This is a genomic window from Desemzia incerta, from assembly GCF_900115825.1.
In the GTDB taxonomy this organism is placed as follows: Bacteria; Bacillota; Bacilli; order Lactobacillales; family Carnobacteriaceae; genus Desemzia; species Desemzia incerta.
On the sequence record NZ_FOXW01000001.1, the window covers coordinates 57,672 to 115,342 of the forward strand.

Consider the following 57,671-nt stretch of genomic DNA (forward strand, 5'->3'; position numbering starts at 1 on the left):
TGTGGATAACGTCGACCATCGATTGCAGCATGCAAAAAAAATGAATGGAGTGGAAACCGTCAACTTCTCAAATGTTTCTGAAGTGGGCGACCAACTGTATGAAATGACAAAAGGCGGCGCTGAAATTGTTATTGATTGCGTAGGGATGGATGGCGTCAAACCGTTAAAAGAAAAAGCGAAAGATTTTGTTTCTCTACAAAGCGGATCTTATTCACCAATACAAACAGCTAGTGAAGCGGTGAAGAAATTTGGAACGATTATGGTGACTGGAGTTTATATGACACCAGCTGCCAACTTCCCGTTCCACAATATCTTCACTCGAAATGTGAATATCAAATCGGGACAAGCTCCTGTTATCCATTTGATGCCAAAAATTTACGACATGATTGAAAAAGACATGTTCGATCCAACAAGTATTATCACGCATACGATGCCGTTGGAACGTGCAGCTGAAGCTTATGATATATTCGATAAAAAAGCTGACGACAACATCAAAGTAGTATTGAAACCAGGTATGTCTTAAAAATAAACAGTCTCTTTGAAAGTAATTTTTCAAAGAGACTGTTTTTCGTTGTAAACTCATAAAAGAAAGGACTTTTACATGATTCAACAAGTTGGGAAAATCATGTTGTAGGTAGAGGACCAAAAAAAGCTAAAGAGTTCTGGGTGGAAAAAGTGGGGTTCAGTGTTGTGGAAGATCAAACACAGGAAAACATTCGCTGGATAGAAATAACTCCGACCCAAGAGGCGCAGACGCACTTCGTTCTTCATGACAAAAATGTTATAGCTGAACTTGAATCTGAACTGACTTTAGCGACGCCTTCTTTGTTGCTCTTCACTCCAGACATAGAAAAATTGTACACGGAGTTCAAGCAAAAAGGAATAACGGTCGGCGAATTGGTCAGCACACCTACAGGTAGAGGGTTTAATTTTTCAGACCCTGAAGAGCAGTATTTTTCGGTGGTAGAAGAAAAAAGGTAAAGAGAGGATTGCTGATTTGCGTATTCTTTCTAGAATAGATTCAGTAAAAAGGTCACGCAAAAAAATTGCGTGACCTTCTTCACGTTTAACTCTAAAAAAGGAACGCAAATAATTTTTACGTTCCCTTATCCCCTATTTTCCTCTTAAACAGTCACGCAAACACTCAAAGGTGACTTCCCACTCGTCAAATTCGGGCTACGCCTGTTTCCACAGCTGTTTTTTTCACCGCTTCGCAGACAGCAGCAGCCACTCTTTTGTCGAGGGCATCCGGGATGATGTAATCTGGTGCCAATTCTTCCGCACCAATCAAATCAGCGATAGCATGAGAAGCGGCCATTTTCATTTCGTCATTGATATCACGGGCTCTTACGGATAAAGCTCCTTTGAAGACACCCGGAAAAGCTAAGACATTGTTAACTTGGTTGGGGAAATCGCTGCGTCCAGTACCTATTACAGCGACTCCTGCTGCTTTTGCGTCATCTGGCATGATCTCGGGTGTCGGATTGGCCATGGCAAAAACAATGGAGTCTGAAGCCATTTTACTTACCATTTCAGAGGTCAAAATATTAGGTGCAGATACTCCGATGAAAACGTCAGCGTTCATCAGAGCTGTGGATAAATCACCAGTTTGATTTTCTATATTAGTCGCAGTCAACATTTTTTTCTGTTCACTATTTAGTTCAGGATAAGCAGAAGACAAGATTCCTTTTTTATCTGCTAAAATCAAGTTTTGAACGCCAAAACTCAACAAGTGTTTTGCGATGGCTATACCGGCAGAACCAGCCCCGTTCACTACGACTTTAATATCTGAAAAAGATTTGTGTACTAATTTTAAAGCGTTGATTAAACCGGCAGCGACGACGATGGCTGTACCATGCTGGTCATCATGGAAAACAGGAATATCTAAAGACGCTTTAAGTCTCCGTTCGATGTCAAAACATTCCGGAGCTGCAATGTCTTCTAAGTTGATCCCGCCAAAACTATTGGCTAGTTGTTCAATCGTTTGTACAACTGTCTCTACATCTAAAGCTTCAATACAAATAGGAAAAGCATCCACATCAGCAAATTCTTTAAACAGCACACATTTGCCCTCCATGACAGGCATCGAAGCACTGGGGCCAATATTTCCCAACCCTAAGACTGCTGTCCCATTGGTAATGACGCCGACCAAATTGTTTCTCCTAGTGAGCTGATAAGCTTTTTCGGGATCACCTGCTATAGCTAAACAAGCTTCTGCAACTCCAGGAGTATAAGCTAAAGCTAAATCTTCGCGACTCGTGATTTTTGCTCTGCTGATGACTTCGATTTTTCCATTCCATTCAAAATGCTTATCTAAGGCTTTTTTTCTTACATCCATCAGTGTCACCTCAATCTTCAAATGGGAAACGGAAGTCGACCAATCCAGCATCGTCACGGATAGCGATTAATTCTTTTTGTACCGATTCATTTACAGGCAAGCCGGTTTTTTCTCGTTCTTGCCAAATCAAATATTCTTTTTCTCCAGCAGTGTAAATACGTTCAGCTCCAGGCGCTTTTTGTGAAGAACGCAACTCGCGCATGATGTCTCCAGCTGTTTTCTTGAAACTGTCTAGACCCATAAATGCTTCCGTATCGATAGCGATAAAGAAGTGACCTAAATGGAATTTTGTTTTTTCACCGTTTTCTCCAATTCCTGTTAACATGCTTAAAAAACTCCCTTGTTGTAAAGCAGCTGATAAAACTTCTACGATCGTTGCATAGCCGTAACCTTTGTAGCCAGATAATTCTTCACCGATACCTCCTAAAGGGGCCAACGCGGCTTCACCGGTTTGAAGATCATGAAGAATTTGATTGGAATCTGTCAGAGCAGAACCATCGCGTCCGATAACTGTTCCGGCAGGAGTGTCTTTTCCTTCGCGGGCATACAATTCAATTTTCCCTCTTTGGATGATAGAAGTCGCACAATCTAATGAAAAATGGAAAGGTTCGTCAGTAGGAAAACTGACTGTCAAAGGATTAGTTCCTAATTTGTTTTCTACTCCAAAAGTAGGTGCAATCGATGGACGGGCATTTGTCCCTGACATACCAATACAACCAGCATCAGCAGCCATATCTGTGTGATATCCGGCAATTCCATAGTGAGTAGAATTGCGGACAGCCACCATGCCCATACCGTATTTTTTTGCTTTTTCGATAGCCACTTTCATTGAATGATGGGCAATCACTTGTCCCATTCCATCATGACCATCTACTACAGCAGTAGTAGGGGTTTCGCGAATGATTTCGAAGTCGGTAACAGGATTTTGCACGCCATCTTTGATGCGGTCTATATAAATCGGCTTGAAACGATTTACACCGTGACTCTCGATTCCTTTTTTATCCGATTGCAATAAGACATCCGCACAAATTTTGACATCATCTTCAGGTACCCCATAAGCAGAAAAAGCCTTTTCGACAAAATCAGTCAAAAAGTCCCATTCTAAATAATTTGACATGACAATTCCTCCTTTTTGAATTTGTGAATCAGTGATCAAATAACAATAAATAGAAAACGCTTACATAACTACGATTATAGTTTAACATAAGTCAAAATCTCCCTCAATCAAAACTTAAAAGAAATAAAGAATTGTTTTACAAAGAATAAAATTCCGACACTTTAAAAACACGAATGATTTTTAATTGGTAAATTAAAATATTTCGTAATTAAGCTTTACTTTTTGGTTATATCCTAATATAATGATTTTACAACTTTAATAAACGAACTATTTAATGATTAAGAGGTAAAGCGTTCGTTATAAAACAGGAGGGTTAATGTGGAAGAGAAAATGCAGCATCCAGTAGTTGGTAGTAGAAGAGTGGATCACTTGAAAGAACAAGATGATAGTCTAACGTTGAATTACGGAATTGAAGACACACCCGATTTTGTCACCACCGTTGTTTTAGGGTTTCAAAATGTACTAACGGCTTTTGGAGGACTCGTAGCGGTCCCTTTGGTTATTGCAGGTATCGCCGGTTTTGGCGTTACAGATACAGCTTACATGATCAGTGCTGCATTATTGGTTTCTGGAATCGTCTCGATCATCCAATCAAAAGGATTTGGACCAAAAAAATTTAGAGTAGGGGCAGGTATCCCAACTATCATGGGAACTGATTTTGGTTTCGTAGGACCGGCAAATGCAGTCATCAATACGATGGGTGGAGGTATTGCAGGATACCTAGGCGGAACGATGATGGGGGCGTTAATTGAAATCGGGCTCAGCTTTTTTGTCAAACCGCTAATGAAATTTTTCCCTCCTGTAGTTACTGGATCAGTTATTGCGCTGATGGGAATGACTTTGATGCCAGTTGCTTTTGAATGGGTCGGAGGCGGAGTTGGAGCTGCCAACTTTGGAGATCCATTCAACTTGATTATCGCGAGTTTTGTTTTCTTGATCGTTCTTGGAATCAACCATTATGGCAGCAAGAGAATTGCTCCAGCTGCTGTGTTGTTAGGGATCGTCATTGGTTATCTTGTCTGTATTCCTCTAGGTATGGTCGATTTTTCTCAAGTGGCTCAAGCGCAATGGTTCGCTTTTCCACAACTGTTCAAGTTTGGAATCAACTTTGATTTGAAATTTGCGATTCCATTTGTAGCAGGATACTTAGTGACCATTATTGAAACGGTGGGAGTTATGCAAACCATCGGCGAAGTCACACAAACGAAATTATCTGATGAAGATATAGCCAATGGTGTGCGGGCAGACGGTGTCGGTTCTTTCATTGGACCAGCTTTAGGATCTGGTCCAGTAGCAACGTTCAGTCAAAATGCTGGTTTGATTCCGTTGACTCGAAACGCTTCACGTTCAGTAGCTATAGCTGCGGGAGTCATTTTGATGTTAATGAGTTTTTTCCCTAAGTTTGCTACTTTGGTATCAATTATGCCCATGCCGGTTCTAGGTGGAGCTGGGATCTTGATGTTCGGCACAGTTGCTGGTGCCGGAATCAAATCCCTTTCACGTGTTAAAATGAATAACCGCAACTTACTGATCGTCTCTTCTGCAATTGGAGTCGGCTTAGGTGTAGCTTTTAGACCAGAAGTAGTAGCGGGTCTACCGGGAATTCTAGGCGGATTGTTTTCTTCAGGAATTTCAGCTGGTACGATCGTAGCTTTAGTCTTAAACATTTTGTTGAAAGAAGAAAAATAACTAATTCTTTTAAGGTCTGACTTTTATGCAAATAAAAGTTGGGCTTTTTTATGCTTTTCGGTAACTATTTGGTTGTGTAAGGTGAAGAGTCGCTTATATCGGCCATGAGCGAGTAAAAAAGATGCCTTATGGCACAAAAAAAATTCCAAACGGCCATGAGAGTGGAAAAAATATTCCTCATGGCTGATATGAACGATTTACAAGCCATGAGCATAGACAAATTAAGATTTATGGCGCAAAATGCCAATCCAGCCATCCTAAACTAGTAATCAGTCTGTAACCTGCTGGAGGAGATAATTTGGTATACTAAAGTATCTAGTAAAACACCTTTGTTCATAAGAAAGGAAGTAAAGATGACCAAATTTTTTGGATTTATATTGACCATTTTAGTCTCTGTTGTGTTTGGTTTTTGGCTGGCTGCAACGAATATTTTAGATGGGACTCGCGCAGGAGATGTATTGTATGAAATAGTCGATATAATACCTATGCCAAATGAAAGTTCAACAGCTTTGCAAATTGATATCCCTAAAGAAGAAACCAGCGCATCAACGGTGCAATCATCTGAAGAAGGTACTCCCGAAAATACTGCAACAAATCAAAATGGAATAGATTATCAGGTTATCGAAAATCATATTTTTGAATTGCTTAATGAGCTGAGAGCTGAAGTAGGTGTCTCAACACTCACAAAAAATGATCAGTTAAAAGTGGCTGCAGATAAACGAGCTGTAGAAACGGAAGAATTGTTTGAACACACTCGTCCAGATGGAAGTGATCCTTTTACGGTTTTAGAAGAAGTAGAAACTCCCTATCGTTATCGATGGGCGGGAGAAAATTTAGCTATGGCAACTTATTATTTAGATGAAATCGGTATGGCAGAAGTTATTTTTGAAGGTTGGAAAAACAGTGAAGGTCACTACAAAAATATGATCAAGCCTGAATTTAAAGAAGTGGGTATCGGAATTCATTATGATGGAGAGATTCTATACGCAACTCAAATTTTTGGGACGCCGCTGTAAATTAAAATAAAAACATTCTCCGCATCAATGAAAATCATTGTTGATGCGGAGAATGTTTTTTTATGGTTGATTTTTTGTTTGTGTTCCATCTGTATACTCGTCCAAAATAATTCTGAATGAGGATTTAAATTGTTCACGGTCTTCTTTGGTAAAGGCTTTTGGTCCTTTAGTTCGCTGGCCGCTCTTGCGTGCCATAGCGCTTAAATAACGGGACTGCAATAATTGATCTATGTTATCTGCAGTGTATCTAAAGCCGGTATGGTGCAACACGATACAGCCCTTTGCTAAACATAATGAAGCTAGACCATAGTCTTGAGTGATCAAGACATCTCCTTTTTTTACCAGCTGCATAATACGATAATCGGCCGCTTCAGCTCCAGTATCTACATAAACCGTGTTCACATTCTGTGGATATTCCTTTGTGGAATAATGTGAAATGCTCGTCACTAAAGTAACCGGTAATCCTCGTTTCACGCCTTCTTCAATCACAGTATCTTTTACAGGACTTGCATCGGCATCAATAAAAATATGCACCTTCATCACCTAAACTTTCTCTTTTGTTCCTTCAATTGATTTTAGTATACAAGAAACCCGATGATTTACAAATTGCAAATTAGAAGATTAAATTTAATACAAAAAGTTTTACACAGCTATAGGTAATAATGTGACAAACTATTCACATTATTGCCTATTAATTTGTTAGTTTTTCTCCCGATATAATCAACAGTCAATATAATCTTTTTTACAAATTTTAAAGAGGAGGGAAATTTGTAAGGAATAGTAGTTGTTGTATCGTGTACATAATGAAAAGTGAGGGAAAAATTAATGGAAACAACAAATAAATTAACAGAGACACCTTTAGAAAAAGTAACATCGCGTTCGTTTAATTTCAAAGATAAATTTAATGCAAAGAGTATCAAAGGGAAAATGCTATCAAATTTTGGTGTAATTATATTATTAGTATTAATTAGTAACGGGATTAATTTGTTCAGTATTTCTCGTCAAAATGATGCTGTGACAAGTGTATTAGAAGAAGACATGGAATTACTGATTTTAGATGAAAGTTTAGCCAGTAACATGGCAGAGCGTATGAATTTATTACAAGCTTATGTCATCTCAGAAGATACAGATTATTTAAACACTTTTAATGACAGAATTGACGAAAGTATTGCTTTAGAGAACGAATTTTTAAGCAGCTCCAATTCAAGCGAAGCTCAAAACTTGGTGGACCAAAAAATTGAATGGGGAACGTTTACAGATGAAGTGATTGCAGCAATGGAAGAAGACGATACTGCTCTCGCCGGAATGACTATGCTTAATGAAGTTATTCCTAGAGGAGATGAATTGATTCAATCCTTTAATGAATTATCAACTAATCGGGAAGAAGAAATCCAAAAGACAGCTCAAGAAGTTAAAGAGGCTGGTGCAGGAATGGCGATGAATTTAATCATCGTTGCAGGACTTACGATTGTTCTTGGTATAGGTATTGCTCTATTTGTTTCTAACAGTATTTCTAAACCCATCAAACAATTGAAAGAACGCATGCAAATTATGGCTGCAGGTGATTTAAGTACTGAACCTTTAGAAGCAACATCACAAGATGAAATTGGAGAACTAATGACAGCGGCTAATGAAATGAGCTATAGAACAGCTGAAGTCTTGAAAGAAGCAAGTACGATCGCTCAAACGACTTCTCATTACAGTGAGGAATTGACGCAAGCTACTTTTGAAGTGAAAAGTGGAGCGGAACAAATCGCAACAACTATGCAAGAAATGGCATCTGGTTCAGAGACACAAGCAGGAAATGCTTCAGAATTGGCTGTAGTAATGGATTCATTTGTAAAAATCATTGAAGATGCTAATACAACAAGTACTACTGCAAAAAATCAATCGGCTAATATTCTAGAAATGTCTGCGGATGGACAAGATTTGATGAATACGTCAACACAACAAATGACTAAAATCGATAGTGTAGTCAGCCAAGCCGTTGAAAAAATGTTTGGTTTGAACACTCAAACAAACGAAATTTCTAAATTGGTAGAAGTTATCAAAGATGTAGCAGACCAAACGAACTTATTAGCTTTGAATGCAGCTATCGAAGCAGCACGTGCAGGTGAGCATGGTAAAGGATTTGCTGTAGTAGCAGATGAAGTCCGTAAATTAGCAGAACAAACTTCCAACTCTGTTAAAGATATTACCAATTTTGTTCAGACGATTCAAAATGAGTCATTCAACGTGATGGACTCATTAAGCAACGGATATAAAGAAGTAACAGAAGGTACAGCTCAAATCAAACAAACTGGAGCGATGTTGAGCTCCATCAATAATGAAATTTCTAATATCTCCACTGGGGTTAATAAAATTACGGCTAACTTAGAAGATATTCTAGCATACAGCAAAGAAATGGATGTTTCTATCGGCGATATTGCCTCTGTTTCAGAAGAATCTGCTGCAGGTGTAGAAGAAACTTCTGCTGCTTCACAAGAAATCTCTGGATCAATGGATGAAGTGTCAGCAAGTGCGGTACAAGTATCAGAATTAGCGGATAAACTAAACGATTTAGTGCAACATTTCAAACTTTCAGCAGAAGCATAATCGGCGGAAAGAAAATAACAGCTTAAAAGAAGATAAAAGATGAAGATGAGGTTTTACACTCATCTTCACATACATATTTGCTTTAGGTAAGGATTGAAGGAGAGTTTTTAGATGTAGAGAATTTACAGTTGAAGGAGACACAATGATGGCAGACAAGTTCAAAGATATAGTGAAAACGGTAATTGAGAAAGCAAAGGATATTCGATGGAAAAAGCGAGATGTCTCGAAAACGAATCGAAAAAAAAGTATTAAATACCCTATTATTCTGTTAATCGTACTATTAGTAGCAGCTCCTGTCGTAGTCGCATTAACATTATCTGCAGATAATTCAACGAAGCTATTAGCTGACCGTATTGAAACCAGCGAAAAAGATATGACCACTATCCTGGCAAATCAATTGCAAGATACAGCTAAATCTATGGAAAATAGTCTAGATTTGTTAGCGAAAGAAGAAGTTTTTTGGCAGATTACAGAAGATGATTCTGTACGTTCAGAGATTTGGAACAATCTGAACATCTTACAAACAACTAGCAACAATATCGGAACAGCTTTATACGCTCCAGTAGAAAAAGAAGTTATTGCTACTACAACTGGAGTATATGAAAATTATGATCCTACGAATAGAGAATGGTATACCGGCGCATTAGATGCCAAAGGGAAAGTATATTGGAGTACTCCTTATACAAATACAGTTGACTCTGAGCAAATCATCACAGCTTCAAAAGCCGTTTATCAAGGTGGAGAACTGGTAGGTGTTCTGGCTTTTGACTTGTTATTGAGTAACGTCAATAACATGGTCAATGATCTGAATATTGGAAATACTGGCTATTTCTTTATTGCTGATAAAAATGGAACAGTCTTTATGTCACAAAAAGCATCAGAAGTCGATTCATCAATTGTAAACGATCTTATGTTTACGACTGCTTACGAAGAAAACGGATTTGTGGACAATGAACGCAACGACAAAGTTGACGCTTATTATCAAAAAGTACCTGCTTTAGGCTTGACGATTTATACGATTGCTGAAAAAGCAGAAATGGCACCAGAACTAGCGATGAACAATAAAGTTATTCTGTTCATAGTAGTTGTTGGTACTCTGATAGCTGTTTTACTAGCCTTAATCGTTTCAGGATACCTTACTCGAATCACGTCATCATTTGTTCAGGCCTTTGATAAACTAAAAAATGGAGATTTATCTACTCGAATGACTTCAGATGATTTAGCCTTCAAGTTCGAGAGCAAATGGTTGAAAAAGAAAAGAACTATTCAATCAACGTCAGTAAGTGAAGACGGAAATGAATTTGGGCAGCTTGCACACCACTTTAATGAAATGGCACGTCGCTTCAATGAGACAGTAGGAAGAATGAAAGAAGAGAGCATCCAACTGGCAGACATGACAGAAACCATGACAGAGATCGCAAGACAAACGACTTCAGCAACAGAAGAAGTTTCTGAAACGATCATGGGAGTTGCAGAAGCAACAGGAACTCAAACTCAAGACACAACTCATACGGCTGAACAAATGGGCGAATTGGTAGATGTATTCAATCAAATAGAAGTGAGTTTAGGTCAAATGCAAACGAACACTGAAGTTACCGCTGAAGCTAATATGAACAGCAGTGAAAAATTGTTCTTTGTGTATGAGAATTGGCAAGCTACAGTAGAAATGTTGAAAACATTGCAAAAAAATATCAACGGCGTGAACATGGAAATTCAAAATGTGGATAAGATTGTGCAATCTATTCAAGAAATTTCAAAACAAACCAATCTATTGGCATTGAATGCAGCTATTGAGGCTGCTCGAGCAGGGGAAGCCGGAAGAGGTTTTGCGGTCGTTGCAGATGAAGTCCGTAAATTGGCCGAAAAAAGTGCATCATCCTCTAAAGAAATCAGTCAAATCATTTCCACCATTCAGAAGAAATCGAATGATATGGTGACAAAAGTTCAAGACACGAACGATGGCAGTGAAAAGCAAACAGCGTTCATTGATCAAGCCATTGATGCAGCCAATACAGTTACAGATAAAATGGACCTATTGATGCAAGACATCAGCAGTGTAGCGGGACTAAATGAAGTTATTGTGGTCAAAAAAGAAACGGTTGTGTCTTCTATTGAGAACATAGCGGCTTCTGCTGAGGAAAATTCCGCAGCTACAGAAGAAGTTTCTGCTAATGCAGAAGAAATATTGGCGACTATGCAAGAATTCAGTTCGCACATTACGGATCTAGAGAGAGTAGCAAGTGAATTGAGCGATTCAGCTAACCAATTCCAATTGTATGATGAGGAAACAGATCATGCAGATGAAGACGATGAAGTTTATCCAGATGTGGAAAACTTATCTCTTGGAGAAATTTAGTGTAATACGCTTAAGAAAGCAGGTGTAAAAGTGAAAAAGCACATTATCTTTATGTGTAACAATCAAAAAACAGCCGTTGATATTGATGTTACAGAACGAATCTTGTTGTTGGAAGATATCACCTTGATTCCAGATACATCGAATTATATTAAAGGTGTGATCGATTATAGCGAAGAAGTCCTTCCAGTGATTGATTTAAACGAGCGATTATTCCATCAAACGTATCAAAAAACGGAGCAGACGAAAGTGATCGTAACTTTGTGGAAAAACAAAAAAATCGGATTGATCGTGGATGATGTTACTGCAGTTCAAGACTTTAGTGATCAAGAACTGCAATCTGATACGAATGAAAATAAAGGCAGAAGCATCAGAGCGATTGTCAGAACTCCTGAAAGTATTATTACCGTTATAGATGTGGACAACCTATTTTCAGCTGATGGAGAAGCTGAATTGTTATCTATCATAGAAACCTTTGCAAAAGAAAAAGAAGGCTCTTCTGAAAAAGAGTAAACCCAACCTTTTGCGTATGAAAAAGTGGTGAATAGTGAATGTCAGAAGAATTAAAAGTAAGAATATCCGATTATAAAATTGCGACACCCCCAGATTCATTGATCACTATCGCTCTTGGTTCTTGCGTAGGGATCGCTGTCTATGATCCTAAAACTAAAGTGGGCGGTCTGAGCCATATCATGCTGCCAGACAGTAAATTATTTAAACCGCCTTATAAAGTTGAAAAATTTGCTGACTTAGCTATCCCCCAAATGGTGAAAGAGATCAAACAGTTGGCTCGTACCGAAAAACTCGTAGCGAAAATCGCGGGGGGAGCCAGTATGTTTCAATTTTCCAGTCAATCAGATGGAGAGTCCATCGGGGATCGGAATATCAAAGCTGTCATTGATTGTCTGAATGAATTGAATATTCCTTTATTGGGTCAACAAACAGGTGGAAATACAGGTAGAACGATGATGGTAGATTTGGAAGAATTTAAGGTAACTGTCCGTAGTGCGAATCGTGATATTAGTGTTTTATGAAAGGTAAAGGAATGGAAAAATGAGTATAAAAATATTTCTAGTCGACGATTCGCCATTTATGCGAAAAGTTTTTTCGGATATCATTTCCGACATAGTTGGTTTGGAAGTTATTGGAACTTCCAGAAGCGGTAGAGATACCATACGCAGGTTGGAGCAATTAAAACCTGATTTGATTTTGATGGATGTCAACATGCCTGGATTGAACGGATTAGAAACATTGAAACTCATTAAAGAGATGAGTTCGGTTCGTATCGTGATGATGAGCTCTCAAGGTGGGGAAGATATGACTATCGAAGCACTGGAAAGCGGTGCGGACGATTTTATAGGAAAACCTGAAAATTTAAGAGCCAATAGCGACGAGTTCAAAAAAGAACTGGAAGTTCGCATTAAAGCACTTTTCAAGACCGCAGAGGCAAAAGCCCGAACGGCTATTAAAAGTACACCGGTGAAGAGAAAAAGACCAGTCTTAAACAGTGTTTTTCCAGAACAGACTGTTCCAGAAAAAGTAAAAGCGATTGCTATCGGAGCTTCTACGGGAGGACCTAGAGCATTGATGCAAGTAGTTTCGAAGTTTCCAGCGAACTTATCGATCCCCGTTTTTATCGTTCAGCACATGCCGGCTGGTTTTACGGCTTCATTTGCTCAACGAATGAATACTGAATCAAATGTTACAGTGGTTGAAGCTGTGGATGGCTTACCTGTGGAAAAAGGAATAGTGTATGTAGCTCCTGGCAATTACCATATGGTTGTGGAAAACCAAACGATTCGGTTGTTATCCACTCCTAAGATCCACGGTGTTCGTCCAGCTGTTGATATTTTGTTTGAGTCGATCAAAGATGAATACAAACAAAATATCATAGGAGTCGTCCTGACTGGAATGGGTTACGATGGAACTAAAGGATTATATGATATTAAATCTGTTGGGGGATATACCTTAGCGCAAAACGAAGAAACATCAGTCGTTTACGGGATGCCTAAGAACGCTGTGGAAAACGGCGTAGTAGATCAATGTATAGGATTGAAAGAAATTTCGGATATCCTAAATCAAATTATAAAGGTGAGCTAATGGAACTTAACTATGATTTCTTTTATCAATGGACAACAAAAAATCTTAAATTGAACTTAGATGGGTATAAAGAGACTCAATTGCAACGACGTATCGCAACGAGTATGAAAAATGCTGGTGCAGAATCATTAGAAGAATATGCAGTAGTCATTGAAAAGAATCCTGAAGCGAAGCAAAAATTCTTGGACTATATCACCATCAATGTAACAGACTTTTTCCGTAACAAAGATATTTTTGAAGAATTCGAAGATCAACTGGTCAATGAGCTGCTGGTAAAGTTTCCTTCTTTAAAAATTTGGAGTGCTGCTTGTTCAACAGGCGCAGAAGCTTATTCTATTGCAATGATTTTAGCTAAACACAATGTTAAGTTGCAAAATAAAATTCTTGCTACAGATATTGATGAAACGATTCTGCAAAAAGGACGAGACGGGATCTATAATGAGTATGAGTTGAAGAATTTAGAATACAACTTGCGAGACAAGTATTTTCAAGAGTCAAAAGGCAAGTATCATGTAAACAACTCTATCAAACGTACCGTTGAATTTAAAAGACATGACCTGATATCGGATGCTTATCCAAAAAATTATCACGTCATCGTTTGCCGAAACGTTATGATTTATTTCAAGAATGACGTTAAGAATGAAATTTATCGCAAGATCAGTGAAGCTCTAGTACCAGGAGGACTCTACTTCGCAGGAGCCACTGAAACCATCTACAACCCAGCACAATACAACCTAAAAAAACTTACACCCTTTATATATCAAAAGGATGCGTAGGTCGCTGGTTTGACAGAGATGAAGAGAAAAATCCAAAGCGATCAGATTTAAAGGAGGGAATGCAATGGATGATAACAGTAAATACCTGGAGTTGTTTTTCGAAGAGTCTGATGAACACATTCAAAGTTTGAATGACTGTGTATTAGACCTTGAGAGTGATCCAGAAAATCAAGAGATTATTGATGACATGTTTCGTTCAGCTCATACATTAAAAGGTATGGCCGGCACAATGGGATATGATTCATTAGCGCAATTAACACATAAAATGGAAAACGTATTTGATCTATTAAAGAAAAAAATAATTAAAGCTGATTCACGTTCTATCGAACTGATCTTTAGTTGTTTGGATTCTATTTCTGCCATCGTAGAAGATTTGAGACAAGGCGGAGAAGGCGTTTTAGATGTAGCAGATTTAGTCGTGCGATTGAACGCTATCTCTGAAGGAGAACAAGACGTTTCTGTGGAAGAAAAAACAGTTGCGGAAAGTGACGATAATTTCAATTCGCAATTGCATTTTATTGACGAATCAGACGTAGCCGTAATCGAAAGTGCTGCTGCGGATGGCTACCAAGCCTATACCGTTACGATCAAGATTGAAGAAACTAGCGGTATGAAAAACGCTCGTGTCTTTCTTGTGATGAGCAAGTTAGATCAGCAAGGGGAAGTACTTCACTCTGAACCGAATGCAGAAGTATTGGAAAATGAAGATTTTGGTTCCATTTTCAAAGTTGTTTTACTGACTCAAGCAGATGAGGAAACACTTAAAGAGGCTGCACTGAACAACAGTGAAATTGAAGATGTGTTAGTAAAAGAATTTGACAGCAATGATGTCGTATCTGAAAAAGAGATCGAAGAAAAAGTTGTCCTTGAGGCAAAAGCTGTTCCTGTAGAAGAAGCGAAAAAAGAAACCGTCAAAAAAACAGCTTCTAAATCAACACAAAGCAACCAAACTGTTCGAGTAGACATCACGAAATTAGATGATTTTTTGAATGCTGTTTCTGAATTGCTGATTTACCGAACACGTTTAGAAAGCATCAGTCAAGACAACGAGATCAAAGAAATGAATGAGCCGTTGGAACAATTTGCGCGGATCACGACTGAATTGCAAGACTTGGTATTGAAGATTCGTCTTCAACCAGTCAGCACAGTGATGACGAATTTCCCTCGTATGATTCGTGATCTTGGAAATGATTTAGGTAAGAAATACAATTTAGTGATCGAAGGCGGAGAAACCGAATTAGACCGGACAGTTGTTTCAGAACTAGGAGAACCTCTAATTCATTTGATTCGTAATGCTGCAGACCATGGAATCGAGATGCCTGAAGATCGTCAGAAAATCGGGAAAGATCCAGCAGGATTGATTCATATTTCAGCTTACCAAGAAGGCAACCGAGTCGTACTAACAGTGCGTGATGACGGGAAAGGTTTGAACCCTCAAGCTATCAAAGAGAGTGCTGAAAGGAAAGGTATTGTGACAACTGGATTGTCAGATCTCGAATTGCAGCATTTGATTTTCCATCCAGGATTTTCTACAGCTAAAGAAGTGACTGGAATTTCCGGACGTGGAGTTGGGATGGATGCTGTTCAACAGAAAATCCATTCATTAGGCGGAACAGTGGAAATTATCAGTGCAATAAACCAAGGAACAACCTTTAAAATCAATTTGCCATTAACGCTGTCCATCATCGATTCATTGCTGATTAAAGTAGGAGACAGTACTTTTGCCATTCCACGAGGAATTATTGAAAAAGTTGTCAGTCCAGGTCCTGGTGAGATCATTCAAACATATGAAAATGAGATCTACACCACAGGCGGAGCTACACCGGTTATTCGTTTAACTGAAGTATTAGGAATGGAAGAGACAAATAATCCAGAACCTTATTTGATCATTGTGAAACTTGGCGAAAATCGATTTGCATTGAAAATCGATGATATCATCAAACAACAAGAGATCGTTATCAAAGATCTAGGAAAAGAGTTGTCCCAAGTAAACTGTTACTCAGGAGCCACAATTTTGGGAAATGGAGAAATCGTCTTGATCTTAGATGTCACAGCCATTGCCAACGAAAGTCAAGGTGTTCAAAATGCCATCCGAGTTTAGTACAGTCCAATTAGATGCTTTAAAAGAAGTGATCAATATTGGTGGAGGAAATGCTGCAACCAGTTTATCTCAACTCATCAATAAACCGGTGCATATGACAGTGCCAACCATTGAAGTCATGGCATATGAAGATATGTTCGAACAAGTGATGTCAGAAGATACAATGATTGATGCGGTCCTGACAAAAATGTTTGGACAAGCAGAAGGAGTCTTCTTATTAGTAGGTTTAGAAGAAGATATGAAACATTTAGCTTCTATTATGTTGCCGGAAAACAGTGAAACTATGTTGCCGGAAAACAGTGAAACAAATCCAGAGATGATTGACTCAGCTTTGAAAGAGTTAGCGAATATTTTAGTAAACTCATTTTTGAACGCTGTAACAAAACTGTTGGATATTAACTTATTGACATCCATTCCGTTGTTGACACGGGACATGTTTGGCGCCATAGTAAGTAGTGTCTATATGGAAAGTGGACAATATGATGATACGATCTTGATTTTAAAAAATGAATTTTATTACATGGGTGAGCGAATGGAAGCAGCGTTATACTTCGTTCCAACACCAGGCGTATTAGATAAATTATTTAGTGTATTAGGAGTTTGAAAGGGGAAATAACAAATGACAAAACGTGTACTTATTGTAGATGACGCAGCATTCATGCGTATGAAATTAAAGGATATTTTAGAGAAAAACGGCTATTCAGTTGTAGCAGAAGCAGAGAACGGTGTAGATGCTATTGAAAAATACAAAGCTGAAAACCCTGATATTGTTACTATGGACATTACGATGCCTGAAATGGATGGCGTAGACGCATTAAAAGGCATCAAAGCTTTTGATCCAAGTGCTAAAGTAGTTATGTGCAGCGCAATGGGCCAACAATCTATGGTAATGGACGCGATTCGTGCCGGAGCAATGGACTTTATCGTAAAACCATTTGATACAGGCCGTGTTATCCAAGCGTTAGATAAAGTCACTCAATAATTGGAGTTGAACAAAAAATGCAAATTGTGATGTTTACGATAAAAGATAACTATTATGCCATAGAATCAAAAAATGTGGAAGAAATTACGCAACAGTTAACTTGGACACCTGTTCCGAATGCTCCAAAGTGGGTACAAGGATTAATCAATTTAAGAGGTGAAGTGCTAACTTTGATAAATTTCCAACAATTGTTGTATCCCGATGGCGAAGAAAAAGATTTGTGCTACAATAGGAGCATCATTTTATCAACCGACAAAGGAAAAGTCGCTTTAATGGTTGATAATGTGGAGGAAGTTACCCAAGTAGAACCATCAGCTATTGAACTTGCGGATAAAAATGCGCAAGAAAAAGTGGCGGGCGTCATTTCGATAAAAGAGAAACTCGTCAGCATGCTCAACTTGGATGCTTTACTACCTAAAAGTGAGGGAGAATAGTGAAACAAGTCTTATCACAACAAGAGATAGACTCCTTATTGGCAGCCGTACAAAGTGGAGAAATCGATTCAGAAGAACTAGAAGAAGCTGAAAAACCGAAAATAAAAGCCTATGACTTCAGACGCCCAGTTCGTTTGTCAAAAGAATACATTAGTACTTTGACAATGATCTTTGAAGAGTTTGCTAAGATCGCCGGCAACTCGCTGTCTACTCAAGTCCGCAACAACGTCGACCTGCAACTGGCATCTATTGAACAAGTCAGTTTTGAAGAGTTCACAAATTCTGTTCCTCGTTTTACTTGGATGAATATTTTTCATTCCGAACCACTGGAAGGTGTTCAAGTAGTAGAAGTGAATCCGCAGTTCACATTGCAAATGATTGAATTGCTGTGCGGGAGTTCGGATATTATCACTACCACTGAACTTCAAGGAAAAGAAGAGTTTACGGAAATCGAATTGGCTATTTTGGAAGAAGTTTCTGCTAATTTCCAAAGAGCTTTCAAAGCTGCTTGGACTGATATCATGGAACTGAACACCGTATTAGATTCCATGGCGACGAACCCGCAAATGCTTCAGAGCATGTCACCCAATGAACCGGTTGTTTTAACAACATTCACCGTGACCTTGTTAGGAAATCAAACCTTTATGAACTTGTGTATCCCTTATATTTTCTTTGAAAAGATTTTAGACAAGCTGAGTTTTAAAAACTGGTTCCATACAGAAAAAGAAAATAGTCATTTGGACAGTGATCAATTAGAACAAAATCTGCAATCTGTTCATGTAAATACGGAAGTCTTATTAGGAAAAACAAAGATGACTTTAGACAACTTTTTACAATTAGAAGTGGGAGACATCATTCAACTGGACGGAAAAACTTCTCAACCGTTAATCATGTCGGTTGAAAACTTACCTTCTTATCTTGTGAAACCTGGATTAAAAGGGAACAATTTGGCAGTTGAAGTACTAGAAAATATTGGAGGAGAAACAAGCTAATGAGTGAAGCATTATCACAAGAAGAAATCGATATGTTGCTAAATGGAAATTCCTCAGCTCCATCAGAGGAAACAATTGAATCCTTGACGAAAGATCAAAAAGACATCATTGGTGAAGTTGGGAATATCTCTATGTCTCAAGCAGCGACAACGTTGTCAAAAAACTTGAATCATCAAGTGAAAATTACCACTCCAAGAGTTTCGACAACGACATTCAAAAAAATCATTGAAGAGTCTGTTACTCCAAAAGTAGCGACGACTGTTGAATTTAAAGAAGGTCTAGTGGGAACGAACTTGTTAATGATGGATGTGAATGACTCAGCTGTTATTGCCGATTTGATGATGGGCGGAAACGGAGACGTTCAAGTATCCGAATTAACGGAGTTGGAATTGAGTGCAGTCAAAGAAGCAATGAATCAAATGATTGGTTCAGCTTCTACGGCTATGGCAACAATGCTGGGCAGAATGATCGATATTTTACCGCCGAATGTTCTGGTTTTAGATGAAAGTAATCTAGACGCTCATGAGGATATGATCAACAACTCAGGAACGGTCTGTAAAATTGCGTTTGATTTGAATGTAGAAGGTATTTTACATAGCGAAATTATGCAAGTCTTTACGTTGGATACCGTCAAATTGATTGAAAGTATCGTGATGAATGATACGGCTGAAGTATTGGAAGGACGTACAGCAGAAACAGAAGAAGCTGTTTCTGCACCTGCACCAGAGCCGGTCGTTGAAGAAACACCTGCTCCAGCTGCTGAAAAAGTGTCGTTTTCAAAACCTCAGTTCTTGGAGTTGAACGCAAAAGAGTCTGAGAAAGCAACGAAAAACTTAGACTTGATCATGGATGTTCCCTTAGATTTCAGTGTCGTTTTGGGTGAAAGCCGCAAAACGATCAAGGACATTTTGTCATTAGGCACAGGTTCTGTTGTGGAACTGGATAAAATGACAGATGAGCCATTAGAGATCTATGTGAACGGAAAATTGATCGCTGAAGGCGAAGTCGTTGTCATCAACGAAAGTTTCGGTATCCGTATCACGAATATTTTAAGCAAAGAACAACGGATCAGACATTTGAGATAACAGTAGAGATTCGAAGAAAAGGTTAAGACAATTGTCTTAGCCTTTTTTGCTGTCTGCTTTTAGAGAATAGTGTTTTGCGTGCCGTTATGAAGAAAACAGCTTTAAAAATGGAACGCAAATAAAAATAGAGAGTAGAAATGTGTCTTTATTATCCAAAATGAAGTGATACATTTTTAATTCACAAAAGATTTCATTTATAAATATTAGAAAGTGAGTTAATATTTAAAGGAACTGTCCGATATAATCTTTGAAAGTCATAAAAGACACGAATCGACTAAACAAATTAACTTAATGGACAAGATAGAAAGGAGCTGGAGACATGAAAATCAATAATGGATACAACCAATATGTGAATAATTCTCTCCGCTACAATAAAGAAACGACTGAAAATAAAAATATCAAACCTCAAGCAACAGTAAGTGAAGAGGCTGTAAAAGTAGAAATCTCAGATGCTGCAAAACAAGTTGCTAAAGCCAATAACAATGCCGCATTCAGCGAAAGAGTACAAGCCATCAAACAAGCTGTATTAAATGGAACATATGAAGTTTCACCTGAAAAAATCGCTGATAAAATGGTAGATGACATGAGTCAACAACGTGAGGGCATAGAATAATGAGCCAAGAAAATAAAATCTTAGCTTTGTTGTCCGATTTTATTGAATTGCTAAAAGACGAAAAAAAAGCTTTGATCGAAAATGATGCAGAGAAAGTGGTAGAAATTGTTTCTGAAAAACAAGTCTTTTTAGAACAACTAGAAACGTTATCTCCAGATTCATTTGCTGATGAAGCTTTGAAAGCTCCTTTAGCGGAGATAAAACATTTGCAAGAAACGAATCTAATGTTGACGAAAACAGCTCTTCAATTTCAAGAAACGATCTTGAAAGCCATCACGACTACGGTAAAGAGTTCAGGAAATACGTATTCGAAAAAAGGCTATTATAAGGGTAATGAACAAGCAACATTGATCAATCAATCGTTATAAGAAATGAAGAGGTGGAAAAATGTCCGGATTATTTGGATCGTTAAACTCAGCAACATCAGGAATGACGTCAGCTCAGACAGTCCTGCAAACAATCAGTCACAACGTAGCTAACGCAAATACAGATGGGTATTCAAAACAACGAGTAACGTTGGAAACAAATAACCCGTTCAATAAATCTGGTGTCGGCCAATTAGGTACCGGCGTGCGTGTTTCAGGCGTGATACGTGTAGTAGATGACGCTGTAGTAGAACAATTGAGAGACGAAAACAGTACATTAGCAAAATTCGAATCAAAATCAGATGCGCTTCAACAATTAGAAGCTATTTTTAATGAACCGTCTAAAACAGGCTTGAGCAACAACTTAAGTGAAGTATTCGCTTCATGGACTTATTTAGGCTCAAACCCAGAAGTAGCAACGGCTAAAACAATGGTCGTGCAAAATTCTGAAACCATGACCGATACAATGAATCACATGGCTACTCAGTTGGAAAAACTGCAAGGAAATACATTAAAAGGTATTGAGCAAGATGTGAAAGACTTCAATACCAAGTTAGAGCAATTACATTCTCTAAACAAACAAGTTTCTTACTCTATTTCCAGTGGTCAAACACCAAATGACTTGTTGGATAAACAAGACGCTTTATTGAGTGAAATGAGTGAACTGGCTGGAGTCGAAGTGAAATTTGACGAGATGCGCCAAGCTACAGTGAGTATTGGCGGTCAAGAGTTGTTAACACCAACCAGTATGCAAAAGTTAGCTGTTGCGGTACAACCTAATCCAGAAGGAAAGGTTGTGTTAGCTGGAGATACTACTAAAGAGATCACTTTAACCAGCGGATCAGCTAAGGGTTCTCAAGAAGCATTGGCAGAAATTAACAAGCAAGTAGCTAATTTAAATGATTTTGCCTATACTTTTGCTACAGCAGTCAATACGATACATAGCGGTGATGGAAATGAATATGGGAAACCGTTCTTTGATCTAGGTGCCGACGGAAATTATGCGAAAAACATTTCTGTTCAAGCTGACTTGGTGAAGGATCCGGAAAAAGTTAGTTCAGGAAAATCTTTAGACAAACCAGCTGCAGGGGATGGAAGCAGAGCTCAAGCGATCGCTGATTTACAAAACACGAAATTAGTTTACTCTTCAAATGCAACTTTTGATTATGATGAAACAACTATGACATTTGAAGATCAACCTAATGGAACTTCTGTTTCTAATGGTTATAACGATATCGTTACAGAAATTGGAATTACGAAACAACAATCAGATAATATGTTTGCTAGTCAAAAAGATTTAGTGCAATTACTAGATCAACGACGCCAATCAATTTCCGGTGTTTCAATCAATGAAGAAGTAGCAAATATGATTCAACATCAGAGTGCTTTCCAAGCGAATTCTCGAATGATTTCAACGATTTCTGAAATGCTGGACACTTTGATCAACCGGACGGGGGTATAATGAACGATGAGAATAACTGATTCTTACATGTCTTCGAATTTTATCAATAACCTTCAAAGCAATCTAAAAAACCTTTCTAAAGTCCAAAATCAATTATCTTCTTTAAAAGAAGTAAGCAAATCTTCAGACAATCCTATGTTGGTATCAGAAATAATGGATTTAAACAACAGTATTATCCAAAATGAAGAATACATGCTAACAATCAAAGATTCGATTGATTTTTCAAACATGCAAGACAGTGCGTATGATGCAGCAACAAAATCTTTATCTCGAATACGTACATTGATTCAACAAGCAGCAACAGGTACCGTAAATAATGACGATCGCAAAATAATCAAAGAAGAAGTTGAAGCAGAAATTCAGACATTAACTGATGCTTTGAATACTAATTTCGGCGGGAAATATATTTTTTCTGGGCAAAACACGACCACTAAACCATTCAGTATTGAAAGAGATGCTAATGGTGAAATGACAGGTTTGAATTATGCCGGTACAACTGATGAAGGTACAAGTGGTAATCTAACAAGAAGAATAGCTCAAGGCGTTACCGTTGAACTCAAAACAGATGGTAGGGAATTATTGAATGAACGAAATTCGATTGATACACCAGATAATTTAGGTACCTTCTTAGCAAGAACCTTATCAGCTTTGGAAACAGGAAATGTTGAATCTTTATCTGGTGAATTACTTGTTAGAGCAGAGCAAGAAATAGATAATATCGTTACGAATAGAACTGAAAATGGAGCAATATTCAATCGATTAGAAGCAGCTAAAGAACGTAGTACAGCTGAAAATTTGAATTTGGAATCGATGCGTTCAGATAAACAAGATATAGATTTAGCTGAAAAATTTATGGAGTATACTATGGAGCAGACCGCTTACCAAGCATCGTTAGCGATGGGGACAAAAATATTATCTACTAGTATTTTAGACTATCTGTAAAAGATAGTCTTTTTTTTTTTTATAAAAGAAAAATAAAGTACTTAACTACCTGTCAAACTGTCCGATATAGATTTTGAAGACGATAACTTCACCACATAATAGGAGGAATTACACATGAGAATCAATACAAATACAGCAGCAATGAATACTTACTCACGTTTAGGTTCAGCAAATGCAGCAAAAAGCAGCTCATTAGCTAAATTATCATCAGGTTTACGTATCAACAAAGCTGGAGATGATGCAGCAGGATTATCCATTTCAGAAAAAATGAAAAATCAAATTAGTGGCTTAACTCAAGCAACACGTAATGCACAAGATGGGATCTCATTGATCCAAACAGCTGAAGGTGCTCTAAACGAAACACACAGTATCTTGAACCGTATGCGTGATCTTTCTGTTCAAGCAGCAAATGGAACTAATAGTACAGAAGATTTGGAAGCAATTCAGTCTGAAATTACTGAACTTACTACTGAAATAGATAGAATTGCAGAAACTACTGAGTTCAATGGTACAAAACTGTTAAATGGAGACGCATCAGTAAAATTACAAATTGGTTCAAAAACAAGTGCGAATGACTCATTAACAATTGACATAGATGGTATGGGTAAGGGAGATATTGGGGCTGTTGCATCTGACGGTACTACTACGGGAGTGGTATTAGAGGATATAGATGTTAGAGTAGAAGACCCGAAAAATGATGGAACTATAACGGGTGCTGAACAAGCTATAAAATCAATTGACAATGCTATTGCAGCTGTATCAGAAGAACGTTCAAAACTAGGTGCAAATCAAAATCGTTTGGATCACACAATCAATAATTTAACAACTACAAAAGAAAATTTAACTGAAGCAAATTCACGTATTCGTGATGTTGATATGGCTGAAGAAATGATGAGCTTTACTAAATCTAATATCCTTTCTCAAGCTTCAACAGCGATGTTGGCTCAAGCTAACCAAATGCCTCAAGGCGTTTTACAATTATTACAATAATCAACAAAAAAACTTATTAATCAATCATTAGGAGGAAATACATCATGAGAATCAATACAAATACAGCAGCAATGAATACTTACTCACGTTTAGGTTCAGCAAACGCAGCAAAAAGTAGCTCATTAGCTAAATTATCTTCAGGACTACGCATCAACAAAGCTGGAGATGATGCAGCAGGATTATCCATTTCAGAAAAAATGAAAAACCAAATCAGCGGATTAACACAAGCTACTCGTAATGCACAAGATGGAATTTCATTAATTCAAACAGCTGAAGGCGCGTTGAATGAGACACACAGTATCCTGAACCGTATGCGTGATTTATCTGTCCAAGCAGCAAATGGAACTAATAGTACAGAAGATTTGAAAGCAATTCAGTCTGAAATTACTGAACTTACTAACGAAATAGATAGAATTGCAGGAACAACTGAATTTAATGGTACTAAACTACTGAACGGTGATGCTGATGTTACTCTTCAAATTGGAGCAAACGCAGGTGGACAAGATAAACTAAATATAACCGTTAGAGATATGAGTTCCAACTATCTAGGCCAATCATATGCAGACGACCAAACAACTTCAACAGGAGGAACTCTTCTTTCTGATATTGATGTAACTAACGTAGATGCTGCAGCAGTAGCAGCAAGTGATGGTCCAGATGGAATAGCAGGTAATGCTGATGACGTTGGTGCTAGCCCAGCCACTGGTCCATCAGCTGCAATTGAGGCAATTGATAACGCTATTGCTACTGTATCAGAAGAACGTTCAAAATTAGGAGCAAACCAAAACCGTTTAGATCATACAATCAATAACTTAACAACTACAAAAGAAAATTTAACTGAAGCAAACTCACGTATTCGTGATGTTGATATGGCTGAAGAAATGATGAGCTTTACTAAATCAAACATCCTTTCTCAAGCTTCAACAGCAATGTTGGCTCAAGCTAACCAAATGCCTCAAGGCGTTTTACAATTATTACAATAATTTAGTTAAAAACATGCTAGATAATAAAAAGCCGACTCTAGTCGGCTTTTTATTGATAGTTTGATAAAAAAACTATAATATGGTTAAAATAGGGAAAAGCCATTCTTCTATTTTATCATGGTGGAGGTGTGAGACATGGCAGAAAATCATGCAATTCAAGCAAGTAAGCCAATAACAGCTGTTTCCAATAATGATAAAAAGTCATCTTTTGTTTCTAAAAAAGAACTAGCAGAAGTACAGCTTCAATATGATAAAGTAGAAGAGAACATTTCAGATGAAGAGCTAAAAAAAGTAGTGGATAAAATAAATGATCAAATTCTTGGAGTGAATACACGATTTCAGTATAAAATTCATGAAGGAACAGAAAGAATCATGGTGAAATTAGTTGATACAGAATCGAATGCTGTCATCAAAGAAATTCCACCAGAAAAAATGTTAGACATGATAGCTGAAATATGGAAACGAGTTGGACTTGTAATTGATAATAAAGAATAACGAGGAGATAGATTATGGCAAGTAGTACAAGTATTATGGGAACCTATTCAGGGATTACAATGGATACAATTGATCAATTGATTCAAGCTGAATCAGGAAAGTTGACCCAATACACGAATCAACAGACTGAATTAACTAACGAAAAAAATGCTTGGAAAGATATCAATACACGTTTAGATACATTGTATAAAAAATTTGATGTTCTAAAAGAACCTGGCACGTTTGATTCTAAAACAGTCAGTAATAGTAATGAAAATGCACTTAAAGTAACAGCTGGGACAGATGCTTTTGAAGGGACATATAGTGTTACGGTTAAAAGACTGGCAACGGCAAGTCAATTGACTTCTGGAACTATTGGAAGTACTACAGATGCGTTATCGCTTTCTGGGAAACTAACCTTCACAACTGTAAATACAGAAGATAGTACGGATAGCAAAAACTTTTTTATTGATGTTGAAGACGGGGATAGTTTAAAAGGTATTGTCACCAAAATTAATGAGACTGCTAAAGAAAATAAATCTGGTCTTCAAGCGTCAATTATTGATAATCGTCTTGTATTAACAGATAGTGATATGGGAGCGCGTACGATTGAAATAAAAGATGAAACACAAGGCCAAGATGGTGTTTCATTCACAAGCAAATTAGGTTTAGAAGATGTACAAACAACTCTAGGCCAATCAGCTATGTTAAGCGTAAACGGTATTGAGATTGAGCGGAATTCGAATACTATTACTGACGTAGTGGAAGGACTAACATTTGAATTGACTGGTGTAATTGAGAATAATAAAATCAGTACGATAAAAATAGCAGAAGATACTGAAAAAACAACGAAGGCTATTCAAGAGTTTGTTGATCAATATAATTCAGTGATGTCTTTCATTGATAAACAATTAGATGTTGGAGATCCTTCTGCCGAGGGGAATTCAACCGGAGCATTGACTGGAGACAGTTCTTTAATGAAGTTGCAATCTCAACTACGTTCTTTAATGACCAGTTCAGCTAAAGATTCTAGTCAGCCGATTAAAACTTTATCCGATTTAGGTATAGAAGTGGATCGCTACGGCTCAGCTTCATTAGATACTGCAAAACTAAAAGAAGCTCTATCAGAGGATTCCAATGATGTTCAAGCTTTCTTTTTTCGAGAAGAATCTACATTAGTAACTAACCCCGATGGAATTGAAACAAGAGAAGTACAACAAGTTGGATTGTCTCAACAAATGACAACTTTTATTAACGAGTATATCGGCGAAAAAACGGGTATTATTATAACTAAATCAGAAACAATTGATAATATGATGAAAAATTTAGATGAGCAAATCACTAAGTTTAATGAACGGTTAGAAAGTAAACGCGAACGCTACATAACGCAGTTTACAGCTTTAGATGTTGCTATGATGGAAGCTGAATCACAATTAAACTACCTAATGAGCCAAGTTGGATCTACTACTCAACAAGCTTAATTATAAAAAACTGCACGGAAGATGAGAAGGGATAGTATAATATGACAAATCAACAATCTAATCGTTTAGAAATATTGAATCAACTATCCCAAGGTTTACAGAAGTGGGATGGGAGCAGTGAACAGGCTAATGAGATTGTTGCAAATAATCATACTTTACTAGCAGAGCTGAAAAAAGTAGATAGTATGCTGCATCGACAAGGCAATGGAAGCTATACAAAAGAAGAACAAGATCAAGTTGCAACTATTGTTGAGAGCCAACAATCTTTATTGACTGTTATCAAAAAAGACCGCGCAGCTATACTAGATAAAATGAAGCAAATGAACCAAAAGAATAAAGTTGTGGATAACTATTATACCTCTTTTCAACAGCCTATTTTTGTGGATAGAGGAATGTAACTCGTAACTTGTGGAAGAACATACATAAGGAGAATAGAATCATGATGCAACAACGTAATGCTCAAAATGTTTACAAACAAAACCAAATATTGAATGCTAGTCCGAAAAAGTTAGTTGTCTTATTGTATGATGGATGTATCAAAAATATGAAATTAGCTGAACTAAGTATTGCAGAGAATAAATTGGATCAAGCGAATACAGCCTTAATAAAAGCTCAAGACATTATTGCAGAATTGGCAGGGACTTTGAACAAAGATCAAGGTGGTCAAATTGCTCAAGATTTAAGTGATATATACGAGTATCTTATGACGAAATTGATCGAAGCAAACAGAACAAAAGATGTTGCAATTATTCAAAAGAACCGAGAAATGATGGAAGAGCTGCGCGAGGCTTGGGCAGAAATTTAAGTGAATAAAAAAGTTGAAATTTAGACAATTTTAAATAATTGAATAGGATACCAAAAACCATCCTGCTTTGTTAGGATGGTTTCTTTGCTGTACCAATGAAAAGTACGGCTTTTCACAATACCTCGAATAAGATAATAACTAAATGTTACAAAAAATGTCAAAAAATTACTTTGATTTACAAAGGAATTACAAAAAACTCGTTGTCAAACAATTTGCTTTAACATATACTTTATCTTGCCGAGAGGTTTTGTCATAAAAGAGAAATTATACATAAAATGTATGTTATTTAATTAAATGCATAAATATAAATATTGTAATATAATAAACTTTTCTTCTTTAATAATGCGTGTTTTTATATGTATTAACTATTCATTTAAATAACTGTTTTGAATACAAAAAGAATATTTATTCATATTTTAAAAAGTTATTTTCTTTACTTAGTAAAAAGGAAGTTTATGTGAAAGTCTTTTCAATGGTGTAAGAGGAAACTGTAGAATTATAAAAAATGCATAAACCTAGTATATAAAAGACAAGGAGTGAAATTAGTGGATCAAACATTTGGATTAATTAAAAATGCGTTAAACGCCGCTGAGTTGCGACAAGAAATGATTTCCAGCAATATTGCTAACGTTAATACAAACGGCTATAAAGTTAATAAAGTGGAATTTGAAAGCTTGTTGAATAGTGCATCTAATGGCTTTTCTTTAATGAAAACAGATGATCAGCATTTCGGTATTGCAGATTTGACTGATGTACAACCCATCGTAAGCAAACGAACAAACACTTCTATCAAAGACAACGGGAATAATGTAGACATCGAAGTGGAAATGATGGATCAATCAGAAAATAGTTTGTATTACAATGCACTGGTCGCTCAGTTGAATACCAAATATTCTATGCTGAACAGTGTCATCACTAAATAAAGCAATTTGGCAATAGGAGGAAGAACAAATGTCTATTTTTGATTCAATGCGTATCAACAGCAGCGGTCTGAGTTTAGAACGATTAAAGCTCGATACGATTTCAAGCAATATTGCGAACGTGAACACGACACGTACCGAAGAAGGCGGACCTTATCAAAAGAAAACTGTGGTCTTTGAAGAAAGTTTGATGCAAAAGACGTCTGACTTGGCTGGGAGCATCAATCAAAAAAGTTTTGGTGTCCGAGCAACAGGGATTGAAGCTAGTGACGAGATCGTCATCGAGTACAACCCAACTCATCCAGACGCAGATGAATTTGGCTACGTCAATAAATCGAACGTCAATATGACTGATGAAATGGTTGAGATGATGAATACCATTCGTACTTATGAGGCGAACGTAACAGCTACAAATGCTAGTAAAAATATGTTGAGTAAAGCTTTAGAGATTTCAGCACGATAGGGTGACAATAAAATTAACGTTTCGTTTTGCGTACACTACAGTAGAACGAAATGAGGATAAGCATAAGGGAGTAGGACAATGAACATAGAATCAATGTACAACAGTTTACTGAATGGTATTTCAACAACAGGTGGTTTAGAGAACGCAACTCAATCAGTGACAACGAATGCCGCTGATGCTCCATCTTTTGATAATTTGCTTAGTGAATCAATGGAGCAATTAAATCACCAGCAAGTAGCATCCAATGAAGCTATTACAGGATTGATCACTGGTGATGTGGATAACTTACATAACGTTATGATTCAAGCGACTGAAGCTCAGCTTTCTTTAGAATTAGCCATTCAAGTACGTAATAAGGCAATTGAAGCGTATAACGATGTCAAAAACATGCAATTCTAGAAAAAGTTGAGGAGATTACGTTTAAATGGATAACATAAAGCAAGCATGGGGGAAAGTCCAAGGCGGATGGCAAGCGTTAGATAAGAGCAAAAAGACTCAGTTAGTTATGATTCTTATTGCGATTGTTCTAGTCGTCGGGGGTCTTACATATATTACAAAGAAAGTAGATTACAGCGTGTTGTTTTCAGAAATGGAAGCTTCTGACGCTGGATTGATCGTGGATGATTTGGAAGCTCAAGGAGTAGCGTACAAATTAGAAGACAATGGAACAACGATCTTGATCGACTCTTCTTTAGTGGATAAATACCGTATCGAGTTGGCGATGAACGATATGGTACCAGAAAACTCAATTGGTTTTGAGATTTTCGACACATCAAGCATGATGGCTACAGATGAAGACCGAAATATCATGTATCAAAGAGCTGTATCGGGTGAATTGGAACGAGCAATCAGTACGTTAGACACGGTAAAGAGCGCAAAAGTCATTTTATCGATGCCGGAAGACAGTGTATTTGTTGATCAAGAGAACAGAGCAGAAGCTTCTGCTTCAGTCGTGATCACACCAAGAAAAGCCGATATCTCTCCTGCAGAAGTCCAAGGGATCGCATCTTTAATGGCTGGAGCAGTAGATAACCTGCCGCAAGAGAATATTAAGATCGTGGATAACAATGGGAACCTTCTTAGCAGCGCTATAGGCGACGAAAGTATCAATTCTGCTACTCTGAAAAATCAATACCGAGATATTGAAGCAAGTTATGAAAAAGATATGGAACAAAAGCTGATTGAAACGTTAGGACCGATTTACGGAATGAACAATTTGACCGTATCTGTCAGCGTAGCAATGAATTTTGATGCAGTTGAAGAAGAAGCTGTTCAATATGATGCTTATGGGAATGGCCCAGTTGTCCGCAGCGAAAGCGTACAAGCCAACGGATCGAATATGACAACTGAAGAAACAGGCGGCAACGACAATATCAGTAACGTCATCGTGGAAGGCGAAGCCGAAGATGGTTCGAGCTACAACCGAACAGTGAACAATGAAATTGATACAACGACTACCCATACCATAAAAGCTCCAGGAACAGTTACATCACTGTCAGCTTCTATTGTATATAACGGTAATTTGAATTTAGATCAATCAGCGCAAATTGGGGAAATTGCTCAAATGACTATTGGAGCTGATCAAGACAGCATTGTTATTCAAGGAATACCGTTTGCAACGGATGATGCTAATGAAGATGCGCCGATTATTGGATCAGATTTCCAAGAAGAATTGATAAAAGCCTTCAAGAACAATTGGCCTTATGCTGCTGGCGGAATCGGATTGATCATTTTATTGACATTAATGATGCGTATCCTGAAGAAGAGAAGAGCAGCGGATGATGAATTTGATGATCTTTATGACGAAGTAGAAGAAGAACCGATTCAATCTGTCGTGAAAGATGACATCCAAGCGGCTCTTGCTCGAAAAGCAGCTCAACAAGCGGCTGAAAAAGAAGAAGCTGATCTGAAATTGCAATTAAATAAAACAATGAGTGAAAAAGAAAATAAAGTCAAAACGATGGCCGAACAGAACCCAGAAATGGCAGCCGATTTGATTAAAATCTGGATGAAGGAAGAGTAGCGGATGGATACAACGACAGACGGATTAAAAAAAGCAGCAATTTTGATGATTACGTTAGGTTCTGAAGCCTCTTCAAAAATCATGAAGATGCTGCCGGACAATATCATTCAAAAAATCAGTTATGAGATAGCCAATATAGACTATGTTAAACCTGAAGAACGCGATACGATCGTTAACGAGTTTATTGAAATGCAGCAAGCTCGAGAATACATCATTGACGGCGGAATCGATTATGCGAAAAGTTTATTGAATAAAGCGTTAGGGCCTCAACGCGCAAAAGAAGTGATCGACATGTTGAATCAAATTCAATTGCGCGAGCGTCCATTTGATATAGCTCGTAAAGCAGACTTGCAGCAATTGACCAACTTATTATTGGGAGAACAGCCGCAAACTGTGGCGTTGATTTTATGTTACATGCAGCCTGAAAAAGCTGCAGCTGTGTTAGCTGAATTTCCGATTGAACAGCAATCTGAAATTGCTGAACGAATCGGTACGATCAGTCACACATCACCGACGATTATTACAAAAATAGAAAAAGTGATCGAGAATAAATTCTCCAACTATGTGGAAAACAAAACTGAAGCAGTGGGCGGAGTTCAAACATTAGTAGAGATCTTGAATTCAGTAGGCAGAGGTACAGAGAAGAATATTATGCAAGTGTTGGAAGAAAGACAGCCTGATTTGGCGGATGAAGTGAAAGCGAACTTGTTTACTTTCGAAGACATCATTACATTGGAACGTTCCGATGTTCAAAAAGTGTTGCGTGACGTTAACAAAGATGATCTATTGTTGGCACTTAAAGGTGTCGGCGAAGACATTAAAGACTTTGTTTACAGCAACTTGTCTAACCGTCAAGTAGAAACTATGAAAGAAGATATGCAGTTCTTAGGACCTGCTCGTTTGTCCCAAGTTGAAGAAGCGCAACAGAAAGTTGTGGCTACTATCCGCAAATTGGATGAACAAGGCGAAATTTATTTGAGAAGAGGAGAAAGTGATGTCATTATTTCATAATGTGATAAAGGCAGAGCAAGCCTCAAGCGAAGAGCAGTTTGCAGAGATCACTACGAATTTTGTAGTGAAGAAAAAAGAGACAGCTTTTGTTGCAGGCTCAAAAGAAGAGGAAGCCATCCAATCGAAAGCTGAGCTACTTTTGAAAGAAGCCGAACAAGAAAAAATACGATTGCTGGAAGAGGCATCCTTTGAAGCTGAAAAGATCAAAGAAGCTGCTCAGCAATCGGGATTTGAAGAAGGTACACAAAAAGGGTACGCAGAAGGCTATAAAGCTGGGTTTGAAAAAGCGATGCAAGAAGGCCAAAATGAAGCAGTAATCTTGATCCAACATGCTCATGCAATGGTTCAAGAAGCAGAAGAAAAACTGGCAGAATATTACAGCGAAAAGCAAGACCAATTGATTCAATTAGCGGCGACGATGGCTGAAGCAATCGTCCATCAGACGATTGATGCTTCTTCTGACCAAGTGTTGGAATTAGTAAAACCTTTATTGATGCGAATGAACAAAACGGAGAAGCTGATCACGGTGACTGTGCGTCCAGAACAAGAAGAATTGGTGCAAGAAAAATTAGCTTTATTAGAACAAAAATATGTAGAAGTTCGTTTTATCGTGCTGACTGATCACACACTGGAAAAAAATGGGTGTGTGATCGAGACAGCTCACAATATTACTGATTTGCAGATTGGTAAGCAGCTTAAAAAAATGGTTCAAGAAATGAAGTCGATGGAGTGAGGATAACGTGATAGAAATTCCTTTTGAAAAGTACACAGCCTCCATAAAAAAGAATACATATTACTTAAAAATGGGAAAAGTCAGCCAAGTTACCGGAATCATCATCAAAGTTGAGGGTCTGGATGCTTTCGTTGGAGAAGTCTGCGAGATCTTGATCAAATCCAGCGGCAAAGTTGCGCTGAGTGAAGTAGTAGGATTTGTTGATGAAACAGTCTTATTGATGCCGCTTGATGAAGTGGAAGGTATTGGACCAGGTTGTCTGGTTCGTCCAACCGGAACGACATTGAAAATCGAGATCAGCGAGCAGTTGTTGGGAACGACGATGGATGGTTTAGGCCGTCCAATGTATCAAGATATTGAAATCAATGGAGAACATTTCAATGTCAATCAAAGTGCGCCTAACCCTTTTACACGGATGAAGATCAAAGATGTGATCTCAACAGGAATCAAAGCGATTGATGGCTTACTGACAGTTGGCGAAGGCCAGCGGGTCGGGATATTCGCTGGTTCCGGGGTTGGGAAAAGTACGTTGCTGGGCATGATCGCTCGTTATTGTGAAGCGGATATCATCGTTATCGGATTGATCGGTGAGCGTGGACGTGAGGTCTTAGAATTTATTGAAAAAGATCTTGGTCCAGAAGGGTATAAGAAATCAGTAGTCGTTTGTGCGACTTCTGATATGCCGCCTTTAGTTCGGTTGAAAGGTGCTTCAGTTGCTACGGCGATCGCAGAATATTTCAGGAAGCAAGGCAAAAAAGTCGTCTTGATGATGGATTCGGTGACACGTGTAGCGATGGCGCAGCGGGAGATCGGTTTAGCTACTGGCGAACCGCCGACATCTAAAGGGTATACTCCTTCGGTATTCACGACACTGCCAAAATTACTCGAGCGAAGCGGAATGTCCGATAAAGGTTCTATTACTGCTTTTTATACGGTGTTGGTTGAAGGGGACGATATGAACGAGCCTATCGCTGATACGGTTCGAGGAATCTTAGATGGACATATCGTCTTGTCTCGGAAGATCGCTTCTGAAAATCATTACCCGGCAATCGATGTCCAAAGCAGTATCAGTCGTTTGATGAAAGACATTACTGAGGAAAAGCATTATCAATTGTCAGGGAAGTTAAAAGAAAACCTTGCAGTTTATGCAGAATCAAAAGATTTGATTGATGTAGGAGCTTATCGTCAAGGCAGTAACCCTTTAGTAGATAGGGCGATTCAACTGAATCGTCCGATCAAAGATTTCTTGAAACAAAATGTCGATGAACCTTCAAGCTTTGAGGAAACGAAGGAAGCCTTGACGCAATTGTTCCAAGGAGTTTAAGAAACAAGTCAGCGAGAGAAAAAGAGGTGCGATAATTGGCAAGTCAAACATTTTCAATGGAAAAGATATTGGATTGGCGCTCAGATCTTGAAGAAACAGCGAAAAGAAAAGTAGCTCAAGTCCAAGTAAAACTAGACGCGCAACAAGCTGTGCTGGAGGATCTGATCAGAGAAAATATCAAAGTCAAAAACGATCGCTTAAAGATCAATAAGATCAATGATATGAGACACCAACAACTCTATAAAGCGTTGTTGGATGAAAAAATCATTCATCAAAAAAATCAATTAGATTTGACGCAAAAAGAACTGGAAGCGGCTCAAGCTGAATTGCTTGAGGCTCATAAAGATAGAAAAGTCATGGAAAAGTTGAAAGAAAAAGAATTGTGGACGACTGCTGAACTAATCAAGAAAGAAGAACAGCAGCAATTAGATGAGATAGCAACATTGAGTTTCGGCCGAGTTCTTTATTAGGAAGCCTTTAAACTATTTGAAAGGAGGTGATACCTATGCAAGCGACGCAATCCATACCAGCTTTACATACACAATCAGGAAGTCTGCCTGATTCCACTACTCCAGTAGATGCGATTGAATTTACTGCTCAATTAACAGAATCGATGCAAAAAAATGGGCAGCAATCAGCAAATCAAGCTGAAAGTAAACATGGTTTACAGACGGAGGTCTCTGAAAATGAGATGGACCAAGAAGCAGAACTGGCAGATTCTTTGGAAGAACAAGTTGACCCTAATGTAGCGGCGTTCTTTTACCAGCCATTGAAGATGGCTGAACAACAACTGACTGCTCAACTGGAACCTGCTTTAGAAACAGGAGAAGTTGCTTCAGTTTCTCAGGAATCAAAAGTCATTTCTTCTAAGGAACTTTCTTTTGACTATCCAACAGACATCGCTCTGGAAAGTAAAAGAGTGGGACTAGATGATGCTAACGGACAATCCATTGAGCCAAGGGAAGTACACTTGCCAACAAGTGAAGACAAACTAGCAGCTCAACCAGCAGTTGTTGATGATTCACTAGGTGATAAAATAACTCAAGCCACAGTCGTTTCTCAAAACAATGAAGGAGTGTTTAAAACACAAGCTCAAACTTTGAAAAAAGATGCTGCTAACTCAACCTTTATGAATGCTGAAAATACCGTTATTGATTTAGTTTCAACGAACAAGTTGGAGAATAACTTTCTATCTGCAATGGGTTTAAACACAGAAAATACTGTGTTGCCAGAATTTGAACAAGTGATCGAACAGGTCATGTTTGAACAGATAACAGAAGAAGTATCTACTGGTCAAGATGATTTGGACATCCAATCTCAACTGAGGATGAAAGTTTCTGGATCCTTTACAGATCAGTTAACTGCAGTACCTACACAGACAGCAAACCCGCAAAAAGAGATAGCTTTGCCGGTAATGTTGACGAGCGAGAGCAGCAGTAAGAATCAACAAGTCTTAACTCAGGCGATAAGTGAGGTCATTTTTGATCAAAGCGCTGGGTTGAAAGAAGGACAACAGACAACAGCACGATTAAGTCTGTCTCCAGAATCATTGGGAAACATGAAGATTGAGATCCAAATACGAGAACAGCAACTGTATACAAAGATCGTCGTAGAAAGTACGGAAACAAAAGAATTGATGGACAACAGCATGAAGCAATTGACAGCTAGTTTAGCGCAGAAAAACATTCATTTGCAAGAAATGACTGTTCAGATCAATTTGCCGCAAGCAACCGATTTTTCATTTGCCGGCAGTTCGCAGCATGAAGCTGGAAATCAAGATCACGCTGTTCCAAGCAGATTTACAGAATCTACGGACAATAATACAGACTCAACAGTTGTAGAAGAGGAAACCGCTGATTCAACAGGGCGTCTGAGTATTTTGGCGTGAAAGGGAGAATAAAATGGATATTCCAACAAATTTTACTATCGGTTCTACTGAAAGCATCAGAGGATCGAAACAAAAAACAAATGCTGAATTAAGTTCAGAAGACTTTTTGAAAATCATGGCTGCTTCAATCAGCAACCCTCCTATTTCATCTGGAGAAGGCGGCGGCAGTAATGATGGAGGAAGCGGAGATTACATTTCTCAAATCGTTCAGTTCAATATGGTAGATCAATTGACTGCTTTAACAGAAACGGTAACCACGAACATGCTGATGATGCAGCAGCAACAAGGATTAGATATGTTGGGTAAAGAAGTGAAAGTTCTGGATGAAACCACTTTTGTCACTGGAACGGTCGAAAAAGTCCGTTACACAGAAGGTTACGCAACGCTTCAAATCAATGGGAAAGAATATGCTTTAAATGATGTAGTAGAAGTAGGTGTCAAAGCAAATGAACCTAAGAATTGATGGAACTCCATCACCGGCTAATGTACAGACTAAAACTACTGTAAATCCTAAAATCGATCGCACATTCAGCACTTTTTTAACCGATGCAGCGGCGCAAGCAGACAACACAAAAGAAGTGAAGATCTCACGTCATGCACAAAAAAGGTTGGAGGAAAGAGGTCTGCAGCTGGAAAGCAATGATATGCAGACACTGGAATCAGCGTTTGATGAATTGAATCAAAAAGGTTCCAGAGACTCGCTGATATTTTTTAAAGATATGGCATTGATTGCCAGCATCGACAACCGAACGATTATTACAGCACAAAAAACAAGCGAAATGAGAACAGTTACCAACATAGACAGCGCAATACATATTTGATGATAAACTGGCTGGACCTAACGGAAGCCAAGACCCATGGACTGATAGAAGTGGGTACAACTGAATGGAGGAAATTAACATGTTAAAATCACTATACTCTGGCGTTACAGGAATGAAAAGTCAACAAACGAAAATGGACGTTATTTCAAATAACATCGCAAACGTAAGTACCACAGGATTTAAAGCAGGCCGTGTGCGCTTTGAAGATATGATCAGCCAAACGAATGCAAATGCTCAAGAAGGAATCAACGCACAACAAGTAGGTCTGGGGGTACAAACCGGATCGATCGATACGATCATGACAGGCGGATCACTGCAAACTACTGGTAGAGCTCTAGATTTCGGAATCGAAAACGGCGACAGCTCATTCTTCACCGTTAGTGGAAATGACGGAGTGGAAATTTCATATACACGTGATGGCGGATTTTATACGGACGCTAACGGCAACTTAGTGACTTCAAGCGGATTGAATGTAATGGGATATGCAGCGACAGAAAATGGTTCTGGGATAGTTGAATCAGGTAATCCAGTTGAATTAGTATCTTTAGAAATTTCAGCTACTCGTACAGTTGGGGGAAATACATTTAACTTGCAAAGCTACACTGTAGACAATACGGGATTGATCAGAGGAACTTACAGTGATGGAAATTCTTATGTTCTTGGACAAATGGCTTTGACAAGCTTTTCTAACCCAGATGGATTGGAAAAAGCCGGCAGCAACTTGTACGTGTCGACAGCAAACTCTGGAACTGCAACAGTAGGCAAGCCCGGGGATGCTGGATATGGAAAAGTTCAATCTGGTTTCTTAGAAATGTCAAACGTTGACTTAGCAAATGAGTTTACCGAAATGATCGTTACAAACCGTGCTTACCAAGCAAACTCAAGAAGTATCACGACTTCTGACCAAATGTTGGAAGAATTGATCAACCTGAAACGTTAAGAATAAATAGGTAAACATACTGCTTAATGGGACTTTCAGTTCCATTAAGCAAGTTTCGAAGAGAGAAGCGGGGTAAGTAGAATGATTGCTTTAACTTCAGTTTCAGGTAAAGAATTTTATTTGAACTGCGATTTGATTTACAAAATGGAACACACTTTTGATACGATCATTACTTTAGTAGATGGAAAAACAATCAGAGTGGTTGATCCTGAAGAAGATATTATTGAAAAAATCATTGCCTTTAAACGTAAAATCTATACTCAATTACCAGAGGGTGAGGAGAAATAATGAAAAAAAATATGGTTCCTTTAATCGGTATAGCCTTAGGGATCGGGTTGTTGGTATGGTCTATAACGTCAGGCGGTCCTATTGCTGCTTTTATAGACGCTCCTTCACTTGTCATTACACTAGGCGGTTCATTTAGTGCGCTATTAGTTAGTTTTCCTTTAACCGATTTAAAGAAAATACCAAATGTGTTGAAACAATTACTATTACAATCAGACATCAAAGAAGAAGAGCTGATTGCTACTGTCGTAGATATTTCTAAAAAGACCAGAAGTCAAGGGATACTAGCCATCGAGAATGACATCAAAGAGCTGGACAATGAAATGTTGGTGTATGGTTTAGAAATGGTTGTAGATGGATCTGATCCAGAAGATATTCGAGAAATTATGGAGATCAAAGCAGAAAATATTGAGAAAAGACATAGTGTCGGACAAAATATTTTTAATAAATGGGGAGAACTTGCTCCCGGATTTGGTATGTTGGGAACATTGATCGGATTGATCATCATGTTGGGACAATTAACAGATCCTAGTACTATTGGTTCGGGGATGGCGACAGCATTGATCACAACCTTCTACGGAAGTTTGCTGGCCAATATGATCTTCTTACCAATAGCAACGAATTTAAAAATTCAAACGGAAGCAGAAATGCAATTATGCGAAATGGCTATTGAAGGAGTATTGTCTATCCAAGCTGGTCAGAATCCGCGCGTCATTGAGCAAAAATTAAGAAGTTACTTGCCTGCCTCCAATAGTGAGCTTGACTCTGATGCAGTCGAAGCTGATTTGACAAAGGAAAGAAATTATGGCTAGAAAACGGAAAACAACATTTATAGAAAGTAGCGGCTCTCCAGGGTGGATGACAACCTTCTCCGATTTGATGACGCTATTGTTAACCTTCTTTATTCTATTATTCTCTATGTCTAGTGTGGTTGAATCGAAGTTTGATCAGGCCTCTGCGTCTATGTCATTAGCTTTTACAGGTCAAGATGGATTACTGCCTGAAGAGACAACGGTGGTTCCGACTAATAATGGAGATGTAGAAGAAATCGAGGGTGTCGAAACAACAGGGGAAGAAATCCCGCCAGAATTAGTCGAAATGTATAAAGAAATGGAAAAAGAATTGAAAGAACAAGGAATGGAAGGGAATATTAGTATCAAAATCGATTCTGAAGGAATTTATTTGGATATCAAAGATTCTATTCTTTTCACATCAGGCAGTGCAGATATAGTAGGATCGGGTAAAGAGACATTAGATAATTTGGCAGAACTGATCAACCAAGTTCCTAATGAAGTGATCATCGAGGGGTACACAGATAATGTTCCAATGAGTAATGCACAATACGCAAGCAATTGGGAATTATCTACTTCGAGAGCAGTTTCTGTTTTAAGATATCTTAGCGAAGAAAAACAAGTTGATCCAACTCGATTATCAGCTCGCGGTTATGGAGAGTACCAACCAATCGCTCCCAATGATACAGCAAAAAACAGAGCAGAAAATAGACGAGTAAACATTGTCATATTATATGAAGAATTTAAGGAGGAAAGTTGATGGAAAATGCAACTCCTGAATCAAAAAATAAGTTGAAACCAGTTTTGATCGTAGTCATCATTTTACTACTGTTGACGGTCGGAACACTTGTAGGTATTGGTTTCAGTACAGGAAAAATTCAAGAAGTAACGGCAACAGTTTTTGACTCAAGCGAAGAAACTACCGTGCCTTTAGAGCAGTTCTTGGTTAATTTAACTCCTGGAGAGAACAACAAAGATCAATACTTGCAAATTGAATTATCGATTCACAGTTCGCAAAAAGATGCCGAAGCCACTATCACAGAAAAAACGGCTCAAGTAAGAGATGCCGTTATTGCTGTATTAAGAAACAAAACAAGTGATTCACTGTATACTGCTTCAGAAGACGGCGAATTGGTGATCAAAAGTGAATTAAAAACGAAAATCAACCAAGAGATTGGATCAGATTTAGTCAATGAAGTATACATAACCAACATCGTCACACAATAGATGAAGAAAATGAGGAGTTAAAGAATGGGTTTTGGAACAGGGCTTGAATATGTGTTGAAAAGCGTTCTCGCATTAATAGTAATCATCTTTTTAGCCAATAAACTATTGGGTTATATGAATACCATAATGAATAAGCAAACAAAGGCGATCCGTATTATTGAACGGATGCCGGTCAATAAAAATTCGTCTATATGTATTGTTGAAATATTGGGAAGCTATTATTTGATGAGTTTTACAGAAGGACGAAATGAGATCTTAAAAGAATTCACCGAAGATGAGAGCCAAGCAATCATAGCGATGAGAAAAGAAAAAGAACTTTCTGCCGGACAAAGCTCATTAGATACGGAACAATTTAAAGAGATCTACACAAAAATTCAAGAAAAAATTCAAACTTATACTGAAAAGAGGAACTAAACGTGTTGAAAAAAGTCTTGCTTGTCATGGGCGGAATAATAGGATTGTTTGGGTTTCCCCAACAAGTAGGAGCAACAGAAATCATGGACACTATCACTTCTGCTCTTGATAGTGGAGCAGGAGAAAATGCTGAAACAGTTCAATTGTTTTTATTGCTTACCCTGTTAAGCTTTGGAACAGCCTTCTTGGTTTTAACGACAGCTTTCACACGAATCATTGTGGTGTTGTCTTTTACTAGAAGTTCATTAGGAACACAGCAGAATCCGCCCAATATTGTCATCATGGGATTGGCGATCTTTCTGACTTTCTTCGTTATGCGTCCTGTGACAGATGAGATCATGGAAGATGCGATCAATCCGTATTTGAATGAAGAAATCACTACGGAAGTGGCGATAGAAAGAGCAGAAGGACCTTTAAAAGAATTTATGGCTGCTCAAACGCGTGAAAAAGATATTCAATTATTTTTAGATATTTCTGGAGAAGAGAAACCGGAAAACTTAGAGAATTTATCAATGACGGTTTTGACACCAGCGTTTGCGATCAGTGAATTGCGGACGGCTTTCAGCATCGGATTTTTGATTTTCATTCCATTTTTGGTCATCGATATGGTCGTCGCAAGTATCTTGATGTCCATGGGGATGTTCATGCTGTCACCAGTCATGATTTCATTGCCGTTTAAATTATTATTGTTTGTATTAGTAGATGGTTGGTATTTAGTAGTAGAATCCCTTGTTTCAGGATTTCAGTAGAGGTGAAAAATGAAAGTAGAACAAGCATTAGACATTGTGCGCGAAGCTTTTTTCGCTATCATTCAAGTAGCAGGACCAACATTAGCTATTGCCTTGATTATAGGATTGGTGATCAGTATTTTACAAGCCACTACTCAATTACAAGAGCAGACATTGAGTTTCGTGCCTAAAATATTAGCCGTCATTGCCTCTTTGATCATATTCGGTAATTTCATGCTGAATGTAATGATTGAATTTACTGAAAAAATCTTTGAAACTATTGCGAGTCTATGATGGATAACGCCTTACTAACAGAATTGAACGGAGCTTTATTGATCTTGATGCGAGTGTCTGCATTTATCTTGATCTGTCCTGGATTTTCTTTTACAGGTCTGCCTAACTTAGTCAAAGTGGTTTTGTCAGCAGGAATATCAATTGGTGTTTATTCTGTTGTGCCGAGTGTTACGACTATTGATGGTGTAGTTGAATTTTTCTTTATCGGATTAAAAGAAGTTCTAGTCGGTTTTGCCATTGGTTACATTTGTCAATTGTTTTTCTCAGCAGTCGAAATGGCTGGTAAGCTGATCGACTTTCAAGTCGGATTTTCAATGAGTGAAGTGTATGATCCCAGTCTAGGAATCAGCGTTTCCAATTATGGGAAAATCTTTTACTGGATCTCGATGTGTATTTTCTTTTTTACGGATCTGCATCATGCAGTCATCAAGACTCTGGTAAAATCATTCAGTTATTTACCGTTAGACAGCACTGATTTAGGTTCTTTTGGAACGGAAGGTATTGTAACCTTATTCGGAATGATTTTTGAGCTGGCACTGAATTTAGCATTGCCACTCATGCTGACGTCATTGATTGCTGAAGTGGTATTAGGGTTGATTTCCAGAACGGTTCCGCAGATCAACGTATTGATTTTAGGAATGCCGCTGAAAGTATTAGTCAGTTTGTTGATGACATTAGTGGTTTTGACACCGATGACAGAAAGTATTAAAGATATTATGCCGATGATGGTGAAATACATGAATGAATTCATGCGTTCATTACCTGGTTAAAGAGAGGTGATTGATCATGCAAGATAAAGACAGTAAAACAGAAAAAGCCAGCCCCAAGCGAATAAAAGACGCTCGAAAAAAAGGGGATATCGCTAAAAGCAGCGATTTGACTTCGGCGATTTCTTTTACAGTGTTTGCCTTGATGACAACCTCCCTTGGCTGGTATGTATTTGAGAGAAGCTTTGCTTACTTGAAAGGCTTCTTGGCAAGTGGACTAACGATGGGAAGCCAGTTGGGTACAGAAGAATTAAGAAATAACCTAGCCAGTATCGGAGTTCAATCGATCATTATGCTGTTTACTATTGCGGCTCCTTTTTTATTGATTGCCTTTTTTGTTTCTTTATTGGCAGCTGGATTACAGACTAGGTTCTTATTTTCAAAAGAACCGATTAAAATGAGCTTGAAAAAGATTAATCCTGTCAGTGGTTTTAAGAATATGTTCAGTAAAAAAGCTGCTTTCACTTTAGTAAAAACCATTTTTAAGTTGGTTCTTGTGTTTTTGGTAACGTACAATGCATTGACAGATTCTATTGACGTAATCGTGAATTTAGGTAAGTTGGGCACTGAAAAAATATTTAGTACTCTTTTGGAATTGATCAAAACAGTGGGCACGAATTTGGCTGTACTGTTAATGATTTTGGGAATCGCTGATTATGTGTATGAACGCTATGAGTTCAGCCAAAAGATGAAGATGACGAAACAAGAAGTCAAGGATGAGTACAAAGAAAGTGAAGGAGATCCGCAAGTTAAATCTCAACGGAAACAACTTCACCGTCAAATGATTAACGGCAATATGAGAGATGTGGAGACAGCGGCAGTTGTCATCACCAACCCGACTCATTTGGCGATCGCGATCCGGTATGAAAAAGGAAAAGATGAAGTGCCTATCGTAGTCGTAAAAGGAGCAGATCTGATTGCAGAGAAAATTCGAGAACGAGCTCGAGAACACGATGTTCCAATTGTAGAGAACAAACCGATAGCGAGAAATTTGTACAAAAATATCCAAGTGGGACAACCCATACCGGTAGATCTTTACCAAGCGGTTGCTGAGATCATGGCGTTAGTTTACCAAATGGAAGAAATGAAAAAAGACAAGATTTAATCTGGTATGAAACGAATACTATCAGAGTCAGACGAAGGAGATCATGTAATGATAAGTGCTTTAAACGAGAGAATAGAAAAGTTTAGTCGTTTTTCTGATATAGGAATTGCTGTTTTGGTGGTCGGGATCTTAGCCATGATCATTATCCCCTTACCAGCACCTATACTGGATTTTATGTTGGCTGTAAATATTTCTTTGTCATTGATTATTTTACTGCTGACGTTATTTACAAAAACGGTTCTAGAATTTTCTACTTTTCCTACTTTATTATTGGTCACAACGATGTTCGGTTTGGCGCTGAATATTTCGTCTACCCGTTTGATATTGACACAAGGAAATGCCGGACAAATGATCGAGACGTTTGGGAACTTTGTAGCTGGGAATAATTTTATTGTTGGAGCGGTTATTTTTATCATTATCATTCTTGTTAATATGATGGTCGTGACAAGCGGGTCTGGACGTGTGTCGGAAGTGTCTGCTCGTTTTACATTAGACGCTATGCCGGGGAAACAGATGTCTATTGATGCCGATATGAATGCTGGTTTGATTACAGAAGCTCAAGCAAAGAAACGACGTAAAGATTTAGAACGGGAAACGCAATTTTTTGGAGCGATGGATGGAGCCAGTAAGTTCGTTAAAGGGAACGCTATTGCAGGTATCATTATTACCTTGATCAATTTGATCGGAGGAATCCTGATTTTTTCTCTGCAACAAGGAATGGGAATGATGGAAGCTTTGGACCATTTTGGGAAATTGACGATCGGAGACGGTTTAGTGAGTCAAGTTCCTTCATTGATGGTATCTGTTGCATCCGGTATTTTAGTGACTCGTTCTGGAAGCCAAACGGGTTTCGGAAGCTCATTAAGCGGAGAATTATTCGGCAATGCTAAAGTTATCAAAATCGCAGCTGGAGTTTTACTGCTGTTTGCTATTGTACCAGGTATGCCGACAATACCATTCTTATTGATCGGGTTAATTGCTTTTGCAGCTGGTTATTTGATTGACGAGAACGAAAAAGCCAAATTGAATCAAGAAAAGGATACTGAAATAAAAGAAGCAGCGGCTCAACGGACGGAGAATGAAAAAGTCCAAGAAGAATCGATCACGGCTTTCCAAGTAGACCCAATCTCGATCGAAATTGGATATGGTTTGATTCCATTGGCGGATGAACGTCAAGACAGCAACTTAACGAGTCAAATCCCTGCCATACGTCGTCAGTGTGCTCAAGAAATGGGGATCTTACTAAACCCGATTCGTATTCGAGACAATCTGCAATTAGCGCCAAATGATTACGTCATTAAGATCAAAGGGAATGAAGTTGCACAAGGAAGTTTGTATTTAGATAAATTCTTGATTATTGATCCAGGAGAGTCTACGTTTGAATTCAATGGAATTCCAGCTAAAGAACCTTCATTTGGTTTAGATGCTATGTGGATCGATGAAAGCGATCGAGACATGGCAGATATCAAAGGCTACACCGTTGTAGATCCGTTGACCGTATTGATCACTCATTTGAAAGAGACGATTACACAACACAGTTTCGAATTATTAGGCAGACAAGAAGTGAAACAATTATTCGAAGGTATCAAAGAAAAATATAGTGTGGTCATTGATGAACTGATCCCAGATATTTTACGCTTGGGAGAAGTACAAAAAGTGCTTCAAAGTCTATTGAAAGAACATATTCCGATCAATGATTTAGTCACTATTTTGGAAACATTGGCAGACTACGGAAATACAACAAAAGATACAGAAGTGCTGACAGAGTATGTGCGGCAAGCGTTGAAGAGAACGATCGTGAAACCTCACTTAGATCAAAATGGTGTGCTGCATGTAGTAACGCTTCATCCAGATTTGGAAGAACGAATCAGCCAAAGCACACGAAAATCTACAGCAGGATCTATACCGGCTCTTCAGCCAAATGAGATCACGAATTTCTTTGACAACTTGACGTATTCCAATAATCAATTGGACAGTCATGGGATTCCTCATGTGTTGTTGGCGTCGCCTAAGATTCGTCCAGCAGTCAGAAATTTATTGGCTTTCAATTTCCCGGACTTGCCGATCTTGTCTCTAAACGAAGTGCCGAATGATATTCCAATTGAAACACAAGGTATGATTGAAACATGACATCACTAATGATACACCCAAATAAAATGGCTAGGAGGAAGGGCAATGATGTATTATGAGACTGACCGAGAACAGGAAATCTTAAAGTATCTTCCCTTGGTCGAAAAAGTAGTGAATGGGTTGAATATCAAGCGAAGCGATTATGAACGGTCTGATTTGATCAACATGGGCGTGATCGGGTTGATGGATGCATTAAATAAATTCGATCATTCGAAGAAAGTTCCTTTTGAAGGGTATGCTTATATTCGAATCAAAGGTGCTATCATTGATGAAGTGCGTAAAACGTCTAAAGTCTCCCGGTCTCGCATCACGAAATTGAACGATTTCTACAAAGCCAAAGAGAAATTGGAAAAGACGCTGATGCGTACACCTTCGGATCATGAAATTTGCGCAGAATTAGGAATCGGAGAAAAAGAGTTGAGTAAGATTCACGAAACTGTTCATCAGTTAGCTTCGGTATCTTTAGAAGATGTGCTGTTTTCTGAAGAAGGGCATGATGTTGAGATACAGGATGTTTTGGAAGATACCACTGCAGTGAATTCTGAAGAGGCTCTTTTAGAGATCGAACGAAAAGAAATGTTAGCTTTAGCGATCAAAAAGTTAGACGAGCGTGAGCAGCAGATTTTAAACATGCTGTATATAGAAGAATTAAGTTTAAAAGAAATTGCATTCGTATACGATTTATCGATTCCGCGTATTTCCCAGATTCATGGGAAAATGATTGTAAAATTAAAGAGTCATATGAAAGAGGCTTATAATGATTAGAGGATTTATTACCACAAATAGAAACTTACATATATTAGAAAAAAAGCAGGAAAATTTAAGTACGACTGTTGCTAATTTAAATACAGTCGGATATAAAGAGCAAGAAATCATCCAAAGCAGTTTAGTGGAGCAAAACTTGTTTAACCGATTAGATGGTCCAGAATTGAATCAGCAGTTCAATGTTGGGGGACTGTCATTAGGGAGTCAGATTGATGAAGTGTACCGTGATTTTAGCCAAGGCGGTATCAAATTAACCAACTCATCAACTGACTTAGCACTTCAAGGTGAGGCATTCTTTACGGTTCAAACGGCGAATGGCGAAACGATGTATACACGTAACGGAAACTTCACGGTAGATGCAGAAGGGTTCCTGGCGACTCAAGAAGGTCATCAAGTAATGAGCACTGCCAATACACCGATTCAAGTAGGCAGTATGGAGTTTATGGTCTCAACGGATGGTACGATTCTTGAAACGGGGCAGCAACTGCAATTAACCAGTTTTGCTGATCCTGCTGGACTGACTAGTCAAGGAGATACGTTATTTTCAGGGAATGGCGGGATGATGGCTAACGATACAGCCGTTTTCCAATCAGCAGTCGAAACGGCTAACGCCAATACAGCGGACGTGATGATTGATTTGATGCAAGTGTCCAGAGAATACGAAGCGAATCAAAAAATCTTGCAAGCAGCAGATCAAACCTTGCAAAAAGCCGTCAATGAATTAGGAAAAGTGTAAAGCTGTTTTAAGATAGCTGGATAAAAGGGAGATTGGAGAAATAAAATGAGTATTTCTTTAAGCACAAGCAGAAGCGGAATCCATGCACATCAAAAAGCTATGGATGCTATTGCTAATGACATTTCAAATGTCAATACAACTGGATACAAATCAAAGCAAGTCAATTTCCGTGAATTGATGACCAATCAATTAGCTGAAGATAAATTGCTTTTATCCGATAATGCAGAAGGCGGAGAAATCGGCGTAGGGTCATTAAGCGGAGTAACAACTTCGAATTTCAAACAAGGATCTTTGACTGAGAGCCAAGGGGAGTTTCACATGGCTGTTGCTGGAAACGGCTTTTTTGGAGTCACAGATGCTGCTGGACAGTTTTACCTGACTCGTGATGGCGGATTCCAACTGAATGCTAACGGAACGCTGACAAATGGGAACAATGAATCGTTGTCGATCAATACGACGGTGCCGGTTGATCAATGGCCTGCCGGAAATGTTGCCATACAAGATTCAGGAGCTGTTATGATCTTAGACGACAATGGAAACCAAACCCAAGTAGCTACTATTCCATTGTTTTATCCGAGTGTAGCTGATGCTTTGCAACCTGCAGGAGGAAACAAGTATCAAGTACCAGCCGGAATCGAATTAATGACTTCAAATGGCGACAATGATGCTTTTGGTAGTATCAAGCAAGGTTACTTAGAAATTTCCAATGTAGATTTGGCAACGACTTTTACGGATATGATCGTCACGCAACGAGCTTATTCATTGAATTTAAAAGCCGCTCAAAGTACAGATGAAATTATGGGAATGATCAACAACTTTAAGCAATAAAATCGAAGAATCAACTGTTTTCATTTAAAAACAACCGCTCAAGTCATTAAGATGGGGCGGCTGTTTTTTTGTAACATAAAATAATTCTTTTCAGCTTCTGACATTTGAGCTATGATGAAAGAGAAAAAGCGAGGGATCGATTGTAGTATGTATTTAACAATAGAAAAAACGGCTGAATATTTGAATGTACCTGTCAGCGAAGTCTACCGATTGATTCGTGAAAAACAAGTGCGGACAGTCCAAGTAGATGACGAGCTGTTGCTGAATAAGGAACAATTCAACTTATTTATGAAAGAAATGGAAAAACAAAAAGAAGCGCTGGAAGAGTATTTGAATACACCTATTCCAGAAGATATCGATATTAAGGATGAAGATTGATTTTTATAAGGATGTGACACTTATGAGTAATTATCAATTCATTGCCAGTACGATTGAACTGCCTGAAATTGAGAATCCGCATGTCCATTTGTATTCTATTAATGAAGCTTTAGCGAACGGACTCTCGATAGAGGAAAGTATTTTGGAGATGGATATTGATCCTGACGAACCTGAAGTGCTGCTTTGGTTCGAAAGCGAAGAGTTGTTAGGGGAGATTACAGTGCAAAAAGAGGAAGATGGCTATTATTCTGATCCGTATACTCAATTGCCTTATCGGTATACTTTCGAATGGGGCAGATACACACAAAAAAGAGCGGAAGAAATCATCACTTTTTTGAATCAACATATGCAATCAGGAAGCATAGTAGAGCTTTGGGATACGTGGATGGATGATATTGAAGAACCTGTAGTAAAGATATTATCTCTTGATCATGTTACTCCACAACATATTCAAGCGATATTTGGCAACACAGAGTACGAGAAACCGACAGTTTTGTCCCTACAAAAAAGCTGAAACAAACAGTTTTGAACTGCTTATTTCAGCTTTTTAAATGTTTAACGATTATTTAGCTTTATCTTCACCGATAACTTCTGGATCAGCAGCATCTTCTTCAGGCTCTTCTTCTACACGAGGAGCTGAAACTGTTGCGATCAACGTATCAGGTTCTTCAACAATTTCTACATCTGGAAGTTGTTCTAAGTCAGCAACCGTTAATGTGTCACCAATTTCTAAACTTCCTGCATCCACTGTATATTCTTCAGGCACCTTGTCAGCTACTGTTTCAACAGAAACTTCATAAAGGGCTTGTTCTAATACCCCAATTTTTACATTTTCTGTATTTTCTAAAACCACAGGAACAAAGACCGTTAATTTTTGTCCAGCTTTTAATGTTTGCATACTTACATGTAAAATTTGATTTTTTAATGAATGACGTTGAACTTCTTTAATGTAAACTTGAAGTTTTTTGCCGTCTTCCATGGTAACGTCAAAGATTGCACTATCTCCTTGAGTTTTTAAAACTTCACGGATTTCTTTTTCATTTAAGAGTACAGAAATCGAGCCTTCTTCTTTCCCGTAAATCACGCCTGGGATGTTTTCTGCACGACGATCCTTGTGTGATGCGCCTGTACCGACTGATTCTCTTTTCATAGCTTTGATGTTCATATTACTATTCCCCCTTAAGATAATTACCTTAACATCAATGATACCCCAAATAGAATGGAAATGAAAGCGATATGACTTTTTGGAGCTTTATGTAAAATAAAGCATGGCTCTATTAAGCAAATAAAATGAAACAAATTGGATTGCTTTTAGAGATAGGTAAATTTATTACTTAATACTATAGAAGAAAGACGTTAATGAGAGAGATTTTTACTCACAAGAAAGAGACAAAAAACTAAATTTGTGTGTAAATGACAATATAGTTGGAACAGATCAGCCGAAATACTAGTCGATAGTAAAATAGCGAACGTTTGTTTTGTGAGACAGCTTACAACATCGTTTTTGAGCTGATATAAACTATAAAAGTTGGAAATAGTGCATTTTGAGCATGAATAACGAATAATTACAAAACGTTGCGATAACATGTTGTATTTTACGTAAAGTTTGATTTTGTCATACTTCTGCAATGAACACTTACTTTTAATACAAAAGCAATAAAGAACCATAACAAAAGCTCTTTTTAACAGACTTCTCTTTCGAATCATGGTACTATTCATTTCGTGGCAAAGGAACACTTAATAGAACACTTTAAGAAACACATGAAGGCTATTAAAAATACAAAGAGGTTCTTTTGGAAATGTGGAAGAAAATAAGCATTTGGAATAGAGAGGGAGAAAATAATGAGAAACATAAAGTCAAAATTAGTAGCTGCAGGATCAACTTTAGCAATGGTAGGACTATTCTCAGTAGCTAACCCGTCAGAAGCATCAGCAAACGAATATAACGCTAATTCATGGCAAGCACGTACTGTAGCAGAGGTCAAAGAGGATATCCAAAGTGATGAAACAGGATCAAAATATACTTTCCAATGGGGAGATACATTATCAAGCATCGCTTTAGCAACAGATATTTCTGTAGATTCATTAGTGAAAATCAATGATATCAGCAACGCAGATGTGATTATTGCTGGAAATTCGATTCATTTATCAAGTGATCATTCAGTTGTAACGGTAGAAAACAACAACGAAGTGAAAACTTATAATGTAAGTGAAGAAGAAGTGAAAGAAGTAGAAACGCCAAAAGAAACAAAAGAACAACTAGCTAAAGAAGAAGTTACAGAAGAAGCTGTTGAGACAAAAGCACCAGCTGCTGAAACAACTCAACCGGCTGCAGAAGAAAAATCTGGTGAATGGGTTACTGTAGAAGCTACGGCTTATTCAACAAATCAACCAGAATTAAGTGATACAACGTATACTGGAATCAATTTGAATGAAAATCCAAATGTTATCGCTGTTGACCCAAGTGTTATTCCATTAGGTTCAACGGTATATGTACCAGGATATGGAACATTTATTGCTGGAGATACTGGTAGTGCAATCAAAGGACACCGTATTGATGTCCACATGACTGATTTAAATGCTGCATTACAATTTGGAAGAAAAACATTAGACGTTCAAATTTTGAACTAATAAATGGACAAAATCTGAAAAATTAAAAGAAGAAGGAGCTGGGAAATAATTCCCAGCTCCTTCTTCTTTTACGAATATTGGTTTCGTAAACGCGCTCAAAAAGGCAGCCCCGACATCCACTTCACGAATAATGCTCAAATGGTCTACGACCATCCTGTGCTTATTCGCTCCAGTGATTCGGGCTAAATGCCTTTTTTCCCACTCTCTTCTTTTTTGTTTGAAGATGAGATGAAGGGATTAATACAGCAGCACTCTGATATAGACGATTGTTGCTCCTAAAGCTGCTCCAACAATAAAATAAAGCAGCATCTGTAAAAGCAAGTACCAATCTATTTGATTAGGAGAGCTGTTTTTCTTTTTTTGAGTTGTTTTATTCGTTTCTTCTCGTCGAGATAAGATCAAATATCCCAAACCAACGATGATACCCACAACAGATAATAGAGATTGTGAGACTTCAGGGCGCAGATACCCCATGACCAAGCCCACTAAAGCCGCGAATACTAATAAAGCGTAACGTCTCATCTTATTGGACATACTTCAAACTCCTTCGAGGAATAGATTTTTCATTTATTTTACCATAAAGAATTCCCATCACTGTAATCATTTCATTTGAAAGATGTAAGCCGAAAAAAGAAACGAGACTTCTCAAAGGCTCGTTTCTTTTTGTATTAATATTGCATCAATTTTAATTGAAGAACCGTTTCTTTATCTGAGTGAGTTCCCATTTGAAATTCTTCTTTATACGATTCCGGCCCTTTTCCTGTCAAGATAACGTAATCACCAGGTTGAGCTATTTTTTGAGCTTCTTGAATCGCGATGGTTCGATCCATAATGATATCTATGTGATCCTCTAGCTGAGCTTCTTCAACCAATGTTTCGTAAGTCTGTTTCATTTCCTCTTCATATGTCCCATTTAAATCATCCGTAGTTAAAATAGTGTAATCACTTAATCTATGAGAAGTTTGAAGCATCGGAACACGTTTTGTACTATCCCTATTTCCGCGGAAACCAAATATATGGATGATCTTATTTGCTTTGCATTCTCTAATCGAGTCTATGCAATACTGCAATGCCAAGTCTGTATGTGCATAGTCGCTGATGTAATGAACTCCATCAATTATGGCGAGTGTTTCAAATCTGCCTGGAATGCCAGCGAAATCCTTAAGGCTATCGTTAATATGGTCAATAGTGTAGCCCATATCTACAATTACTCCACTAGCCATAGCTAAGTTGTACACATTGTGCATACCGATCAAAGTAGAATAAATAGTTTCGACTGAACCTTCCGTATCTACTTGAATATCTTTGCCTTTTTTTGATAAGAGTTTAAAAGTGGCTTTTTCGTCATGGCCGATAGTGATGGTTTCAACATTTTTAGCCAGTAACCGTTGAGCTAGATGTTGTCCCCAAGTATCATCGATATTGATGACAGCTTTTCCGTCTGGCTTTAATTTATCAAATAACAAAGCCTTAGCTTCAAAATATTCTTCCATCGTATGGTGATAATCTAAATGATCGTGCTGCAAATTGGTAAATAAAGCATAATCAAACGTTATTCCTTCTAAACGATATTGAGTCAATCCATGAGAAGAGACTTCTACGATAACCACTTGGTCTGTTGATTGAGCCATCATTTGATGAATGAGCAATGCGCTGGGGGTAGTGTTCAGGGATTTAGATGTCTGTCCATTGATCACATATTCTATCGTGCCGATCAACGAAGTAGAATAACCCGCTTTTTCCAATAAATGCTTCAATAAGTAACAGGTCGTTGTTTTACCATTCGTACCAGTCACCCCGATAACGATTTTATTATCAGAAGCATTTCCGTAAAAAGTCTTGCACAATTGTCCAAGCATTTTTCGGCTGTTTTTTGTGAGGACATAAGGAGTATCCCCGATATTGGGTTGAACTGCTTCGCCAATGATCAATGATGCGCCATTTTTTGCAGCGTCTCTTATATAATCATGTCCATCAAATTGGTAACCTTTGATAGCTACAAAGAGCATCCCTGGTTTTACATTTCTTGAATCATCTGTTATACCCGTAACCTCCATTTCAAGATCTACTCCTGAAAATTCAGATAAAGAAGAGAAGGATTCAATTAGTTGTTTTAATTTCATTGTAAAAGTTGCCTCCTTCTATAAGACAATCCATATAGGATAAACGATTTTATTTTGACTATTCTTCCAGAAGAACTGACAAGTCAGTCCTTATACGAATGAGGAAGATAGCCGTCCTGTATTCAAGTATAATTGAATCATTAAACCATATCATTAAAAAAGCTTAATATAAATAACGTTATTCGTAAAAAGGAAAGAGGCATGTATTTCTTGCCTCAATAGAGATGATAAGTAAAGCGAATAAAAATAGAAAAAATACATGAGTATTTGGTAAGAGGAGAAGCACTAGATGAGGTCTGTAGAGTTTTCTTGAAGGTGCATCAACTCTGAATCTAGTTGCTTTGTTTCATAATCGATTAAAGTCAGCAAATCTTTTTCCAGCCATTCCGGTAGTTCTTGATGCATGAAAGAATGAAGAGCTAGAATATTTTCATGAAAATCTGTAGCAGGGCTCAACTTTTTTTGAAGTATTTTTGCAAATTTTTGTTTTTTCTTCAACGCTTTCTTGTTTTGTTCAGAAAGAGAGGCAAAATTTTTGAGCACATAACGATAATGTTTAGCTTTTAGGCGAACATGATGGACTGCTTCTATATCCGTATAATCGAGTTGGTTAATTTTTTCTGCAACCTTTTTGTGTTCTTTCTTGGACCGTTTTTTTACAAATGAAGACAAGTCTTCTGTACCTAGGATCAAAGAAGCCCATTCCACAGATTCGACCCACTGGTACAAATGAGCGAAGACAAGCCGCATTTTCTTCTGGTTGCTTGAATGAATCAGTCTGCGCTGTTCTTTTAATCGCGCTTTAGAGATTAATTCTACAACCCCTTCAGGATCTTCCAGCAAATCGGGTTCTTTGTTACAAATCAACTCGACTTCTTCTAATAAGACATCCAATTCACGCAAACGGGAAAATTGTTTGAACAATTCTTTTGCGGGATTGCGAGCGTCTTGATAAACATTGTCGGGCAATAATGGTTTGAGAAAATTCAATGCAGAACGGAATTGTCTAGTATGGACACGCAATTGATGGACGTTCTCTTTGTCATAAGGAGACGCTAGAAAAGCTTTATGAAAGCTAAGCATATTGTTTAAAGAGTTTCTTAGCAAGATAGCTAAAAGATTTGAAGGATTGTCCTTTATTACACGTAAATTTTTCAATGATTTAGATTGATGAAACCAGAGCAGTTGTGCTTCAGAAGCATTTTTTAGTTGAACGCCTGCACAAGCTCCTTTGCCAAATGGCAGCAGCGATCCCGTCAACTGTTCAACCCAAGTACTTAAAGTTGGCTCATGTCCTACAATAATGATGGTGCAATGTTTTGTTGTACTTTCGATTTCAGACAAAAGCTGATCATAATCTCCTTCAACAATAAAACCTTGTTCTATAATAGGCAGTCCACCTAATGAGCGGGAAATAATCTCAGCAGTTTCAACAGCACGTGATAGAGGACTGGACCAAATTAAAATCTCTTTCTCCATATTAATCAAGTAGTGAAGAATAGGAGCGGAATATTCCAACTTTTTTCTACCTTCAGAAGTTAGAGTACGATTAAAATCTTCTTCTACTACTTCTTTGTTTTCAGCAATCCCGTGACGAAAAAAGCATACGAATCGACTCACAGCACTCATCCTTTCTTGACGGTAAAACCATTTTAAAACAGAGGAGACATCTTTTCTAGTTTGACAACTCTATTATCGCTTCTTTATCGGTTTATTTCCACTAATAAGACATTGTTCTACCCATAAAAACACCCAATAATAGAAGGAAATCAAATAGTATAAAAATCTCCTTTAGTTTCTATTTTGAATATGATATGATGGAATTTAATTTATGAAAAAATGATTAAAATTTTAATCAGTAGGAGGAACCACAATGAAAAAAACAAAAATTGGTTTAGTGCCAAAATTAATTATTGCCATTGTTTTAGGTATTGTATTTGGGCAACTAGACGTCTTACCCGCTATTATTTTGCAGATTCCAATTACAATATCCAGTTTGTTTAGTAGTTTATTATCTTTTATAATTCCACTAATGATTATTGGTTATGTAATAGTTGGGATAGCAGATCTCACTCAAGGAGCCGGTAAACTACTTGGTGCGACTACACTTATTTCTTATGGATCAACACTAGTAGGTGGAGTAATCGCCTATACGATTGCTTCCATTGTTTTCCCAATGTTCATTACTCCAGAATTGAGTCAAAAAGTTACTGAAAGTGGAGAAGGGTTGGCAGCATTGTTTACCATTCCTTTAGAACCAATGTTAGATGTAACTTCCGCTATTGTATTTGCTTTCTTATTTGGTATTGGTATCTCTTGGTTGAGAGGACAGAACAAAGGAGAGACGATCTATCATTTCTTTAGTGATTTTAGTGCCATTATCACGCGTATATTGAACACATTAGTTATTCCTGGATTACCTATTTATATCTTCGGAAACTTTGTAAACTTGAGTTACACTGGATCTATTCAATCTATCCTATCTGTTTTCTGGAGAGTTTTTTTGGTTGTGTTAGCTTTGCAGTTAATAGGAGTCCTAGCTTTGTTTGTCATTGCAGGTATCTACCGAAAAGAAAAACCATGGCAATTTATTAAGAACCAAGTACCAGGCTATATTACGGCTCTAGGAACACAATCTTCAGCTGCTACTATTCCTGTTAACATAGAAATTGCTCGTAAAAACGGGGTATCGCGTCAAATCAGAGAGTTTGTAGTACCTTTGTGTGCGACAATCCATTTATACGGAAGTATCACAACAGTTATTTCATGTGTAACAGCTGTTTTGATCATGTACGATATGCCTTATGATTTTCAACTGATGATGGGATTCATCTTGATACTTGGAATAGCTATGGTGGCAGCACCAGGAGCGCCAGGTGGGGCAATCATGAGTGCTCTTCCTTTTCTAACTGTCGTAGGAATTTCAGCAACTGGACCAATCGCTACTTTATTGATTTCTCTTTATTTGACGCAAGATAGTTTTGGAACTGCGGCAAATGTTTCAGGAGACAATGCGATTGCTTTGATGGTGGATAAAATCTATCATACTAAAATTTTAAAAGAAAAAAATTGGGTTCCAACTAGAGGTAAACCAATCAACAGTGAAGTTCTGTAATAATCAATAAATAGTTGCCCAGACAAAAACCCCCATCTCTACTAGTGATAGAAAACTAGTGGAGATGGGGGTTTAGTCATGTTCAATGGTCAATACTTAAAAGGTCATGTAAGAACCTGGTCCGATTGGAAGACCGCTGAAATACCAACCGATCAACATGATCAACCAAACTACTAAGAAAGACATCGAGTAAGGAAGCATGGTTGAAATCAGGGTTCCTAAACCGCTCTTTGGTTCGTAACGTTTCATAAAGACTAATACCATAGCAAAGTAACTCATTAAAGGAGTAATAATGTTGCTGGTAGAGTCGGCGATACGGTAAGCGATTTGCGTCAATTCAGGTGTTAACCCTACATTGAACAGCATAGGGATGAAGATTGGTGCCATAATAGCCCATTTCGCTGAAGCAGAACCTAAGAATAAATCTAAAAAGGCTGCTAACAGTGTGAAAGCGATGATTAATGGAATACCGGTAAATCCAACTGATTCCAAAAACTCTGCCCCATTTACTGACAAAATCATACCTAAGTTGGTATAAGAGAAGTAACTGATGAATTGAGCTGCAAAGAACGCAAGAACGATATAACCGCCCATTGAACTCATTGATTGAGTCATACCTTCGACCAAATCGTTACTGTTTTTTATTTTCCCTACTGTTTTTCCATAAACGAAACCAGGAATCACAAATAATAGGAAGATTGCAAAAATCAAACCTTGGCTTAAGAAATTGTCCATCGTCATCAACCCAGTGTCTTCGTTAAGAGCACGAAGCGGAGCATTTTCCGGAACAAGCATCAAACCAATAATAAAGACGTATACTAGTACAGATAAACCAGCTAGTTTCAAACCTTTGTGTTGAAGATCAGTTAGAGGCTCGTCATCCGGTTTGTATGAACCTTTGTATTCGCCTAACTTAGGTTCAATAACTTTCTCGGTAATAATCGTTCCAACGATCGTTAACAGGAATGTTGAAACAACCATGAAATACCAGTTCCCTGTTACAGCCATTTCATAATCAATATTGGCACTTTCTAAAGCCGCATTAGTGATACCCGTCAAAAGAGCATCTGTAGGTCCAATCACTAAGTTTGCTGAATACCCTCCAGATACCCCTGCAAAAGCAGCGGCCAAACCAGCGAGCGGATGTCTTCCAGCTCCAGCAAATACAATAGCTCCCAATGGAATAATGACAACATACCCAGCATCAGAAGCAATATTCGATACGATACCTGCGAAAACCACTACAGAAGTTAGTAATGCTGTAGGAACCGATTTGATCAGTTTTTTCAATGCATCTCCAATCAATCCAGACCATTCTGCAACTCCAACCCCCAGCATAGCTACCAATACAGTTCCTAAAGGAGCAAAACCAGTAAAGTTGGTTGTCGCGTTGTTAAAAATGAAACTCAACCCTTCACCATTAAATAGTGAGACAGCTTCAATGGTGACTTCTTCACCAAGCCGAGCATCCACAAAAGTTGCGGCTAACCCTGCACGTACTGCAATTTCTGAAATAACAATAACCATAAGTGCTAGAA

General features: G+C 38.0%; 64 protein-coding genes and 1 pseudogene (2 of these 65 cut by a window edge). 56 read left to right on the plus strand and 9 right to left on the minus strand.

What is annotated here, in order from left to right; translation table 11 throughout:
• Nucleotides 1-523, plus strand: partial view of a zinc-dependent alcohol dehydrogenase gene (locus BM137_RS00265; protein ID WP_092479023.1) — the 3' end only. Its footprint begins 626 nt before the window's first position; only the last 523 of its 1,149 coding nucleotides appear in the window; its start codon lies off the left edge, out of view; its stop codon occupies nt 521-523.
• A 128-nt stretch (nt 524-651) separates the two neighbouring features.
• Nucleotides 652-981, plus strand: a pseudogene (locus BM137_RS00270) (VOC family protein); the annotation flags it as partial.
• A 184-nt stretch (nt 982-1,165) separates the two neighbouring features.
• Here the strand turns inward: BM137_RS00270 and BM137_RS00275 are convergent.
• A complete protein-coding gene (locus BM137_RS00275; RefSeq protein WP_092479025.1) occupies nt 1,166-2,338 on the minus strand; it encodes an NAD(P)-dependent malic enzyme in 1,173 nt (390 codons plus the stop codon).
• A 10-nt stretch (nt 2,339-2,348) separates the two neighbouring features.
• Nucleotides 2,349-3,455 carry an Ldh family oxidoreductase gene (locus tag BM137_RS00280; protein ID WP_092479027.1) on the minus strand — a complete coding sequence of 369 codons (1,107 nt, stop codon included), beginning with the start codon at nt 3,453-3,455 and terminating at the stop codon, nt 2,349-2,351.
• A gap of 318 nt (nt 3,456-3,773) precedes the next feature.
• On the opposite strand from BM137_RS00280, the gene BM137_RS00285 reads away from it, so the two are divergent.
• From BM137_RS00285 to BM137_RS00290, 3 genes are all read left to right on the plus strand, one after another.
• A complete protein-coding gene (locus BM137_RS00285) occupies nt 3,774-5,144 on the plus strand; it encodes a uracil-xanthine permease family protein (RefSeq protein WP_244887613.1) in 1,371 nt (456 codons plus the stop codon).
• 128 nt (nt 5,145-5,272) lie between these two features.
• The gene (locus BM137_RS11235) at nt 5,273-5,410 is read left to right on the plus strand and encodes a hypothetical protein (RefSeq protein ID WP_177192451.1); all 138 of its coding nucleotides are present in this window, start codon (nt 5,273-5,275) and stop codon (nt 5,408-5,410) included.
• A gap of 87 nt (nt 5,411-5,497) precedes the next feature.
• Nucleotides 5,498-6,160, plus strand: coding sequence for a CAP domain-containing protein (locus BM137_RS00290; protein WP_092479029.1), 663 nt, complete (start codon nt 5,498-5,500; stop codon nt 6,158-6,160).
• Nucleotides 6,161-6,220: 60 nt separating this feature from the next.
• Here BM137_RS00290 and BM137_RS00295 read toward each other — a convergent pair whose 3' ends face one another.
• Complete coding sequence (locus tag BM137_RS00295; RefSeq protein ID WP_092479595.1) at nt 6,221-6,694, minus strand: YaiI/YqxD family protein; 474 nt, start codon at nt 6,692-6,694, stop codon at nt 6,221-6,223.
• Between the two features lie 291 nt (nt 6,695-6,985).
• Between BM137_RS00295 and BM137_RS00300 the strand changes: the two genes are divergently transcribed.
• The 49 genes from BM137_RS00300 to BM137_RS00540 all read left to right on the plus strand — a co-directional run bounded on the left by BM137_RS00300 (nt 6,986) and on the right by BM137_RS00540 (nt 48,778).
• A complete protein-coding gene (locus tag BM137_RS00300) occupies nt 6,986-8,755 on the plus strand; it encodes a methyl-accepting chemotaxis protein (RefSeq protein ID WP_092479031.1) in 1,770 nt (589 codons plus the stop codon).
• A gap of 145 nt (nt 8,756-8,900) precedes the next feature.
• Nucleotides 8,901-11,111 carry a methyl-accepting chemotaxis protein gene (locus tag BM137_RS00305; RefSeq protein ID WP_177192452.1) on the plus strand — a complete coding sequence of 737 codons (2,211 nt, stop codon included), beginning with the start codon at nt 8,901-8,903 and terminating at the stop codon, nt 11,109-11,111.
• A gap of 30 nt (nt 11,112-11,141) precedes the next feature.
• The gene (locus BM137_RS00310; RefSeq protein WP_092479034.1) at nt 11,142-11,621 is read left to right on the plus strand and encodes a chemotaxis protein CheW; all 480 of its coding nucleotides are present in this window, start codon (nt 11,142-11,144) and stop codon (nt 11,619-11,621) included.
• 38 nt (nt 11,622-11,659) lie between these two features.
• Nucleotides 11,660-12,142: a chemotaxis protein CheD gene (locus tag BM137_RS00315; protein WP_092479036.1), complete on the plus strand. Its 483-nt coding sequence runs from the start codon at nt 11,660-11,662 to the stop codon at nt 12,140-12,142.
• Nucleotides 12,143-12,161: 19 nt separating this feature from the next.
• Nucleotides 12,162-13,208: a protein-glutamate methylesterase/protein-glutamine glutaminase gene (locus BM137_RS00320; protein ID WP_092479038.1), complete on the plus strand. Its 1,047-nt coding sequence runs from the start codon at nt 12,162-12,164 to the stop codon at nt 13,206-13,208.
• The gene (locus BM137_RS00325) at nt 13,208-13,984 is read left to right on the plus strand and encodes a CheR family methyltransferase (protein WP_092479040.1); all 777 of its coding nucleotides are present in this window, start codon (nt 13,208-13,210) and stop codon (nt 13,982-13,984) included. The genes BM137_RS00320 and BM137_RS00325 overlap by 1 nt, the downstream gene beginning before the upstream one ends.
• A gap of 64 nt (nt 13,985-14,048) precedes the next feature.
• Complete coding sequence (locus tag BM137_RS00330; RefSeq protein WP_092479042.1) at nt 14,049-16,085, plus strand: chemotaxis protein CheA; 2,037 nt, start codon at nt 14,049-14,051, stop codon at nt 16,083-16,085.
• Nucleotides 16,069-16,689 (plus strand): chemotaxis protein CheC, encoded by a 621-nt coding sequence (locus BM137_RS00335; protein WP_092479044.1) that lies wholly within the window; start codon nt 16,069-16,071, stop codon nt 16,687-16,689. The genes BM137_RS00330 and BM137_RS00335 overlap by 17 nt, the downstream gene beginning before the upstream one ends.
• Nucleotides 16,690-16,704: 15 nt before the next feature.
• Nucleotides 16,705-17,067, plus strand: a complete 363-nt coding sequence (locus BM137_RS00340; protein WP_092479046.1) for a response regulator — start codon at nt 16,705-16,707, stop codon at nt 17,065-17,067.
• Between the two features lie 17 nt (nt 17,068-17,084).
• Nucleotides 17,085-17,501 (plus strand): chemotaxis protein CheW, encoded by a 417-nt coding sequence (locus tag BM137_RS00345; protein WP_223155934.1) that lies wholly within the window; start codon nt 17,085-17,087, stop codon nt 17,499-17,501.
• Nucleotides 17,501-18,493, plus strand: a complete 993-nt coding sequence (gene fliM, locus BM137_RS00350; protein ID WP_092479048.1) for a flagellar motor switch protein FliM — start codon at nt 17,501-17,503, stop codon at nt 18,491-18,493. The genes BM137_RS00345 and fliM overlap by 1 nt, the downstream gene beginning before the upstream one ends.
• The gene (fliY, locus tag BM137_RS00355; RefSeq protein WP_092479049.1) at nt 18,493-19,578 is read left to right on the plus strand and encodes a flagellar motor switch phosphatase FliY; all 1,086 of its coding nucleotides are present in this window, start codon (nt 18,493-18,495) and stop codon (nt 19,576-19,578) included. Before fliM ends, fliY begins: the two co-directional genes overlap by 1 nt.
• Before the next feature lie 319 nt (nt 19,579-19,897).
• Nucleotides 19,898-20,191 (plus strand): flagellar biosynthesis anti-sigma factor FlgM, encoded by a 294-nt coding sequence (gene flgM, locus BM137_RS00360; protein WP_092479051.1) that lies wholly within the window; start codon nt 19,898-19,900, stop codon nt 20,189-20,191.
• A complete protein-coding gene (locus tag BM137_RS00365) occupies nt 20,191-20,559 on the plus strand; it encodes a hypothetical protein (protein ID WP_092479052.1) in 369 nt (122 codons plus the stop codon). Before flgM ends, BM137_RS00365 begins: the two co-directional genes overlap by 1 nt.
• A 19-nt stretch (nt 20,560-20,578) precedes the next feature.
• Nucleotides 20,579-22,018, plus strand: a complete 1,440-nt coding sequence (gene flgK / locus BM137_RS00370) for a flagellar hook-associated protein FlgK (protein WP_092479054.1) — start codon at nt 20,579-20,581, stop codon at nt 22,016-22,018.
• A 6-nt stretch (nt 22,019-22,024) separates the two neighbouring features.
• Nucleotides 22,025-22,960 carry a flagellar hook-associated protein FlgL gene (flgL, locus tag BM137_RS00375; protein WP_092479055.1) on the plus strand — a complete coding sequence of 312 codons (936 nt, stop codon included), beginning with the start codon at nt 22,025-22,027 and terminating at the stop codon, nt 22,958-22,960.
• A 114-nt stretch (nt 22,961-23,074) separates the two neighbouring features.
• The gene (locus BM137_RS00380; RefSeq protein ID WP_092479059.1) at nt 23,075-23,950 is read left to right on the plus strand and encodes a flagellin N-terminal helical domain-containing protein; all 876 of its coding nucleotides are present in this window, start codon (nt 23,075-23,077) and stop codon (nt 23,948-23,950) included.
• A 44-nt stretch (nt 23,951-23,994) separates the two neighbouring features.
• Nucleotides 23,995-24,933, plus strand: a complete 939-nt coding sequence (locus tag BM137_RS00385; protein WP_092479061.1) for a flagellin N-terminal helical domain-containing protein — start codon at nt 23,995-23,997, stop codon at nt 24,931-24,933.
• Between the two features lie 135 nt (nt 24,934-25,068).
• Nucleotides 25,069-25,428 carry a flagellar protein FlaG gene (locus BM137_RS00390; RefSeq protein WP_092479064.1) on the plus strand — a complete coding sequence of 120 codons (360 nt, stop codon included), beginning with the start codon at nt 25,069-25,071 and terminating at the stop codon, nt 25,426-25,428.
• 14 nt (nt 25,429-25,442) lie between these two features.
• Entirely contained in the window at nt 25,443-26,888 is a 1,446-nt protein-coding gene (fliD, locus tag BM137_RS00395) for a flagellar filament capping protein FliD (protein ID WP_092479066.1), read from the plus strand.
• 41 nt (nt 26,889-26,929) lie between these two features.
• Nucleotides 26,930-27,286 (plus strand): hypothetical protein, encoded by a 357-nt coding sequence (locus tag BM137_RS00400; protein ID WP_092479068.1) that lies wholly within the window; start codon nt 26,930-26,932, stop codon nt 27,284-27,286.
• Between the two features lie 41 nt (nt 27,287-27,327).
• Complete coding sequence (gene fliS / locus BM137_RS00405) at nt 27,328-27,693, plus strand: flagellar export chaperone FliS (protein WP_244887614.1); 366 nt, start codon at nt 27,328-27,330, stop codon at nt 27,691-27,693.
• Between the two features lie 545 nt (nt 27,694-28,238).
• Nucleotides 28,239-28,616, plus strand: coding sequence for a flagellar basal body rod protein FlgB (gene flgB, locus BM137_RS00410; RefSeq protein WP_092479070.1), 378 nt, complete (start codon nt 28,239-28,241; stop codon nt 28,614-28,616).
• A gap of 28 nt (nt 28,617-28,644) precedes the next feature.
• A complete protein-coding gene (gene flgC / locus BM137_RS00415; RefSeq protein WP_092479072.1) occupies nt 28,645-29,076 on the plus strand; it encodes a flagellar basal body rod protein FlgC in 432 nt (143 codons plus the stop codon).
• A 78-nt stretch (nt 29,077-29,154) separates the two neighbouring features.
• Nucleotides 29,155-29,475 carry a flagellar hook-basal body complex protein FliE gene (fliE, locus tag BM137_RS00420; RefSeq protein ID WP_092479073.1) on the plus strand — a complete coding sequence of 107 codons (321 nt, stop codon included), beginning with the start codon at nt 29,155-29,157 and terminating at the stop codon, nt 29,473-29,475.
• Nucleotides 29,476-29,500: 25 nt separating this feature from the next.
• Nucleotides 29,501-31,099: a flagellar basal-body MS-ring/collar protein FliF gene (fliF, locus tag BM137_RS00425; protein WP_092479075.1), complete on the plus strand. Its 1,599-nt coding sequence runs from the start codon at nt 29,501-29,503 to the stop codon at nt 31,097-31,099.
• A gap of 3 nt (nt 31,100-31,102) precedes the next feature.
• Nucleotides 31,103-32,110: a flagellar motor switch protein FliG gene (fliG, locus tag BM137_RS00430; protein WP_092479077.1), complete on the plus strand. Its 1,008-nt coding sequence runs from the start codon at nt 31,103-31,105 to the stop codon at nt 32,108-32,110.
• A complete protein-coding gene (locus BM137_RS00435) occupies nt 32,094-32,843 on the plus strand; it encodes a FliH/SctL family protein (protein WP_092479079.1) in 750 nt (249 codons plus the stop codon). The genes fliG and BM137_RS00435 overlap by 17 nt, the downstream gene beginning before the upstream one ends.
• 7 nt (nt 32,844-32,850) lie before the next feature.
• Nucleotides 32,851-34,167 carry a flagellar protein export ATPase FliI gene (gene fliI / locus BM137_RS00440; RefSeq protein ID WP_092479081.1) on the plus strand — a complete coding sequence of 439 codons (1,317 nt, stop codon included), beginning with the start codon at nt 32,851-32,853 and terminating at the stop codon, nt 34,165-34,167.
• Between the two features lie 35 nt (nt 34,168-34,202).
• Nucleotides 34,203-34,637: a flagellar export protein FliJ gene (fliJ, locus tag BM137_RS00445; RefSeq protein WP_244887615.1), complete on the plus strand. Its 435-nt coding sequence runs from the start codon at nt 34,203-34,205 to the stop codon at nt 34,635-34,637.
• A gap of 35 nt (nt 34,638-34,672) precedes the next feature.
• The gene (locus tag BM137_RS00450; protein ID WP_092479083.1) at nt 34,673-36,055 is read left to right on the plus strand and encodes a flagellar hook-length control protein FliK; all 1,383 of its coding nucleotides are present in this window, start codon (nt 34,673-34,675) and stop codon (nt 36,053-36,055) included.
• 13 nt (nt 36,056-36,068) lie between these two features.
• Entirely contained in the window at nt 36,069-36,518 is a 450-nt protein-coding gene (locus tag BM137_RS00455) for a flagellar hook assembly protein (RefSeq protein WP_092479085.1), read from the plus strand.
• On the plus strand, nt 36,502-36,876 hold the full coding sequence (locus tag BM137_RS00460) for a flagellar biosynthesis protein (RefSeq protein WP_092479087.1): 375 nt from the start codon (nt 36,502-36,504) through the stop codon (nt 36,874-36,876). Before BM137_RS00455 ends, BM137_RS00460 begins: the two co-directional genes overlap by 17 nt.
• Nucleotides 36,877-36,955: 79 nt before the next feature.
• Complete coding sequence (locus tag BM137_RS00465) at nt 36,956-37,816, plus strand: flagellar hook-basal body complex protein (RefSeq protein WP_092479089.1); 861 nt, start codon at nt 36,956-36,958, stop codon at nt 37,814-37,816.
• Nucleotides 37,817-37,897: 81 nt separating this feature from the next.
• Nucleotides 37,898-38,104: a flagellar FlbD family protein gene (locus BM137_RS00470; protein ID WP_092479090.1), complete on the plus strand. Its 207-nt coding sequence runs from the start codon at nt 37,898-37,900 to the stop codon at nt 38,102-38,104.
• Nucleotides 38,104-38,913, plus strand: coding sequence for a motility protein A (locus tag BM137_RS00475; protein WP_092479092.1), 810 nt, complete (start codon nt 38,104-38,106; stop codon nt 38,911-38,913). The genes BM137_RS00470 and BM137_RS00475 overlap by 1 nt, the downstream gene beginning before the upstream one ends.
• Nucleotides 38,906-39,652, plus strand: coding sequence for an OmpA family protein (locus BM137_RS00480; protein ID WP_092479093.1), 747 nt, complete (start codon nt 38,906-38,908; stop codon nt 39,650-39,652). Before BM137_RS00475 ends, BM137_RS00480 begins: the two co-directional genes overlap by 8 nt.
• Entirely contained in the window at nt 39,652-40,119 is a 468-nt protein-coding gene (locus BM137_RS00485; protein WP_092479095.1) for a flagellar basal body-associated FliL family protein, read from the plus strand. The genes BM137_RS00480 and BM137_RS00485 overlap by 1 nt, the downstream gene beginning before the upstream one ends.
• A 24-nt stretch (nt 40,120-40,143) precedes the next feature.
• Nucleotides 40,144-40,533 carry a flagellar biosynthetic protein FliO gene (locus BM137_RS00490; RefSeq protein ID WP_092479098.1) on the plus strand — a complete coding sequence of 130 codons (390 nt, stop codon included), beginning with the start codon at nt 40,144-40,146 and terminating at the stop codon, nt 40,531-40,533.
• 26 nt (nt 40,534-40,559) lie between these two features.
• Nucleotides 40,560-41,282 (plus strand): flagellar type III secretion system pore protein FliP, encoded by a 723-nt coding sequence (gene fliP, locus BM137_RS00495; protein ID WP_092479599.1) that lies wholly within the window; start codon nt 40,560-40,562, stop codon nt 41,280-41,282.
• 9 nt (nt 41,283-41,291) lie between these two features.
• The gene (fliQ, locus tag BM137_RS00500; protein WP_092479099.1) at nt 41,292-41,555 is read left to right on the plus strand and encodes a flagellar biosynthesis protein FliQ; all 264 of its coding nucleotides are present in this window, start codon (nt 41,292-41,294) and stop codon (nt 41,553-41,555) included.
• The gene (fliR, locus tag BM137_RS00505; protein ID WP_092479101.1) at nt 41,555-42,325 is read left to right on the plus strand and encodes a flagellar biosynthetic protein FliR; all 771 of its coding nucleotides are present in this window, start codon (nt 41,555-41,557) and stop codon (nt 42,323-42,325) included. Before fliQ ends, fliR begins: the two co-directional genes overlap by 1 nt.
• Before the next feature lie 16 nt (nt 42,326-42,341).
• On the plus strand, nt 42,342-43,427 hold the full coding sequence (gene flhB, locus BM137_RS00510; RefSeq protein WP_092479103.1) for a flagellar biosynthesis protein FlhB: 1,086 nt from the start codon (nt 42,342-42,344) through the stop codon (nt 43,425-43,427).
• 48 nt (nt 43,428-43,475) lie between these two features.
• Nucleotides 43,476-45,557 (plus strand): flagellar biosynthesis protein FlhA, encoded by a 2,082-nt coding sequence (gene flhA / locus BM137_RS00515; RefSeq protein WP_092479105.1) that lies wholly within the window; start codon nt 43,476-43,478, stop codon nt 45,555-45,557.
• A gap of 48 nt (nt 45,558-45,605) precedes the next feature.
• Complete coding sequence (locus BM137_RS00520; RefSeq protein WP_092479600.1) at nt 45,606-46,322, plus strand: sigma-70 family RNA polymerase sigma factor; 717 nt, start codon at nt 45,606-45,608, stop codon at nt 46,320-46,322.
• On the plus strand, nt 46,315-47,058 hold the full coding sequence (locus tag BM137_RS00525; RefSeq protein ID WP_092479107.1) for a flagellar hook-basal body protein: 744 nt from the start codon (nt 46,315-46,317) through the stop codon (nt 47,056-47,058). Before BM137_RS00520 ends, BM137_RS00525 begins: the two co-directional genes overlap by 8 nt.
• Before the next feature lie 45 nt (nt 47,059-47,103).
• Nucleotides 47,104-47,886 carry a flagellar hook-basal body protein gene (locus BM137_RS00530; protein WP_092479109.1) on the plus strand — a complete coding sequence of 261 codons (783 nt, stop codon included), beginning with the start codon at nt 47,104-47,106 and terminating at the stop codon, nt 47,884-47,886.
• Nucleotides 47,887-48,033: 147 nt separating this feature from the next.
• On the plus strand, nt 48,034-48,264 hold the full coding sequence (locus BM137_RS00535) for an excisionase family DNA-binding protein (protein ID WP_092479111.1): 231 nt from the start codon (nt 48,034-48,036) through the stop codon (nt 48,262-48,264).
• Between the two features lie 22 nt (nt 48,265-48,286).
• The gene (locus BM137_RS00540) at nt 48,287-48,778 is read left to right on the plus strand and encodes a hypothetical protein (RefSeq protein ID WP_092479113.1); all 492 of its coding nucleotides are present in this window, start codon (nt 48,287-48,289) and stop codon (nt 48,776-48,778) included.
• A gap of 48 nt (nt 48,779-48,826) precedes the next feature.
• Here the strand turns inward: BM137_RS00540 and BM137_RS00545 are convergent, their stop codons facing one another.
• Nucleotides 48,827-49,429 (minus strand): 50S ribosomal protein L25, encoded by a 603-nt coding sequence (locus BM137_RS00545; protein WP_092479115.1) that lies wholly within the window; start codon nt 49,427-49,429, stop codon nt 48,827-48,829.
• 677 nt (nt 49,430-50,106) lie between these two features.
• Between BM137_RS00545 and BM137_RS00550 the strand changes: the two genes are divergently transcribed.
• Entirely contained in the window at nt 50,107-50,895 is a 789-nt protein-coding gene (locus BM137_RS00550) for a 3D domain-containing protein (protein WP_092479117.1), read from the plus strand.
• Here the strand turns inward: BM137_RS00550 and BM137_RS11240 are convergent.
• From BM137_RS11240 to BM137_RS00565, 4 genes are all read right to left on the minus strand, one after another.
• On the minus strand, nt 50,872-51,048 hold the full coding sequence (locus BM137_RS11240; RefSeq protein WP_177192453.1) for a hypothetical protein: 177 nt from the start codon (nt 51,046-51,048) through the stop codon (nt 50,872-50,874). The genes BM137_RS00550 and BM137_RS11240 overlap by 24 nt on opposite strands.
• 84 nt (nt 51,049-51,132) lie before the next feature.
• A complete protein-coding gene (locus BM137_RS00555) occupies nt 51,133-51,429 on the minus strand; it encodes a hypothetical protein (protein WP_092479119.1) in 297 nt (98 codons plus the stop codon).
• Between the two features lie 134 nt (nt 51,430-51,563).
• On the minus strand, nt 51,564-53,018 hold the full coding sequence (locus BM137_RS00560) for a UDP-N-acetylmuramoyl-L-alanyl-D-glutamate--2,6-diaminopimelate ligase (protein ID WP_092479121.1): 1,455 nt from the start codon (nt 53,016-53,018) through the stop codon (nt 51,564-51,566).
• A 285-nt stretch (nt 53,019-53,303) separates the two neighbouring features.
• Nucleotides 53,304-54,638, minus strand: coding sequence for a CHAD domain-containing protein (locus BM137_RS00565; RefSeq protein ID WP_177192454.1), 1,335 nt, complete (start codon nt 54,636-54,638; stop codon nt 53,304-53,306).
• Nucleotides 54,639-54,891: 253 nt separating this feature from the next.
• Between BM137_RS00565 and BM137_RS00570 the strand changes: the two genes are divergently transcribed.
• Nucleotides 54,892-56,133, plus strand: a complete 1,242-nt coding sequence (locus BM137_RS00570) for a dicarboxylate/amino acid:cation symporter (protein ID WP_092479125.1) — start codon at nt 54,892-54,894, stop codon at nt 56,131-56,133.
• 96 nt (nt 56,134-56,229) lie between these two features.
• Here BM137_RS00570 and BM137_RS00575 read toward each other — a convergent pair whose 3' ends face one another.
• A protein-coding gene (locus BM137_RS00575; RefSeq protein ID WP_092479127.1) for an AbgT family transporter crosses the window boundary here: on the minus strand, nt 56,230-57,671 show its 3' portion. 103 nt of this gene lie beyond the right edge of the window; 1,442 of the gene's 1,545 nt are visible here — the last part of the coding sequence; the start codon falls outside the window, past its right edge — the gene reads right to left on this strand; its stop codon occupies nt 56,230-56,232.

What these genes read in the sequence shown, in the direction of transcription:
- BM137_RS00275 (WP_092479025.1), bottom strand. Translation starts at nt 2,338, where the DNA reads ATGGATGTAAGAAAAAAAGCCTTAGATAAGCATTTTGAATGGAATGGA.
- BM137_RS00280 (WP_092479027.1), bottom strand. Translation starts at nt 3,455, where the DNA reads ATGTCAAATTATTTAGAATGGGACTTTTTGACTGATTTTGTCGAAAAG.
- BM137_RS11235 (WP_177192451.1), top strand. Translation starts at nt 5,273, where the DNA reads ATGGCACAAAAAAAATTCCAAACGGCCATGAGAGTGGAAAAAATATTC.
- BM137_RS00290 (WP_092479029.1), top strand. Translation starts at nt 5,498, where the DNA reads ATGACCAAATTTTTTGGATTTATATTGACCATTTTAGTCTCTGTTGTG.
- BM137_RS00300 (WP_092479031.1), top strand. Translation starts at nt 6,986, where the DNA reads ATGGAAACAACAAATAAATTAACAGAGACACCTTTAGAAAAAGTAACA.
- BM137_RS00305 (WP_177192452.1), top strand. Translation starts at nt 8,901, where the DNA reads ATGGCAGACAAGTTCAAAGATATAGTGAAAACGGTAATTGAGAAAGCA.
- BM137_RS00315 (WP_092479036.1), top strand. Translation starts at nt 11,660, where the DNA reads ATGTCAGAAGAATTAAAAGTAAGAATATCCGATTATAAAATTGCGACA.
- BM137_RS00320 (WP_092479038.1), top strand. Translation starts at nt 12,162, where the DNA reads ATGAGTATAAAAATATTTCTAGTCGACGATTCGCCATTTATGCGAAAA.
- BM137_RS00325 (WP_092479040.1), top strand. Translation starts at nt 13,208, where the DNA reads ATGGAACTTAACTATGATTTCTTTTATCAATGGACAACAAAAAATCTT.
- BM137_RS00330 (WP_092479042.1), top strand. Translation starts at nt 14,049, where the DNA reads ATGGATGATAACAGTAAATACCTGGAGTTGTTTTTCGAAGAGTCTGAT.
- BM137_RS00335 (WP_092479044.1), top strand. Translation starts at nt 16,069, where the DNA reads ATGCCATCCGAGTTTAGTACAGTCCAATTAGATGCTTTAAAAGAAGTG.
- BM137_RS00340 (WP_092479046.1), top strand. Translation starts at nt 16,705, where the DNA reads ATGACAAAACGTGTACTTATTGTAGATGACGCAGCATTCATGCGTATG.
- BM137_RS00345 (WP_223155934.1), top strand. Translation starts at nt 17,085, where the DNA reads ATGCAAATTGTGATGTTTACGATAAAAGATAACTATTATGCCATAGAA.
- fliY (WP_092479049.1), top strand. Translation starts at nt 18,493, where the DNA reads ATGAGTGAAGCATTATCACAAGAAGAAATCGATATGTTGCTAAATGGA.
- flgM (WP_092479051.1), top strand. Translation starts at nt 19,898, where the DNA reads ATGAAAATCAATAATGGATACAACCAATATGTGAATAATTCTCTCCGC.
- BM137_RS00365 (WP_092479052.1), top strand. Translation starts at nt 20,191, where the DNA reads ATGAGCCAAGAAAATAAAATCTTAGCTTTGTTGTCCGATTTTATTGAA.
- flgK (WP_092479054.1), top strand. Translation starts at nt 20,579, where the DNA reads ATGTCCGGATTATTTGGATCGTTAAACTCAGCAACATCAGGAATGACG.
- flgL (WP_092479055.1), top strand. Translation starts at nt 22,025, where the DNA reads ATGAGAATAACTGATTCTTACATGTCTTCGAATTTTATCAATAACCTT.
- BM137_RS00380 (WP_092479059.1), top strand. Translation starts at nt 23,075, where the DNA reads ATGAGAATCAATACAAATACAGCAGCAATGAATACTTACTCACGTTTA.
- BM137_RS00385 (WP_092479061.1), top strand. Translation starts at nt 23,995, where the DNA reads ATGAGAATCAATACAAATACAGCAGCAATGAATACTTACTCACGTTTA.
- BM137_RS00390 (WP_092479064.1), top strand. Translation starts at nt 25,069, where the DNA reads ATGGCAGAAAATCATGCAATTCAAGCAAGTAAGCCAATAACAGCTGTT.
- fliD (WP_092479066.1), top strand. Translation starts at nt 25,443, where the DNA reads ATGGCAAGTAGTACAAGTATTATGGGAACCTATTCAGGGATTACAATG.
- BM137_RS00400 (WP_092479068.1), top strand. Translation starts at nt 26,930, where the DNA reads ATGACAAATCAACAATCTAATCGTTTAGAAATATTGAATCAACTATCC.
- fliS (WP_244887614.1), top strand. Translation starts at nt 27,328, where the DNA reads ATGATGCAACAACGTAATGCTCAAAATGTTTACAAACAAAACCAAATA.
- flgC (WP_092479072.1), top strand. Translation starts at nt 28,645, where the DNA reads ATGTCTATTTTTGATTCAATGCGTATCAACAGCAGCGGTCTGAGTTTA.
- fliE (WP_092479073.1), top strand. Translation starts at nt 29,155, where the DNA reads ATGAACATAGAATCAATGTACAACAGTTTACTGAATGGTATTTCAACA.
- fliF (WP_092479075.1), top strand. Translation starts at nt 29,501, where the DNA reads ATGGATAACATAAAGCAAGCATGGGGGAAAGTCCAAGGCGGATGGCAA.
- fliG (WP_092479077.1), top strand. Translation starts at nt 31,103, where the DNA reads ATGGATACAACGACAGACGGATTAAAAAAAGCAGCAATTTTGATGATT.
- BM137_RS00435 (WP_092479079.1), top strand. Translation starts at nt 32,094, where the DNA reads ATGTCATTATTTCATAATGTGATAAAGGCAGAGCAAGCCTCAAGCGAA.
- BM137_RS00450 (WP_092479083.1), top strand. Translation starts at nt 34,673, where the DNA reads ATGCAAGCGACGCAATCCATACCAGCTTTACATACACAATCAGGAAGT.
- BM137_RS00455 (WP_092479085.1), top strand. Translation starts at nt 36,069, where the DNA reads ATGGATATTCCAACAAATTTTACTATCGGTTCTACTGAAAGCATCAGA.
- BM137_RS00460 (WP_092479087.1), top strand. Translation starts at nt 36,502, where the DNA reads ATGAACCTAAGAATTGATGGAACTCCATCACCGGCTAATGTACAGACT.
- BM137_RS00465 (WP_092479089.1), top strand. Translation starts at nt 36,956, where the DNA reads ATGTTAAAATCACTATACTCTGGCGTTACAGGAATGAAAAGTCAACAA.
- BM137_RS00470 (WP_092479090.1), top strand. Translation starts at nt 37,898, where the DNA reads ATGATTGCTTTAACTTCAGTTTCAGGTAAAGAATTTTATTTGAACTGC.
- BM137_RS00475 (WP_092479092.1), top strand. Translation starts at nt 38,104, where the DNA reads ATGAAAAAAAATATGGTTCCTTTAATCGGTATAGCCTTAGGGATCGGG.
- BM137_RS00480 (WP_092479093.1), top strand. Translation starts at nt 38,906, where the DNA reads ATGGCTAGAAAACGGAAAACAACATTTATAGAAAGTAGCGGCTCTCCA.
- BM137_RS00485 (WP_092479095.1), top strand. Translation starts at nt 39,652, where the DNA reads ATGGAAAATGCAACTCCTGAATCAAAAAATAAGTTGAAACCAGTTTTG.
- BM137_RS00490 (WP_092479098.1), top strand. Translation starts at nt 40,144, where the DNA reads ATGGGTTTTGGAACAGGGCTTGAATATGTGTTGAAAAGCGTTCTCGCA.
- fliP (WP_092479599.1), top strand. Translation starts at nt 40,560, where the DNA reads ATGGGCGGAATAATAGGATTGTTTGGGTTTCCCCAACAAGTAGGAGCA.
- fliQ (WP_092479099.1), top strand. Translation starts at nt 41,292, where the DNA reads ATGAAAGTAGAACAAGCATTAGACATTGTGCGCGAAGCTTTTTTCGCT.
- fliR (WP_092479101.1), top strand. Translation starts at nt 41,555, where the DNA reads ATGGATAACGCCTTACTAACAGAATTGAACGGAGCTTTATTGATCTTG.
- flhB (WP_092479103.1), top strand. Translation starts at nt 42,342, where the DNA reads ATGCAAGATAAAGACAGTAAAACAGAAAAAGCCAGCCCCAAGCGAATA.
- flhA (WP_092479105.1), top strand. Translation starts at nt 43,476, where the DNA reads ATGATAAGTGCTTTAAACGAGAGAATAGAAAAGTTTAGTCGTTTTTCT.
- BM137_RS00520 (WP_092479600.1), top strand. Translation starts at nt 45,606, where the DNA reads ATGTATTATGAGACTGACCGAGAACAGGAAATCTTAAAGTATCTTCCC.
- BM137_RS00525 (WP_092479107.1), top strand. Translation starts at nt 46,315, where the DNA reads ATGATTAGAGGATTTATTACCACAAATAGAAACTTACATATATTAGAA.
- BM137_RS00530 (WP_092479109.1), top strand. Translation starts at nt 47,104, where the DNA reads ATGAGTATTTCTTTAAGCACAAGCAGAAGCGGAATCCATGCACATCAA.
- BM137_RS00535 (WP_092479111.1), top strand. Translation starts at nt 48,034, where the DNA reads ATGTATTTAACAATAGAAAAAACGGCTGAATATTTGAATGTACCTGTC.
- BM137_RS00540 (WP_092479113.1), top strand. Translation starts at nt 48,287, where the DNA reads ATGAGTAATTATCAATTCATTGCCAGTACGATTGAACTGCCTGAAATT.
- BM137_RS00545 (WP_092479115.1), bottom strand. Translation starts at nt 49,429, where the DNA reads ATGAACATCAAAGCTATGAAAAGAGAATCAGTCGGTACAGGCGCATCA.
- BM137_RS00550 (WP_092479117.1), top strand. Translation starts at nt 50,107, where the DNA reads ATGAGAAACATAAAGTCAAAATTAGTAGCTGCAGGATCAACTTTAGCA.
- BM137_RS11240 (WP_177192453.1), bottom strand. Translation starts at nt 51,048, where the DNA reads ATGGTCGTAGACCATTTGAGCATTATTCGTGAAGTGGATGTCGGGGCT.
- BM137_RS00555 (WP_092479119.1), bottom strand. Translation starts at nt 51,429, where the DNA reads ATGTCCAATAAGATGAGACGTTACGCTTTATTAGTATTCGCGGCTTTA.
- BM137_RS00560 (WP_092479121.1), bottom strand. Translation starts at nt 53,018, where the DNA reads ATGAAATTAAAACAACTAATTGAATCCTTCTCTTCTTTATCTGAATTT.
- BM137_RS00570 (WP_092479125.1), top strand. Translation starts at nt 54,892, where the DNA reads ATGAAAAAAACAAAAATTGGTTTAGTGCCAAAATTAATTATTGCCATT.